The sequence below is a fragment of the Sphingomonas sp. SKA58 genome, assembly GCF_000153545.1.
In the GTDB taxonomy this organism is placed as follows: domain Bacteria; phylum Pseudomonadota; class Alphaproteobacteria; order Sphingomonadales; family Sphingomonadaceae; genus Sphingobium; species Sphingobium soli.
In genome coordinates this window covers 940045-994934 of record NZ_CH959306.1, presented here as the reverse complement: position 1 = coordinate 994934, position 54890 = coordinate 940045, and the positions used below count along the sequence as shown (strand labels likewise).

The window sequence follows — 54890 nt, the reverse complement described above, 5'->3', positions numbered from 1 at the left end:
TCAGCCGGCCGCGCGGGACAACGCGCCAGTGGTGGCAGCTTCCACCAAGCCCCGGCCGCTGCCGTCCAATGCGCCGATTGCCCAGCCATCCGGTTTTGCCGGCAGCTTTGCATGGCCCCTGCACGGAACCATCCTTTCCCGGTTCGGGCCGGGCCAGAGCGGATCGAAGAATAATGGTATCGACATCTCTGCCCCTGTTGGCACGCCCATCCGCGCATCGGCCGACGGTGTCGTCGCCTATGCCGGCGACAAGGTCGCGGTGTTTGGCGGCCTCGTCCTGATCAATCACGGCAGCGGCTGGGTCAGCGCTTATGGCCATGCCAGCCGGGTCGATGTGGTCCGCGGGCAGAAAGTGTCCAAGGGACAGGTGATCGGCCTGACCGGCGACACCGGCTATGCCAGCAAGCCCAAATTGCATTTCGAACTGCGCAAGGACCGCGCGCCAGTCGATCCCCTCGGCAAGTTGCCCCCAGCATGAGGATCGACAAGGCAAACGCACCCTCGGCCATGGCGGGCTTTCTGCGGCGCCGATCGTCCATGCCGATGTGGATGGACCTGACTTGGCGAGTCCTGTTGCTGTTCGGGCTGATCTCGCTGGTTTTGCTCCTCCACTGGATCGGGCGAGACGGGCTGAAGGATAATCTCGACAATCAGATCAGCTTCATTGATGTCCTGTATTTCACGACGGTCACGGTCACGACCGTTGGCTATGGCGACATTGTCCCGATCACACCCGAAGCCCGCCTGTTCGAAGCCCTGTTTGTTACGCCAATCCGGCTCTTTGTCTGGCTGATTTTCCTTGGCACGGCCTATAATCTCTTTCTCCGCAACATTTTTTACAGGTGGCGCATGGCACGCATCCAGGCCGATCTGCACAATCACATCATCGTCACAGGCTTTGGCACCAGCGGGCAGGAGGCGGTGCATGAACTGCTGGCGCGCGGCACCGATCCTCGCGAAATCGTCGTCATCGATGGCAGCGAAAAGGCGCTGGAACTGGCCGAAGCCCATGGGTGCAACGTGCTGTGCGGCGATTCGACCCGCGACAAGACGCTGAAGGATGTCGCCATCCATCGGGCGCGTAGCATGATCGTGTCTGCGGGGCGCGATGATACGTCGATCCTGATCACCCTGACGGCCCGCCATCTGGCCCCTCGCCTGCCAATCAGCATCGTCGTGCGGAACGAGGATAATGAAGTGCCCGCGCGGCAGGCCGGCGCGACGACGGTCATCAACCCTGTAAGCTTTGCCGGGCTGCTGCTGGCCGGCAGCACAACCGGCGAGCATATTGCCGATTATATGGCGGATCTGGCCGCGTCCGGGGGCCGGGTAAAATTGATCGAACGGGCGGTGCTGCCGGAGGAAATCGGCCAGCCGCTGTCCGCCATCCGCACCGGCCTTGGCCTGCGGGTCTATCGGGGCAAGCGCCCCATCGGTTTCTGGGAGGAGGATTCCCGGCGGTTGCAGACCGGCGATGTCATCATCGAAATCGCCGAGGGCGACGGACATGGGAACGCCCTGCCGCCTATCTGAGTCGTTTTCCGTGACATTGGCCGCAAAAATCCCTATGTGCGCGCCGATCATGGCAACCAAAATTCCAGACGCGCCGAAGATCGGCATGGTGTCGCTCGGCTGTCCCAAAAATCTGGTCGATTCCGAGCGTATCCTGACCAAATTGCGATCCGACGGCTATCAGATGTCCGCTGACTATGCGGGCGCGGACGTCGTGCTCGTCAATACATGCGGTTTTCTCGACTCGGCCAAGGAAGAGTCGCTCGAAGCCATCGGCGAAGCGATTGCGGAAAATGGCCGCGTCATCGTGACCGGCTGCATGGGTGACGAAGCAGAGGTCATCCGCGCGAAATTCCCGCAGGTGCTGGCCGTCACGGGCGCGCATCAATATGAGCAGGTCGTCAATGCCGTGCATGACGCCTCCCCGCCCATCCCCAATGCCTTTGTCGATCTGGTGCCCGAAGGGGGCCTCAAGCTCACACCGCGTCACTACAGCTATTTGAAGATCAGCGAAGGATGCAATCACCGCTGTTCCTTCTGCATCATTCCCTCAATTCGCGGCGACCTGGTAAGCCGCCGTATCGATGCGGTGCTGCGCGAAGCGGAAAAGCTGGTGGCGGCGGGCACGAAGGAATTGCTGGTCATCAGCCAGGACACATCGGCCTATGGCGTCGATACCCGCCATGATGTGCGGCAATGGAAGGGCCGCGATGTCCGGGCGCACATGACCGACCTTGCTCGAGAACTGGGCCAGTTGCGCACGGCGGAGGGGCGCGCACCATGGGTGCGGCTCCACTATGTCTACCCCTATCCGCATGTCGATCAGGTCATCCCCCTGATGGCGGACGGCCTACTGACGCCCTATCTGGACATCCCCTTCCAGCATGCCGCCCCCAATGTGCTCAAGGCGATGAAGCGGCCGGCCAACGAAGCCAAGGTGCTTGATCGCATCCGCAAGTGGCGCGCCATCTGCCCGGACATCGCGATCCGCTCTTCGTTCGTGGTCGGTTTCCCCGGCGAGACGGAGGCGGATTTCCAATATCTGCTCGACTGGCTGGATGAAGCGCAACTCGACCGTGTCGGCGCGTTCCGGTTCGAACCGGTGGAGGGCGCGGCGGCCAACGCTCTGCCCGATGCCGTGACCGAAGAGGTCAAGGAAGAACGCTACCAGCGGATCATGGAAAGGACAGCGGCCATCAGCGCCGCCAAATTGCAGGCTAAGGTCGGCCGCATTCTGCCCGTCATCATCGATGAAGTCGGCGAACCCGACGAGGATGGCAGCATCGGCGCGACGGCACGCAGCCAGGCGGATGCGCCGGAAATCGACGGTAATGTATTCCTACGCGATGTCGGCGAGGGACATCGCGCCGGGGACATTGTCGATATCGTGGTGGAGGATGCCGACGACCATGATCTCTACGGCGTTCCCGCCTGAAACACAGACGGTTCCGCCGAAGCCTTGGCCCCGATGATCAGGGCGTCAGAAAGGCGTCCTGATACTCGGTCTTGATCGCCTTGCGCATCGCGGCATCCACCGGAATCGTCACTTCATACGTCCCCTCGGCATAAGGACCGGCACTATAGGGACCGATGATCACGGTCATGCTGTCGATCAGCTTACTGTCCTTGGAGGCTGGCACCAGAACCTGATCCAGCGGATCGATGCATTTGGTGAAATCATCGTCGCCAGCAACGACCGGTTCGCCCCGTTTCTCCGCGCGCTGCTTGTCCAGTTCGGCACAAAAGCGATCGCGAATGGCGGCGGCAAAAGCAGTGGGCGACGTCATCAGCGCCTTGACGCTGGTTTCCCGCTGGCGCTCTTTATCCCATAGAACGGTGTCATATCCCGTCATGCCATGGGCGCCACCAGTATAGACATAGGTCTGCGAGCGGAGCGACAGGAATCGCGGCGTATCGCCCGCGACCGTCCATTCTGTTTCAAGACTGTGGGGCCGAAACGGATAACCCGCCTTTTTCGCCGATTCACTATCTTCCCGCGCCATCTTGAGGGCGTCGGCCTTGCCTGCCTCCATCGCTTTGCGAAACTTGTCGACCAGCGCCGGAATCGCCGCTGCCTCAGCGGGATAGGCATAGGCGAATTCCAGAAATTCGGTCTTGTCGCTTTGCGAAAAGGGGGCGGCAGGGGATGAGGGCGGCCGGCTCACACCCGCCATATGATTGGCAAATTGCGTGGCGCCTACGTTTGAAACCGAATTGCCGGCGGTTTCATCTGCTGTTGGCGAGCAAGCTGCCAAGAACACCGCAACCGCCATCACCCCGCCGCCGCGCATCAGTGCGCCTGCGCCTGGGCCGCCCGGCAGCGCTCGCCGACTGCCTGGCGTGCATAGTCGCTTTCCAGCGCGCGACCAGCATTCGACCAGCCTTCGGCGATCAGCGCCTGCTGAACCGCATTGCCATTGTCAAAACGGCCGGTTTCAGCGAGCGCATAGGCCCTGGCGCGCGCCGCCTGCAAACTGCGGTCATCTCCGTGTGTCATTGTCCATCTCCTTGTTTCTTCTTTCATTCCTTCTAGGCCGATTGGCCGAGGGAGGCAAAGACGGAATGGGTCGGCCGTGCCACGCGCGCGATGGGAAATTGCCTCTTCCCCTCCTCCTGAACTTTCCCTTACATCGGCGGCATGATCGACTTTTCCGACCTGCTCAAAACAGACAACCAACAGCCCGCGCACATGATCCAATTGCTGGATCCCGACAGCTACGACGCGTGGAACAGCGGGCAATCCGCCTCGACTCGGCACATGCTCTCAGCGCAAAAGTTTCGCGGCAAGATTGGCGATCATGCGCTGTTGTGGGGCGGGGATCAGCATGACTGGTCGGTCGTCACGGTCGTGCCGGATCGGGGAAAAATGGGCCCCTGGTACCTCGCCAAATTGGCGGAGGCCTTGCCGGAGGGGCAGTATCGGCTCGCCGATGGTCGGGCGGGTGACGCGGCGCTTGGCTGGCTGATGGCGCAATATCGGTTCGACCGCTATCGGCAGGACGACAATTCAACGGGTCCCAAAGTCCTTCTGACCCAGGACGTCGCCCGTATTGAACCGACCCTGCATCTGGCCCGTGCAACCGCGCTGGTGCGGGACATGGTCAATGTTCCGGCTGCCGACATGGGGCCGCCTGATCTGGAGCAGACGGTGGAACGCGTCGCGCAACCATTCGGCGCCCGCGTCACCACCACCCGCGGGGATGCACTGGAGCAGGGCTTTCCCATGATCCATGCCGTGGGCAAGGCCGCCGACCGCAGCTTTGCGCCGCGGTTGATAGAATTGGAATGGGGTGAGCCGTCCGACCCCCGCCTCGCCCTGGTGGGCAAGGGCATCTGTTTCGACAGCGGCGGCCTCGACATCAAGCCATCATCGGGCATGCGCCTGATGAAGAAGGACATGGGCGGGGCGGCCCACGCGCTTGCGCTTGCACAATTGATCATGGCGAACCGTCTGCCGGTCCGGCTGCATCTTCTGATCGCCGCAGCCGAAAACGCCATTGGCGCGAACGCCTTTCGCCCGGGCGACATCCTACGCAGCCGCAAGGGGCTGACCGTCGAAATCGGCAATACCGATGCCGAAGGCCGCCTTGTGCTGGGGGACGCGCTGACTCGCGCCGGCGAAGACAGGCCGGACCTGGTGATCGATTTCGCCACGCTGACGGGCGCTGCGCGTGTCGCGGTCGGCCCCGATCTGCCCGCCTTATTCTGCAACAACGATGATCTTGCGGGGCAAGCAATCGCCCATGGCACCGACGTCGACGACCCGCTGTGGCGGTTGCCGCTGTGGGATCCCTATGCCGATATGCTCAAATCCGACGTGGCCGACATCAACAATGCCGGTGATGGCGGCTTTGCCGGCGCGATCACCGCAGCCTTGTTCCTGAAACGCTTCGTTCCGGACAACACACCCTGGCTCCATCTCGATACATTCGCCTGGCGTCCGTCCGCCAAACCCGGCCGCCCCAAGGGTGGCGAAGCGTTGGGTATGCGCGCCATATTCAGATTGCTTCAGGATCGCTATCGCCCAGAACGATGACGCATTTACAAAGGCCTATCCGTTACGCAACCGGATTGGCCATCGCGCGTTAAGCGGGCATGAACGCCCTTTCAGCCAGTCAGTCCTCCGCCGAGACCAACCGCCCGGGCATCCCGTTGCTGCGTCAGTGGATGTCGACACTGGTCGATTATGTACGCTCGGGCAAACCCGACCTTACCAATCGCCAAATGGCCCTGATGATGACGGTGTATATCAGCTCGGGGCCGCATACCGTCCGGGGCCTTGCCGAAACGCTGCATGTCTCAAAGCCGGTGATCACGCGCGCGCTCAACAAATTATCGGCGCTCGGCTATCTGCGGCGTGAGCGCGATGTTGCAGACCGTCGCAATATTTTCATCACCCGAACGCCCAAAGGCGCGGAATTTCTTGACGCCTTTCACCTTTTCATCGCAGGAACCGCGCGCGATGAACGGATGGACAACCCCGCTGCGGAACGCTCCGCCTGAAAGAACCCGGTTCAAACTGCAAGGCCGTTCGGCCGCGCTGGACCGGCGCGTTCATGCGGCGCGTGGCGACTTGGCCGATCTTTCGCTAGCAGGAACGCTCTTTTCCGCTCACTATGCGCGGGCGGTTGCATTGACATGCGTTGCGCCCGGCACCCCCATATTGGCGGCGGCATCGCCAACGGCCGAAGCGATCAGCGAACTGCTGCGCGGCGAAATCTTCCACGCACTGGACGTAACCACGGACTGGGCTTGGGGTTTTTGCGGGCATGACGGCTATGTCGGCTATATCCGGCGCGACGCGCTGGATGTTGAGGAACAGCCCACCCATCGGGTAACGGCATTGACCGCGCCCCTGTTCAGCGCGCCCGACATCAAGTCGCCGATCGCGGACTATTGGCCGCTTGGGGCCAGGTTTACGGGCGAGCATTGTGGTGACTTCATCGCCTGCGGGGATGGGTTTGTGCATCTGCGCCATGCCGCGCCTTTAACCGAGTCGACCGCCGATTGGGTTTCGTTGGCCGAACGGCACCTGGGCAAGCCCTATGTCTGGGGCGGACGCGGGCATCGCGGCATCGACTGCTCCGGCCTGGTCCAGGTGGCGCTCGGCCGAGCAGGACTCAGCGTGCCGCGCGATACCGACCTGCAAAGCGAAGGGATCGGCACGCCCATCGAAAGCGACGCAGGGCTGAAACGTGGCGACCTCATCTTCTTTCCCGGCCATGTCGGCATCATGACGGACGGCGCCACCCTATTGCATGCGAACGCGCACTGGATGGCCGTGGTGAAGGAACCTTTGGCCGACGTCGTCGCCCGGCTGGCGGAAGACCATCCCAGTCCGATCATCGCGCGGCGCAGGGTAAGCTTATGATCACGAATGTCTTCATCGATGGCGGGCATGGGACGACCGGGATCGAAATCGCCGAAAGGCTCGCGGGCCGGCAGGAACTCTCGCTCATCACGCTCGATCTGGAGGATCGCAGGAATGCGGCCGCCCGGCGCGACGCGCTGAATGCTGCGGACATCGTGATCCTGTGCCTGCCCGACGACGCCGCGCGCGAGGCGGTGGCGCTGATCGACAATGATCATACGCGCGTGATCGACGCATCGACCGCGTATCGCGTGGCCGACGGATGGACCTATGGATTTCCGGAACTGGAGCCGGGACATCGGAACCGCCTGGCCGCAAGCCGCCGCGTCGCCAACCCGGGTTGCTGGCCCACGGGTTTCCTTGCGCTGGTGCGCCCGCTGGTGCTCGCCGGGCTCATTCCAGCTGACTGGCCGGTCACAGTGTCCGGCGCATCGGGCTATTCGGGCGGCGGCAAGGCGATGATTGCGGACTATGAGGGCGCCGCCGCGCAGCCCAGCGCCTTCCGCCCCTATGGCCTCAGCCTCGGGCACAAGCATGTGCCGGAAATGACCCGCTATTCCGGATTGACGCACCCGCCGCTCTTCGCGCCTGCGGTGGCCAATGCCTATCGCGGCATGATCGTGGAAGTGCCATTGCAACTGCGCGCCATGCCGGGCACGCCATCGCTGGCCGACATTCACGACGCGCTGGCGTCAGCCTATGCGCAGTCGTCGATCGTCACCGTCGCCGCGCTGGAGGACAGCGCGGCCATGTCCGGCGTGCCGCTGGAATATGTGGGCGCGACCGATCGACTGGCATTGTTCCTGTTCGGCAACCCGGACACCGGCCAGGCCCGGCTGGTGGCCGCGCTTGACAATCTGGGCAAAGGCGCGGCCGGCGCGGCCGTGCAGAATCTCAATATCCTTGCCGGATTGCCCGAGACCGCTGGGCTGCGCCTTTAAGCCATCGTCAGTGGACGGTACCGGCCGGCTGATCAATTGCCAGCAACAGGATGAGCCGTTCTATCTGCCGCCAGTGACAGAAATGGATATGGTTGCCCTGGTCCAGGCTTCGACCGGCACGGGCGGCCGCTTCATAGCCGGCATTGGTGCCAAATCGGCTGATCAGATCGGCCGCGTCGTCAACGCTTTTGCGGCCGGACAGATATGGCAATTGCATGGTGCGCCCCCGCTCCCCCTTTTGATATCCATCGGCCGACCCAAGAAACATGCCATCCAGGCGGATCAACGAAAACGCTGGGAGACTATGATGAAGACGCGTTTAGGCATATCCCGTTTCGGGACGAATATCCCGCTTCGGGATCGTTCGACCCATTTTGGACAGGGTCGCAAAGGCGCTGGCTTCAATCAGATTAGCATGGCAAGGACAGCGCCATGAAGGATCGTCGTTCCAATCCGACCGGTTCCGGCGCGATCATCGCGCTGCTGATTCTCGCCGGCACGATCGGCGGCGGCCTGTTGGGTCAGCCGACGATCGGGTTGTTAAGCGGTTTGGCGCTGGGTATCATTATCGCCTTGCTGATCTATCTGGGCGAACGCGGCAAATAAGCGCCGTTGCAACGGGGCAATAACCTTGCCCGACACCCGATCGGCGCATAGATGTGGCGCATGAACAAGCATCTCATTGCCCTCCCCCTCGTCGCCCTCGCGCTCGTTGGCGGTGGATTTCTCTATCTGGCCCAGGGCGACACAGCACGATTGCCGGCAGGCGCCGATACGGGCCGGGAACCGGTTTTCACCAGCCCTCGCAGCGAGATGATCCCGACGGTGAATATTGCCGAGGTCAAGCCGTGGAAGGCCGGCGAGAAACCCGTTGCCGCCAAGGGATTGGCGGTCGACCGGTTTGCCGAGGGCCTGGCGCATCCGCGATCCCTGCTGCGGCTGCCCAATGGCGACATCTTGGTCGCCGAAACCAACAGCCCGCCGCGCCCCAAGGACGGCATCGTCCAGCGGGTCATGAACTACCTGATGGACAAGGCGGGTGCTGGCGTTCCTTCGGCCAACCGTATTACCCTGCTGCGCGACACCGACAATGACGGCAGGGCCGATACCAAGACGGCATTTCTGACGGGCCTGAACTCGCCCTACGGAATGGCCTTGATCGGCGACACGCTTTACGTTGCCAATACTGATGCGCTGATGGCCTTCCCGTACAAGGAAGGCGACACGAAGATCAGCGCCGCCGGGCGCAAGATCATCGACCTGCCCGCCCAATCGCCCAACCAGCATTGGACCAAGAGCATGGTCGCATCGCCAGAGGGCCTACTGTACATCGGCGTTGGGTCGAACAGCAATATCGGCGAAAATGGGCTGGAGCGCGAGCGCAACCGCGCGGTGGTGTTCGAAGTGAACCCCAGGAACGGGTATAAGCGCGTCTTTGCGTCCGGTCTGCGCAACCCTGTCGGCCTTGCCTTCGAACCCAAGAGCGGGGCGCTATGGGGCGTTGTCAATGAGCGCGACATGCTGGGCGCGGACCTTGTCCCCGATTATCTGACGCGGATCGAATTTGGCGCCTTCTACGGCTGGCCCTGGAATTATTGGGGCGGGTATGAGGATCGCCGTGTCCAGCCGCAGCGCCCGGAAATTCGCGAATATACCAAGCGCCCCGATTATGCGCTGGGCAACCATGTCGCGCCGCTCGGTCTGGCTTTTGCCGACAAGGTGCAACTGGGCGCGCCCTTTACCGACGGCGCGTTCGTCGGCCTGCATGGCAGCTGGAACCGCAAGCCGGCCGCTGGCTACAAGGTGGTGTTCGTCGGCTTCAATGACGGAGAGGCCGGCAGGACGAAGCCGGTCGATGTGCTGACCGGGTTCCTGGACGAGGATGGCGACGCCCATGGCCGCCCTGTCGATGTGGCGGCGGATGCGCAGGGCGCCCTATTGGTCAGCGATGATGTCGGCGGGATCGTCTGGCGCGTTGCGAAGGCCATGTGAGTGATAGGGCTGGCGATCAGATCGTCAGTCCGTTCCGCCCGGCCAGTTCCACCACATATTGCCAGGCGACGCGGCCCGACCGACTGCCGCGCTGGGTCGCCCATTGAATGGCCTCCAGCCGGTCGACGGTCAGCCCCAGCGTTTGCGCATAGCCGTTGACGATCGCGACATAAGCGTCCTGATCGATTGCGTGAAAGCCGAGACTGAGGCCGAAGCGATCCGACAGCGCCATCTTGTCATCGATCACATCGCGCGGATTGATCGGATCATCCTGCTCGGTCAGGTGGCGCGGCACGATGTGACGGCGATTAGACGTAACGTAAAGTCGCACATTGGCCGGACGCGCCGCTGTGCCGCCCTGCAACAGCGACCGCAGGGCGCGGGCGTCGCCAGCGCCCTGCTCGTCAAAACCCAGGTCATCAAGGAACAGCACGAAGGGACGGTCGCTGCCCCGCAGCAGTGCGAACAGCGACGGCAGGCTGGCCAGCTGGTCAATGGCGCATTGTATCAGCGCGATATCGCGACCGCCCTGCTGCAACTTCCCGACGACAGCGGCCACCGCCGCAGACTTGCCCGTGCCGCGCGCGCCCCACAGCAGCACGTCATGCGCGGCATAGCCGTCCGCCAGGCGAGCGCTGTTGGCCAGGAGCGCTTCCTTCTGCGCATCGATCCCTGTCAGCAGATCATAATCGACAGGTGCGAAATCCTGAACCGGATCGACGGCATGCCCATCCCAGATATAGGCCGGCGCGGCGGCCAGATCGGCGCAAGAGGCCGTCGGCGGCGCCAGTCGCTCCAGTGCTTCAGCAATGCGGGTTAAAAGAGCGTCGTTCATCGGGCGGCCTTAGATCATTTCCATAGTGAAGGGAAAGCGATGTGGTGCCCCATGTCATTGTGCTGACGCAATGGCCTTTTACTCGGTCATTCAGGGGTCTATAGCGTGGGGGCCGTGACCATCGCAAATCCAGTCTATTCCACACGATCCTGCCGCTATGGCGCTGAATCGCTCAGGGAAGCGGCGCTGTTGATCCGCGCGGGCGAGCCGGTCGCGGTGCCGACCGAGACAGTATATGGCTTGGCGGCTGACGCGACCGACAATAACGCCGTGGCCGCAATCTACAGCGCCAAAGGCCGGCCGAGTTTCAATCCGCTGATCGTGCATGTCGCGCATATGGACATGGCGCGCTCACTGGCTCACTTGTCGACCACGGCGGAAACGCTGGCCGCGCAATTCTGGCCTGGGCCGCTGACCATGGTGCTGCCGGTACGGGCAGATAGCGGGCTGTCGCATTTGGTGACGGCCGGATTGCCGACCGTCGCGTTGCGCCTGCCGGCCCATCCCGCGATGCGTGCGCTGATCCGCGAAAGCGGCCGCCCCCTGGCCGCACCTTCGGCCAATCGCAGCGGATCGATCAGCCCGACGCGCGCCGAGCATGTGCTGGCCAGCCTGAATGGCAAGGTGCGCATGGTGCTGGACGAAGGGCCGACCAGCGAGGGGCTGGAATCGACCATCGCCGCCCCGGAAGCGGACCGGATACGATTATTGCGACCCGGCCCCGTCACGGCCGCGATGCTGGGCAAGGCCACCGGACTTCCCGTCGTCGTCGGACTGGCGGATGCTGCGATCGAAGCGCCTGGCCAGTTGGAAAGCCATTATGCGCCCGCCAAGGCCGTCCGCCTGGAAGCCCTTCGGGCGGAGGCGGACGAATATCTGATCGGATTTGGCCTGATGCCGTGCCACATCAACCTCAGCCCCGAAGCCAATCTGCGCGAAGCGGGCGCGAACTTGTTTGCGGCATTACATATCGCCGACGCGAGCACCGCTGCACGGATCGCCGTGGCACCGATCCCCCCGGAAGGCATTGGCGTGGCGATCAATGATCGGCTGAAACGCGCGGCGGCATAATCGACCTGCGATCAGCGCGCCGCGTCAGTCGCAGCGTTCATAGCCCGCCTTGCGACATTGTTTGCGACGCGCCTTTTCGGCCTTTTTCGCCTCCCGGCCTTCGCGCGCTTCCTTCTCGCGCATCTTGCGGCCATAATTGCGGTCCGCCTCATCCTGGCTAGTGGTTGCCCAGTCGGCAACCTGCGAGCCCGCCCTGACTGGCGCGGTAACGACGCTGGCCACCGTGCGGACGCATCCGGTCAGTCCCAGTAGCAGCAATGGCCCCGCCAATATCATTGCCTTGTTCATCGTTCCGTCCCCGCCAGTTGCTGATGCGCGCCTGTCGTCCATAGAGGATATGCCCGACAGACGCCACCGGAAGGGCGGCGCCGTCGTCACGACCGCATATACACACAGCAAATAAGCGAACGATCAGCCGTCCAGACGCTCCCCAAATCCTTTGCGCAACTTGGCCAGCTTGGGCGGGATGACCGCCATGCAATAGGGATTCTGGTCCCCGACCCTATCCCAATAGTTCTGATGATAGTCCTCGGCTGGATACCAAGGCGCCTGCGGCTCTATGGCCGTCACGACCGGTGCGGACTGATCGGCCTGCGCCCGCTCGATACCGGCGCGTGCTTCCTGCTCCTGTTCGGCGGAATGCGGAAAGATCGCCGACCGATATTGCGTGCCGATGTCATTACCCTGACGGTTGAGCGTCGTGGGATCATGGGTGGCGAAAAAGATGTCGAGCAAATCGCCATAGGAAATGACGTCGGGATCGAAGGTGATGCGGATCGCTTCGGCATGGCCCGTATTGCCCGAACAGACCTGTTCATAGGTCGGATCGGGCACCGTGCCGCCGATATAGCCGCTTTCGACCGTCTTCACGCCTTTCAAATTCTGGTACACGGCTTCGGTGCACCAAAAGCATCCGCCGGCCAGCGTTGCGACTTCTTCCGCCATTTCGTCATTCCTCACATCTCTATGAGGCAATCAGATAGGAAGGATCAGGCCGTGGTTCCAGCCTCCAGCGCGGCGGCCTGCGCCTTTGCCCGCTCCTCGGCCACCAGTTCCTTGCGCGACAGCTTGCCGACCAGGGTCTTGGGAAGGTTCAAGCGGACTTCAACATCGCAGACACGCTCATGCTTGCCCAGTTGTGGGTTCACCCAATCCTTGAGCGCAGGGCCGTCAATCTCATGCCCATCGTTCAGGGTCACGAACGCCTTGGGCTGCTCGCCGCGATAATGGTCAGGAACGCCGATCACCAGCGCCTCCTTCACCGCAGGATGATGGTAGAGCACGGATTCGACCTGGCTGGGGAACACCTTGAACCCGCCGACAGCGATCATGTCCTTCAACCGGTCGACGATCTTCACATAGCCATCTTCGTCAATGATGCCGACATCGCCCGTGCGGATATATTCCCCGACAAAGACCTTCGCGTCAGCGTCCGGCCGATTCCAATAGCCCTTCATGATCTGCGGCCCCGCGAACAGAAGTTCGCCCGGCTCGCCTTCGGGCGGCGGCCGCGTGGGATCTTCGCGATCCACCAGCTTCACGCGGGTTGCGGGAACAGGCTGCCCCACCGTGCCGCTCTTGTTGAGCCCCTCATAAGGGTTGGTGCAGACGATCGGGCTAGTTTCGGTCAGCCCATAGCCTTCGATCAGATGCGCGCCAGTCGCCGCCTCGAATTTCTGCTTGAGCTCCAGGGGCAGCGGCGCACCGCCCGAAATACAGGCGCGCAGTGACGAGAAATCGATATTGCGGATCGCGGGATGATCCAGCAGCGCCTGAAACATCGTCGGCACGCCCGGCAGGGACGTTGCCTTAACGCGCTGAACGGCGGCCAGCACCTGCGCCGCGTCGAAGCGGGGCAACATCACCATTTCGCCGCCATTCACCACCGTGCGGTTGAGCGTACAGGTGTTAGCAAACACATGGAAAAACGGCAGGACCGCGATGATGCGATCGGGTTCATGCTGGTGCGGGTCGATCGCCTGTGCCTGACGCGCATTGGCTGTCAGATTCTGGTGCGTCAGCATCGCGCCCTTGGGCGTGCCGGTCGTACCGCCGGTATATTGCAGCAGGGCGACGTCGTTGACGGGATCGATCTGGGCGACCGCGCAATCGCCCTTGTTGGTCATGAACCGGTCATAGCGGATGATCCGCGGATCATCGGGGATCGCCACGCTTTCGCTGGCCTTGAACCAGCGAAACAGCAAGGATTTGACCGGCGGCAGCATCTCGGCGACCGATCCCACGATCAGCGTTTCGAGTGTGCTATGTTCCAGCACCTCCATTGCGGTTGGCAGCAACGCCTTGGCAGACAGGGTAAAGAGGATTTTCGTGCCGCTGTCTTCGACCTGATGCTCCAGTTCGGCGGCGGTATAGAGGGGGGAGAAATTGACGACGATGGCGCCCGCCATCAGCGCGCCATAATAGGCCGCGACATAATGGGGGGTGTTGGGCAGATAAAGGCCGACCCGATCGCCCTTCTGCACGCCCATGGCCTGTAGCCCACAGGCCATGCGGCGAATCTGGTCGTACATTTCGCCATAGCTGAATTTGCGCCCCATGAAATCGACCATATGGGCGGTTGGATGCGCCAGCGCGCTGTCCGTCACCATCTGCCCCATCGACATCGGCGGAAAGGTCTGATCCCACTGCGCGGGATGGCGATACTTGTCCTTCAGGATCTTTTCGATGCTCTCCATGCCCTGGAGTGTATGGCGCGCCCGCGCTTTACGCAAGCGTCAACCAAGGAAAAAGGGCTGCGTCCCGTGCGGACACAGCCCTTGAGAAACGTCTGATTTCCAGCGCCGGCCTCATAAGAGCCGCTGACGCTACGGCATCAGACCTCGCCCTTGTTGCTGCTGAAAGGATCGATGATCGTCGCGGCGCCGGAAATGAAGCCGGACTCGCTCTTGAGGGCATCTTCGGCACGACGCACGGCATCTTCTCGCTCGCGCCGCAGTTCCTCGATCAGCGCCTCGCGGTCGCCGTCCAGGCGCGAATCGGTCGGCGCCTCGATACCAGCCTTCTTCGCCGCCCGCACCACCAGCGCATCCAGTTCGCGCTGCGAACACAGACCCAGCGTCACTGGATCCTTCGGTGTGATGTTGCTGATGTTCCAATGGGTCCGGTCGCGGATGGCGGCAATGGTGGTGCGGGTCGTGCCGATCAGCTTGCCGATCGCGCCGTCCGAGATTTCAGGATGGTTGCGCAAAATCCATGCGATGCCGTCGGGCTTGTCCTGCCGCTTGCTGACCGGCGTATAGCGCGGCCCCTTGGTCCGGCGCACGGGTTCGGGCCCTTTCAGCATCTTGAGCTTATAGTCCGGGTTCGCTTCACCCTTATGGATTTCGTCCATGGTGATTTCGTGCGCGCGGACGGGATCGCGCCCGGTATATTTGATGCTGGCGGTGTCATCGGCGATCGCCTGCACTTCAAGGATATGCAGCCCGCAAAATTCCGCGATCTGGTCAAAGCTCAGCGCGGTATTGTCGACCAGCCAGCTGGCGGTCGCATGGGGCATGAGAGGCTGGGACACGGGACTTCTCCGGCACGTAAAAACGATAAGGGCCGCCCAAGCAGGGCGGCCACGACAGAGCAGGGATAGTCCATCCCGCCGGTTCCGGCAAGATAATCCGGCATGCGATGCGTCAGGCGGCGCTTTCGATGACGTCCGGGTCGATCGCGTGGAGCCCTGAGAGAAACTCGCGGGCACTGCGATCCCAGCTGAAACTGCGCCCATAGGCCGCACACGCCGCCCGATCCCGCTGCAAGGCACCAGCGATGGCCTCGCTCAGATCGTCTGACAGGGCGCCGGTTTCCGGCGTTACGATGTCGACAGGCCCTGTCACGGGAAAAGCCGCCACGGGCGTTCCGCAAGCCAGCGCTTCTATCATTACCAGGCCGAATGTGTCGGTACGGCTGGGGAAGACGAACACGTCCGCGCCGCCATAAGCACTCGCCAGATCCGCGCCGAACAGGGACCCCAGAAAGCGCGCTTGAGGCCAGGCTCGTTCCAAGGCGGCGCGCGCGGGACCGTCGCCGACCACGACCTTGGTGCCCGGATGGTCGGCGGCGAGGAAAGCCTCGAGATTCTTTTCCACCGCGACCCGACCGACATAGAGCATGATCGGCCGTGGCAAATCAGCGAATTGCGCCAGTGGCGCAGCGTCCGGCGTGAAGGCGGTCAGGTCGACGCCCCTGCCCCATGGCCGCACATTGGCGATGCCATGAGCACGCAATTGCTCGCGGACCGATCGCGTCGATACCAGGACCGCCTGCGCGGGGCCGTGAAACCAGCGAATGTAACGCCAGAACCAGGCTGCCGGCAGCCCCGTGCGCTGCGACACATAATCGGGAAAATGCGTATGATAGGCGGTCGTGAAGGGCACGCCGCTGCGCAGGCACCAACGGCGCGCAGCCACGCACAACGGGCCTTCGGTCGCCAGATGTACCGCATCGGGGCGGAACGCAGCGATATCCTGGCCGACGACGCCCGAGCGCACCAGAGCCAGACGAATCTCCGGATAGGTCGGGCACGGGATCGAGCCGTAGAGGTCAGGCGAGATCACCTTGACCGGATGCCCCATCCGCGTCAGTTCGCCCTCAATCGTCTGAAGCGTCCGCACGACGCCGTTGACTTGCGGTGACCAGGCATCCGTGACGATCGCGATCCGCACCGGCTCCTCCGTCAAGCGGCAAGCCGGGAGGAATGGCGCCCCACCTCCTTGGCGGTTCGGGCGGCAATCTCGTCCGCCCAGTGCAACACTTCCATTCGACCGTCAAAATGCTCGACCAGCGCGGTGCAGCCTTCGACCCAATCGCCGTCGTTATAATATTCCACGCCAGCAATCTCGCGCATTTCGGCGTTGTGGATATGTCCGCACACCACACCATCCACCCCGCGGGTCGCTGCTTCGTGCGCGACGACGTCCTCGAACTTGGAAATGAATTCGACGGCATTCTTGACCTTGTGCTTGGCCATCTTGCTGAGCGACCAGTAGGGAAGCCCCATGCGCTGCCGCACTGCGTTCACCACGACATTCAGCCGCATCATCAAGGTGTAGGCCGCGTCCCCGACGAAGGCGAGCCAGCGATGCGCCAGCATGATCGTGTCGAATTCATCGCCGTGCAGCACCAGCAGCTTGCGGCCATCAGCGGTGACGTGGATCGCCTTGCGCCGGATTTCCACGCCGCCGAAATTCATCCCCGTAAACTGACGGAACATTTCATCGTGATTGCCGGGAATATAGACGACGCGCGTACCGCGCTTGGCGCGCTTCATAATGCGCCAGACCACGTCATTATGCGCCTGCGGCCAATAAAAGCGCTTCTTGAGGCGCCAGCCGTCGATGATATCGCCGACCAGGTAGATGGTTTCGCTGTCGACGCTGTCGAGGAAGTCGATCAGCATCGTCGCATTACAGCCTCGCGTGCCCAAGTGGATATCGGAAATCCAGATGGTGCGATAGCGGCGGCGTTCCCCTTCCCGTTCAGGGATGTGGAATGGATCGTCGGCCCCCTGTTCCAGATCGCCAAGGAAGGGCAAGCGCGTGATGGCGTTCATGATACGGTCCCCGGAAACTCTGTCCTTGGGAGCGAATCCATAGCGCCATATTATTACAAGTCCGCACCGAATATGACGGAAATACTACTGTTCGGCCGGCTTTACGCAACGATCAATGGTCAAACCCGATTGAAAGGAATTCGGGAACCGGGCCGTTCCAACCCTCGTCCGGGCCATCTTCGGGCATCTTGGACTGGCGCGGGCCGCTCGCGGGCGCTTTGCGCTCTTCGCGTCGTTGATCCTTCCGCTGTTCGTCCAGACGTTCGGCCCGACGCGTCCTGGTTGGGGCCGGCTTGCCCTCAGCCTTGGGTTCCGCGTCCGTCGTCTCGCCGGCAAAATCGGCATAGTCGATCTTCGTGCCGATCAGCTTTTGGATATTGTCGATCGCTTCGGCGTCGTCCTTGGTGACGAAAGTATAGGCAACCCCCTTGGCGCCCGCGCGGCCGGTGCGACCGATGCGGTGGACATAATCGTCCGGATGCCAGGGCGCATCGAAATTGAACACATGGCTGACGCCCTTGATGTCAAGGCCCCGTGCTGCGACGTCCGATGCGACCAGAATATTGACGGTGCCATCGCGGAACCGCTCCAACTCGGCGATACGCGACGCCTGATCGATGTCGCCATGGATTTCGCCAGACTTGTATCCGTCGCGTTGCAGGCTCTTGTTGAGTTCGCGCACGGTCGTCTTGCGGTTGCAGAAGATGACGGCGCTCTGCACCTGCTGTCCGTCCAGCAACGCCCGCAGCGCTTCGCGCTTCTTGCGCGCATCCACCTTGACCAAATGCTGCGCGATATTGGTCGACGCGGTCGCCGGGCGGGCGACCTCGATCGACTTGGGATTGCTGAGGAAGCGGTCGGCCAGTTTCTTGATCACCGGCGGCATGGTCGCGGAGAAGAGCAGCGTTTGCCGCTGTGCCGGCAATTTGGTGCAGATATGCTCGATGTCGGGAATGAACCCCATGTCGAGCATCCGGTCCGCTTCGTCGATCACCAGCATGTTGCAGCCGTTGAGCAGGATCTTACCCCGCTCGAACAAATCCATCAGCCGGCCCGGTGTGGCGATCAGCACGTCGACGCCCTTTTCCAGCGCCTTGACCTGATCGCCCATCTGCACGCCGCCGATCAGCAACGCCATCGAAAGCTTGTGATATTTTCCGTATTTCTCGAAATTCTCGGCCACCTGCGCGGCAAGCTCGCGCGTCGGCTCCAATATCAGGCTGCGCGGCATTAGTGCGCGGGCGCGGCCATGCGCCAAGATGTCGATCATCGGCAGCACGAAACTGGCGGTCTTGCCCGTACCAGTCTGAGCGATGCCGATAATGTCCTTCATCATCAACACTGACGGAATCGCCTGCGCCTGAATGGGTGTAGGCGTGTCGTAACCGGATTCGGTAACGGCCCTCAATAATTCATCGGAAAGGCCGAGATCGGCAAAAGTCATTCAAAGGTCCGGGACAGGAGGAAAATGCGCGCTACGCGTCCGCAGCACGGAAATCGGCCGCGCATTGCGGAAATATCGCGCCCATGTCAAGAAATACAGAGAGATTGAGGCCAGATGATGCGTTAATCGTCACCGTCAGCGGGTACCAGCCGTCGAAAATTATCTATCTGGCAGGTCATGCCGTTACGCGCCTGCAATTCATCCCGCCCTGAACAGATGGACCCGTCGTCATGCGGCTCGACGTAAAAACCAGAATAAAAGCCCGCCGAATCGCATCCTCGCTCCAAACGAGCGCGGTAACGATGCTGATCCGCCAGCAGCAGGTCCACGCCCTCACGCACGATGATGCTTGCGCTGCGGATGGAACGAAGGGCGATGCAGCGCGGACCCTTTTTTTCGTCCCAATCGTCACGCGCGTGCGGATCGGCACGGGGCGGCGCCTTGCCTTTGCGCGCCATCGGCACCCGGATAATGACGCGGCGCTCGATTGTCATCTGCGCCCATTGCACGGGCTCTGCGGCGGGCGCAGCGAGTAGCAGCAGCACGGAATGAAGCAAGTCGGACCCCTTTATGGGATGGGGACGCTAACGCACGATGGTTGAACAGTCGATGAATTCCGGGGCATAGCCTATCCCATGATTGGACAAGACATCATAGATCGCTTCACCGCGCTGCTCGGCCCCAAGGGCGTCACGACCAATATGGACGACATCGCGCCGTGGGTCAGCGACTGGCGCGGCCGGTATCATGGCGCCGCCTCCGCGATCCTTTCCCCCGATTCCACGCACCTTGTCGCTGAGACAGTGAAGCTGGCGGCCGAACTGGGCGTGCCGCTGGTGCCACAAGGGGGCAACACATCGATGGTGGGCGGCGCAACCCCACCGGCCGACGGCTCCGCCCTCATCCTGTCCCTCCGGCGGATGAACCGCATCCGCAGCCTGTCCGCGCAGGACAATGTCGCGGTCTGCGAAGCCGGGGTGATATTGAGTGTCCTGCATGATGCGGCACGGGCGGAAGGACGACGTTTTCCCTTAAGCCTGGGCGCAAAAGGCTCCGCAACGATCGGGGGGCTTGTGTCCACCAATGCTGGCGGGACGCAGGTGCTGCGTCATGGCACGATGCGCGCGCTGGTCGATGGGCTGGAGGCGGTGCTGCCCGACGGCAGTATCTTCGATGGGCTGGACGCGCTCAAGAAGGACAATCGCGGCTATGACATCAAGCAATTGCTGATCGGTGCGGAGGGGACCCTTGGCATCGTCACCGCCGCGTCGCTGCGCCTCGTGCCCGCCATCGCCACGCGCGCGGTGGGCTGGGCGGGCGTCGACAGCCCCGAACAGGCGCTGCGCTTGCTTCGCCTGGCCGAAGCGACACTGGGCGACAGCATCGAAGGGTTCGAGGTCATTGCCGACGACAGCCTGGGATTTGTGTTGGGGCATATCCCCGGTACCCGATCGCCGATCGAGACACGCACGCCCTGGCACGTTCTGATCGAAATCGATCATGCCGATCTTTCCGATCCGGGCCCTGGCGAAAGGCTGGAAGGCGCCTTGGCGCAGGCCATGGAGCAGGGAATCGTCATCGATGCAGCCATCGCCACCAACGAAACCCAGGCCGAAGCCTTCTGGCGGATCCGCGAATCGCTTTCGGAATCCGAGCGCGCGCAGGGGCCGGCGCTGCAATATGACATCAGCGTGCCCGTTGCGAAGATGCCGGCCTTCATGATTGAAGCGGCCGCGGCGGCCGAGGCCGCCTTCCCCGGCACCACAGCCTCTTCCTTCGGGCATCTGGGCGATGGCAATGTGCATTTCCACGTGCGCGCGCCAAAGGGGACCAGCGATGGTCCGGCCTGGATCGCGGCGCAGGGTCAGGCGATCAACGCCTTCGTTCATGACGCGGTCGTGGCTGCGGGCGGCTCCATCTCGGCCGAACATGGCATCGGCCAGATGAAGCGCGCAGAACTGGCTCGGCTTTCCAGCCCGGCGCGGATTGCCGCCCTACGCGCGATCAAGACCGCCTTCGACCCCCAGGGGCTGTTCAATCCCGGCAAGCTTATTCCCCTGCCGGAAGAAGATGACCACGCGACCGGCCCGGCTTAGCGCCGACAAAGCGATTGCACCGGGGCGGCAAGCCCATTATCGCCCTGCCCCAATATTTCCGACCGCGGCGCCGAACGCCGCAATTTGAGAGAATGGACCTGATCATGGCCACAGCGCCCGCGAACAACCTGCCGATCTTCTACAACGACCTGCTGCCGCTCAGCACGATGGACCATGCCGATTACAAGAGCCGCAGCGTCGATTCCGCGCCGTTCCTGACCAGCCAGCACGCGGTGCCGCTGACGATCGACGAATTCGTGACGGCACAGCGTTTTGCCCCCATCATCTTTTCGGCCGGAGCGGATTCCGTTCCGTTGCTGCTGATGGGCCTGAACGAAGGCGTCAACATCTTCCTGGATGACGAAGGCAAGTTGCGCGGCCCCGCCTATGTCCCAGCCTATGTTCGCCGTTACCCCTGGATGCTGGCCAAGCTGCGCCCGGACAGCGAGGAACTGTCGCTTTGTTTCGACCCCACCAGTCCCGCGCTGGGCGCGTTCGATGAAGGCACGCCGCTGTTCGAGGATGGCAAGCCCAGCGAACTGACGCAAGGCGTGCTGAAATTCTGCGAGGATTTCGAGCAGGCTGCGGCTCGTACCGGGCAGTTCGTCAAGGAATTGCAGGATATGGACCTGCTGATGGACGGCGAAGTGTCGATCCAGACCCCGATCGCCGACCAGCCCTTCGTCTATCGCGGTTTCCGCATGGTGAATGAGGAAAAGCTGCGCGACCTGCGCGGTGATCAGCTGCGCAAGATCAATCAGAGCGGCATGCTGCCGCTGATCTACGCGCATCTCTTTTCGCTCCAGCTGATGCGCGAAATCTTCGAAGCGCAGATCAATCTGGGCAAGGGCCCGATCAACGCGCCCGTCGCGCCGGTGTCCGCCGAGAGCTGAGAACCGGACGGAAATCACCGGGGCATACGACTTTGGTAGGTGGGACGGCGCTTCCCTCTTGAAAGGCGACCGTCACTATCCTATCTCTCAAACATGCGGCGCACCTGCCCCCCTTTCGGGTGTGCCGTATGGGCGCCTCCCCCTTTGGAGGCGTCTCCTCCCTGAACCTAGGCCACCCCATGCTTGCATGGGGTGGTTTTTTATCGACCGCTGATCGCCGCGACACGGCTTTCGCTTGACGCATCGCCCAGGACTGGTAAAGCGCTCCCCCTGCCGGCCGCCCAAGCGGCCCCAAGGCCCCTTCGTCTAGCGGTTAGGACGCGGCCCTCTCACGGCTGAAACACGGGTTCGATTCCCGTAGGGGTCACCAGATCTCAAGGATTTACCCCTTGAGGCTGAGATCAACTCTCGGGCTTTTCCACTTTATACTCTTTGACGGTTTGGATCGGTTTCACGATGGGTGGAATCATGAGGAATTCCGTTTTCCGCTGGTCATGTGATCCATAGGTGAGCCATCACGCCGCAGGCGGCGAGAAGTTGGCGACCAAGGCAGGTTACTCAATGGATTTGCGCGATCGGGTGTTGGCGGTGGCGGACGGCGGGCTGCCAGTCCGCACTTATGCCGCGCGCTGCCCTAGAACCAGAACCGCAGCCCCATGACCAGACTTGTCGCCGCCGGATCGTCCCCCACCCGCTGAGCGTAGCGGGCCGTGTCCCCCAGCTTGCGCTCCCAGTTCACGCCGACATAGGGGGCGAATTCGCGCGCGAATTCATAGCGCAACCGCAGGCCCAGTTCGATGTCGGAAAGCCCCGACCCGATGCCCAGCTCGGGAACGTCCTGCGCCGCGACATTCACTTCCATTGCCGGTTGCAGGATCAGCCGCTGGGTGATCCGCTGGTCATAGCTTGCCTCCAGCCGGGCATGGGCGTCACCCCTGGTCGACACGAACAATTGCCCCTCCACCTCGAACCAATATGGGGCCAGCCCCTCGATCCCGATGGTCGCGTAAGTCCGCTCGGGCCGGGGGCGAAAATCCTGGCGCATGCCACCAACGATGTTCCACCACGGGTCGATCGCGCGGCTGTAGAGGAGCTGCAATTCGGCGCTTTCCAGCCGACCGCCGGTCTCCCCCTCGCCCTCCGACTTGATCGCCATGCGGTTGACGTCGCCCCCGATCCAGCCTTCGCCCTCCCAATGATAGCCGTCGCCGCCGCTCAGCGCGCGATACTCCAGCCGGTCGATCATCAACTGGGAATAGGTCATGCCGCCATTTTCCCGAATCATCTCAGCGCGGATACGGGCCATGACCACAGGATCGTAGACCGCGTCGGCGGCGTGATCCGTTGGCGCCGGCGGGGCCACGCTATCCATCGCCGGGGCGGTCGCGGCGTCCTTCGCGGGCATGGAATGCGCTCCATGGTCCATCATTTGCGCCTGCGCAGGCAGCGCCAGCGCCGCGCCGATCAGCGCCCATACAGGCATCCGGATCATGCCGCACCGCCATCGTGACGGACGGTCACGACCCGCATCATGCCTGCGTGCATGTGCATCAGCATATGGCAATGGAACGCCCAGTCGCCGATCGCGTCGGCGGTGAGGTCGAAGCTCACCTTGCCTCCCGGCAGGACGTTGACGGTGTGCTTGCGCGGATTGGCTGCCGCATCCTCCCCCGTCACGAGCTGGAAGAAATGGCCGTGGATGTGAATGGGGTGCGGCATCATCGTATCGTTGATGAGCGTCACGCGCACCCGCTCCATATGGCGAAAGGCGATCGGTTCCGCCCCGTCGGACAGCTTCACCCCGTCGAACGACCACATATAGCGTTCCATGTTGGCGGTAAGGTGGATGTCCAGCGATCGGGTCGGCGCGCGCGTGTCGCCGTTTGGCTTCAGCGCTTTCAGATCGGCATAGGTGAGGACGCGGTGATCGACATCCTCCAGGCCCGTGGGGCGGTCGGCGGTCCGGTCGGCAGGCATGGGCGACAGGGTAGCCACGCCCGGTCCCATCGGAACTTGGGGCGCAACCGATGGATCGAGCATCTTCATCGAATGGCCCGCCATGCTGTCATTGGCGGGTTGACTGAGGTCGATCACGCCATTGTGCCCCATATCCATGCCGCTCATGTCCATGCCCATGTCCTTCATGGTCAGCAACGGCCGCTGGCGCAGGGGCGGGACCGGCGCGATCATCCCGACCCGCGGCGCCAGCGTCGCGCGGACCAGCCCGGACCGGTCGATCGCCTCGGCGATCAGGCCATAGGGCTTCGCCTCGGCTGGCTCGACGATCACGTCATATGTCTCGGCGATCGCAATCTGGAACTCGTCGGTCTCGACCGGCTGGACATGCTGGCCGTCGCACTGGACCACTGTCATGGCGAGGCCGGGCAGCCGCAGGTTGAAATTGGTCATGGCCGATGCGTTGACGATGCGCAGCCGCACCCGCTCGCCGGGAGCGAACAAGCCGGTCCAGTTTTCCGCTGTGCCATGGCCGTTCACCAGATAGCTGTAGGTCGATCCGGTGACGTCCGAAATGTCGGTGGGGTCCATCCGCATCCTGCCCCAGTCCATCCGGTCCTTGAGGCTCTGGTCCCGGCCCTTTAGCAGCCCGGCCAGCGTCTGCTTCTGCATATTATAATAGCCGCCCATCTGCTTAAGCCGCTGCATCAGCTTGTGCGGGTGAACCGGGGACCAGTCGGACAGGACGATCACATGCTCGCGATCCGCCCGCACCGGGTCCGCGCCGGCCGGGTCGATCACGATCGGGCCATAATGGCCCATCGCCTCCTGCATCCCCGAATGGCTGTGATACCAGTAGGTGCCGGACTGGCGGATCGGAAATTCATAAGTGAACGTCTCGCCGGGGCGGATGCCGGGAAAGCTGATGCCCGGCACGCCGTCCATGTGGAACGGCACGATCAACCCGTGCCAGTGGATCGACGTGTCCTCCTTCAGCAGGTTGTGCACGACCAACTGGACATTCTGTCCTTCCTTCAACCGGATGAGCGGCGCTGGCAAGGTGCCGTTGATGGTGACGGCGTGGGCGGAACGTCCCCCGGTCGTGAAATGACTTTCGCTTACGGCCAGCTCGATCCTGTCCCCCGACAGGACGCCGGGAGTGGGACGAAGGCCGGCAGTGCCACTCTGCGCCCAGGCTGGAAAGGCGCGGGCCAGCGGAAGCGCGGCTGCGCTGCGGATGAGGGTGCGTCGGTCTAGGGCAAGGCTGGTCATGCCGCCCTATACGCGCTCGCCGCTGCCATCCCTCAACATTTCACTCAATTTCGACCGCGCGCGATACAGCCGTGTTTCGACCGCCTTTTCACTGATCCCCAGCAGATGCGCGGTATCCGCCTGGCTCATGATCTCGATCGTGCGGAGCAACAGCACTTCCTTGAGACTAGCCGGCAGCGCCGCGATGGCGGCATTGATGCGGGCAACGGCATCGGCGGACGCCAGCGCCTCTTCGGGCGACGCCGACAGGTCGGCAACATGCGTCGCTTCGTCGAGCGGCTTGGCCAGCGTGAAGAAGCGCCGAACGGCCCGGCGCCTTGCCCAGTCCCGGCATTTGTTGATCGTGATGCGCGCCATCCACGCCCGAAACGGGCGGGATGCGTCGTACCGGCCGATCGCGGCGAAGGCGGCGATGAACGCATCCTGCGTGATGTCGAGCGCTTGGTCCGCATCGCCCACATGCCCTCTGGCAAGACGCCACATGGCATCGCGATGCCGCTGCATCAGCATCGCGTATGCCGCCTGCTCCCCCGCCTGTGCACGCGCCGCAAGCACCCGGTCATCGGCGTCGGCCAGCGTCACCGGGCGGGCTGTGTCAGCGCCTTGACGATGGCGGCATCGAACTGCGCCGCCTGATTAGACCGCAGGACATCTCGCATCGCGAAAATATGCTGGAGCGTCTCTTTCTGCAGCTGCCCCATCACATGATGCGTCCGGTCAACGGCGGCCGCGACCTGCGGCCCATAGCCATGTTCGGTTTGGATCGCCCGCGCCATACGCTGATTGTCGGCGCGCATTTCCGCCTCCAGCGCCTCGCGCCGCGTGGCAAAGCTGTCCTCAAGCTGTTGGATGCGAGCCTGCTGCGCCGGATCGAGATCCAGCTTTTCGTGTAGCAGCGCATGCACCTGGCTTTCGACGCGGGGCGGCGGGGCAAGCCAGGTGCGCGCCAACAGCACAGCCGCCAGGGCTGCGGCAAAAGCCACCACCGCCACGAGAGCATAGCGGCCCGGCGTCATTGGCCGAGCAGACTTGAAGGCGCGTAATCCGACATGCCGATGGGAAGCAAAGCCGCCTGCGCAGGCGCGCCGGGGACCAGACTGCCGGCCCAACCGACCCCGATCGCCAGCAGCCCGGCCAGCATCAGGCTGCGCCGCGCGGTCGTGCGATCGCGATGACGCACAAGCCCCTGGATGACCGCCGCGTCCATCCGCGCAAGGCGCCCGTCCGGGGGCTCCGACCGTATCGCGTTCAGCCAATGATCCAGATCGGCCATCATCCTGTCTCCATCCGTGCCTTGCTTACGCGTTCGCGCGCGCAAACCCTCGACGCCCCGCAAAAAATATGCGCCTGAGCCGAGGGGCGGCGCAAGACGGTGCGTAAACCGGCTGGCCACCCCGACGGACCATTCAGGCGGCGAAGATGCCGGATGCGCAAGATGGCCGACGCGTGTTTTGCCAGGGCTTCTCGAATCATTGCAAACGCGCCGGCGCCGTTTCAGGAAGCCGAATGAGCACTGGCAGTACGCATAGCGCGACGAGCGCGATCATCGCGCCCGGCGCCAGCATCCAGCCCGTCCGTTCGATCAGCAGGTGCGCGAGCCACGGCGCCAGTCCTCCGAAGATCGCCGTTGCGCTCGTCGCACCCAGCGCCAGTCCGGTCAGGCGCCCTTCGCCGGGAAATTGCTCGGCCGTCGTCACCGCGCCGACGGCGCTCACCCCGCCGCCCAGCGCGGCGAGCGGCACGGCTCCCAGTAGCGCGCCGCCGCCCGCCTGCGCCATCAGGAAAAACATCGGGATGGGCAGCACAGCGCCTCCAATCCCTAGGGCCAACAGCACTGGCCGCCGCCCGACCCGATCGGCCAAAGCCCCGACAAAGGGCGTCACAAGGATCACCACCAGGGCCGCTGCCGTCGAAAGCCAAAGCGCCGCCCCCTCCTGCATCACGCCCGTTCCGGTCAGGAAGCTCGGCACATAGGTGATCCCGACATAATAAGTGATCGACCCAAGCGCCGATATGGCAAAGCCGCGCATGATCGCCATCCGCTGATGGGTCAGGCTATCCAGCAGGGGATTGCCCGGCACTTTCCGTTCGCGCTGCTGGCGCAGAAAGTCGGGCGATTCCTCGATCGTTGAGCGCGCGAGCACGATCACCCCGGCCATCGCCGCTCCGGCAAAGAAGGGAATGCGCCAGCCCCACGCCATCAGGGCGGCGTCGTCCAGCAGCGCGACGGTCGCTGCTGCGATCCCGGCCGCCAGCAGCGCGCCGATTTCACTTGCGGCCGAAGCCAGCGAGGTCACAAAACCGCGCCGCTCGGCCCGCGCTCCTTCCAGCAGATAGGCGACGACGCCGGTATATTCGCCCCCGACCGAGAAGGCCATGAGGCAGCGCAACGCCAGCAGCATCCATCCTGCCACCGGACCGATCTGCGCATAAGTGGGCAGCAGCGCCGTCGCCAGCATTGCTGCAGTCATCATGCTCATGGACAGTAGCATCGTCAGTCGCCGGCCATAGCGATCCCCGACATGGCCGAAAACGATCGCGCCCAGCGGCCGCATCGCATAGGCAAGGGCAAAGCCAGCCAGCGCCTCCCCCAGCCCGCTCGCCCCGCCACCATAGAAAATGCGGGACAGAAGCGTGGCGATGTAGAGATACAGGGTGAAATCATACCATTCGACAATGGTCGACAGGATCGCCACGGCCAGAGATCGGGTGGACATGCGACTGGCCTGCATCAGCACTTCTTCCTCTTCGGGTTCGCCCGCTTGTGCGGACAAAGTCCCGCCAAGGCAAATAACGGCGTCAGTTCCGCAGGCGCGGCAGGAATATGGCGGGGTCGACCTCCAGTTGCGGGACGGTCGCGGAAGCCGGCGCAAAGGCCCGCGCGCCGACCGCAATGTCGGTATCAAAGCTCACCACCGTGCTGCCCGGATCGGCGACGACGAGCGGATCAAGCTGGAGCGCGGGGTTCAACCGTGCCTGCGTCACCTCCACCGGCGTTCCAATCCGCGTCAGGGCGAACAGCTGACGAGCGAAAGCATAGGGCAGGCGGATGCAGCCATGGCTTGCGGGATAGCCCGGATTATGCCCGGCGTGCAGCGCGATGCCGTCCCAGGTCAGCCGCTGCATGAAGGGCATGGGCGCGTTACTGTACAGGTTGGAACGATGCCATTGCCGCTTTTGCAGGATGGGATAGTCTCCGGTCGGCGTCCGATGCCCCTTCATGCCCGTCGACACGCTGGCAGCGCCGATCAGCCGATCCCCTCGATAGACATGGACGCGCTGCTTTTCGATGCTGATGACCATGTAGAGCGGTCCGTCTCCGCCGTCCTCCAGCCAGCGATAGCCGCCCGGTGACAGCGCCAGATTCTGGGCCAGATTCTGGGCCAGATCCTGCGCGGGCGCAGTGGCAGGCACGCCGGTAAGCAACAGAAACAGAAGGGGGAGCAGCCGATGCGCGCGCATAAGCTTTTATTAACCATATGCCGCCCCAATGCCACCCCGCTGGGGCCGGCAATTTCATCCGTCCCGACAAGACACAGAAATCTAAAGCAGAAGCAATTGCGCCACTGGCGAAAAGCTGCGGCGATGCAGCGGCGTCGGGCCATGTTCACGCAACGCGGCAAGATGATGCGCACTTCCATAGCCCTTGTTGCTCTCCCACCCATAATGCGGGTGGTCGGCGGCCGCCGCGATCATCATGCGGTCCCGCTCCTCCTTCGCGAGAATGGAGGCCGCAGCGATCGACAGGCATTTGGCGTCCCCATCCACCACCGCCGTCGATGCCCAGCGCCATTGGGGGCAGCGATTGCCATCGACCAACACATGGGCGCAATCCGCGCTCAGCGCCTCGACCGCGCGCGTCATCGCAAGCATCGTCGCCCACAAAATGTTGAGGTCGTCTATCTCGGCCACGCTCGCCACACCGATGCCCCAGCACAGCGCCCGCGCCTTGACCTGGGCTTCCAAGGCGGCGCGCTTTTTCGCGCTGAGTTGCTTACTATCGTTGAGGCCGTCAGGACAGTCATCGGCGCGCAGGATGACGGCGGCGGCTACGACCGGCCCGGCGAGCGGCCCCCGCCCCGCCTCGTCCACCCCGGCAACGAGGCCGGGATGATGGATGCGTTCGTGGGAGAAGTCAGGCATCGGAAAAGCTCGCAGCGAAAGCCGCCGCGTCCCAGCCATCGCCATCCTTCGCAGCGAGCAGATGATAGAAAGGCGTCAGTCCCAGCGCATGCCCCATGGGACCATTGCCTTGCCCGAGGCCTGGCGCGGCGACAAGCGCGTTCGCCACGAACGCTTCCGCCCGATCGACCGCATTCCCCAGCGACAGCCCGCCGCCCAACCCGGTTGCGACGGCGCTGGCCAATGTGCAGCCGGTGCCGTGGCTATGGCGCGTCTCTATCCGCCTGATCGAAAACTCGGCGACTATATCCTCATCGACCAACATGTCGTGGATCAGCGGCTGTTGGTCTTCCGGCTGTTGAGGCAAGTGACCGCCCTTGGCGAGAATCGCCGCGCCGGTGCGCTGGCGCAGCGCCTGTGCGGCATCCTCCAGCCCGTCAAGGTCCACGATGTTTCGACCGGTCAGCGTCTCCAGTTCCGGCAGATTGGGAGTAATGACGGTGGCGACGCGCATCAGCTTTTCAAATGCCACGATGGTTGCATCATCTGCCAGCAACGAGCCGCTGGTCGCCACCATCACTGGATCGAATATAATCGGAACGTCCCTCAATTGCGCCAGCCGATCCGCGACCGCAGCGGCCGTCTCGGCCGATCCGATCATGCCGATCTTCACCGCATCGACGCCAATGTCGCTGATGCAGCTTTCCATCTGCGCCAGCACCATGTCGGTCGGCACTGGATGCACGGCCTGCACGCCCAGCGTGTTCTGCGCGGTGATCGCGGTGATGGCCGTCATGCCAAAGCCGCCCAGCAGCGTCACGGTCTTGAGGTCGGCCTGAATGCCGGCGCCGCCGCCACTGTCCGACCCGGCGATGATGAGAATGCGGGCGGGCTTCATGGCCTGTGGCGCCGCTCCTGCGCGGCGGGATGATCGGCCAGCGCCTTGCCGGTGCGAGTTGGGCGATCCATCAATTCGCCGCCGCAATTGGGGCATCGGTCATCCAGCGCCTCGGCACAGGACGCGCAATATGTGCATTCGAACGAACAGATGAAGGCGCCCGGCGCGTCAGCCGGCAAATCCACGCCGCATCGCTCGCAGTCAGGCCGCATGGCGAGCATCAGGCGGCCGCCCTCTCGACCGCGGCGCAGATGCGGTCGACGACATCGCGCACCTGATCCTCGCTGTCCCCCTCCGCCATCACCCGGATGACGGGTTCGGTTCCCGACGGGCGGATGACAAGACGCCCCACGCCGGCCAGTTCGGTTTCCGCTTGGGCGATGACGCGCTGCACCTCTTCATGCTCCAGCGGCTTGCCGCCGGCGAAGCGGACATTTTTCAGCAGTTGCGGCACGGGATCGAATTTGTGGAGCGTCTCGCTTGCGGGCTTGCCCGATCGGACCAGCGCCGCCAGCACCTGAAGCGCCGCGACCGTCCCGTCGCCCGTGGTCGCATAGTCGGACAGGATCATGTGCCCCGACTGTTCGCCCCCGACGTTAAAGCCGCCCTCGCGCATCCGTTCCAGCACATAGCGGTCGCCGACCTTGGTGCGCTCCAGCGTGATACCCTTGTCCGCCAAAAACCGCTCCAGGCCCAGGTTCGACATGACCGTCGCGACCAGCCCGCCGCCGCGCAATGTGCCCGCAGCGGCAAAATTGGCGGCGATCAGTGCCATGATCTGATCGCCATCGACCAGCCGGCCTTTTTCATCCACGACGATCAACCGGTCGGCGTCGCCGTCCAGTGCGATGCCGATGTCCGCGCCTGATGACACCACGGTTTCCTGCAGCAGCATGGGCGACGTCGAACCGCAGCTGTCGTTGATGTTGGTGCCATTGGGTGAGACACCGATCGCGACAACAGTCGCGCCCAATTCCCACAAGGCCGACGGCGCGACCTGATAGGCGGCGCCATTGGCGCAATCGACCACGATCTTGAGCCCGTCGAGCCGCAGGTCAGCGGGGAAGCTGGACTTGACCGCATGGATATAGCGGCCCCGCGCATCCTCCACGCGGCGGGCGCGACCGATATCCTTCGACGCTGCCAGCTCGATTGTCTGGTCCAGCAGCGCCTCGATCTTCAGTTCATCTTCGTCCGACAGCTTGTAGCCGTCCGGCCCGAACAGCTTGATGCCATTGTCGTAAAAGGGATTGTGGCTGGCCGAGATCATCACGCCCAGGTCCGCGCGCATCGAATGGGCGAGCAGGGCGACGGCGGGCGTGGGGATCGGGCCGAACTGCACCACATCCATGCCGACCGCCGTGAAACCCGCAACCAGCGCATTTTCCACCATATAGCCCGACAGGCGCGTATCCTTGCCGATCACCACGCGGTGGCGATGGCTGCCGCGCTGGAAATGGGTGCCGGCTGCCATGCCGACCTTCATCGCCAGATCCGGGGTCATTGGCCATTGGTTGGTGCGTCCGCGTATGCCGTCGGTGCCGAAATATTGCCTGCTCACTTGTCCCTCGTCGCTTGGGGCCGCAAGAGTCTCCGTGTGAGGAGTCCATCCTTACCCGCCCATAGCAATCTTTGATCGACAATCCACCCGCCCGGCGGCATCCGGACGCGATGGAAGATTTCAATGCCTTCGTCGACGGTTTGTCGGGCGCCGTCTTTTTCAAGCTGCCTTTGCTGGGCACGCAGATCGAACTGATCGTGCTCTATCTGGCCCTGCCGATGCTGTTCTTCACCCTGTGGCTCGGCTTTCCCAACGTCACGCAGGTTGGCCGCGCCATCCATATCCTGCGGACCCAGCCGCATGAGGGCGAGGCGAAAGGCGATGTCAGCCAATGGGGCGCGCTTTCCACTGCCCTGTCGGGCACGATCGGCCTGGGCAATATTGCCGGCGTGGCGGTCGCGCTGACCATGGGCGGCCCCGGAGCGATCCTGTGGATGTTCATCATCGGGTGGTTCGCCATGACGGTGAAGATGGCCGAAGTGACGCTGGGCCTCAAATATCGCGTCTTTGACGATCGCGGCCATGTGCATGGCGGGCCGATGTATGTGCTCAAGGCCGTCGGCGCGGCGCGCGGATGGCCCCGGCTTGGGCTGGCGCTGGGCGGCGCCTACGCCTTTTTCGCGCTGTTCGGCGCGATTCCGATGGTGCAGGTGAACCAAAGCTTCGCGCAGGTTCAGGTCGTCACCGGGATGACCAATGGCTGGGCCTATGGCGTTTTCATCGCCGGAGCGGTCGCCCTGGTGACGCTGGGCGGCGCGGCCTGGCTGGGTGAAGTGTCCAAGCGTCTGACCCCGCTCAAGGTCGCCGTCTATCTTGGCGGCGTCTTTGCCATATTGATCCTGCATGTGGCCGATATTCCCGCAGCGCTGGCGCTGATCTGGAACGGCGCATGGTCAGGTGACGCAGCGACCGGCGGCGCGGTGGGTGCATTCGTGGCGGGCATGCGGCGCGCCGTCTTTGCCAGCGAGGCTGGCGTGGGCTCCGCAGTCATGGCGCACAGCCTGGCCCGGACCCAGCATCCCGTATCCGAAGGACTGGTCGCGTTGCTGGAACCACTGCTGGGGACAATGATCGTATGTGCGCTGGGCGGCCTGGCTCTGGTGGTTGCGGGCACCTGGAATGGCGGACTGGAAGGCATCGCCATCACGTCCGCCGCCTTCGCGCAGGTGTCGCCCTGGTTCCCGTGGCTGCTGGCGGTGGTGGTGTTCCTCTTCGCCTATTCCACGCTCGTCGCCTGGGGATTTTATGGCCTTCAGGCCTGGGGCTATCTGTTCGGCAACGGGCCAAGAGCGCAGTGGACCTACAAGATCCTTTACATCGTCGCCCTGCCGCCCGCCGCCGCGATCGACCTTGGCCGTGTCGTCGGTATCGTCGACAGCAGTTTCTTCCTGATGGCGATCCCCAATGTCATCGCGCTCTACCTGTGCGCAGGTGAATTGCGGCGCGATGTCAAAGATTATCTTGTTAAGTCGAAGAGCTAGATCACAAAAAACCCCGCCTCTTTCGAAGCGGGGTCTTTATTCATTCAGGCCGGTGGTTCAGACCTTGTCGCCCAGCGCGCCCTTGACCGAACCGGACACATCCTGCGCCGTACCCTTGGTCTTCTGCACCTTGCCCTCGGCTTCCAGTCGTTCGTTATCGGTAGCCTTGCCGATCGCTTCCTTCGTCGCGCCGGCAGCCTTGTTAGCCACGGCCTTCGCCTTGTCGGTCAGTTCGCCCATGTGACTTCTCCTTCAAAAGAACTTCATTGCAATAACAGTCTTTCAACTGTTGGCAGGGCTGCAAAGTTTCCATTGGAACGGAGCCGTTACGATTTAATCAGGGCGTGATTCCGAAACGTGCATAAGTCGCAGGGATGTGCGGGTCGATGCGCCGCGCGATGACCAGTTCGGCGTCGCCATCACTGTTCCGGCCGAGCCGTTTGAGCACGATCCCACGCATGAAGCGGCTGGGCGCCTTTTCCGGCTCCTGCGCGACGACCACGTCCAGATCGCGCAGAGCGTCTTCGAACCGCCCCATGCGGAACCAGAGCATGGCCCGGCTGTCGATCGCCGCCATGCTGCCCGAACTCAGCTCCACCGCCTGGGTGCAATCCTGCTTCGCGCTTTCAAGATCGATGTTGCGGGTGCCCTTGATCCAGCACAGGTCGTTGTAGAGGCTGGTCGTACCCGGCTTTTCAGCGAGTTGCGCGTTGATGATCTCCAAGGCCTTGGTCGCATCGCCATAGGTGCCGAGCAGATTGGCCTTGTAATTGCGATAGCCGTCGCGCTGCTCCCCGCCGATGGCGATCTTGGCGTCGACGATTGCCAGGGCGTCATCCAGCTTCCCGCTTTCGGCAAGATAGCTCGCGACAGTAGCGACCGCACCACCGGAAGCGGGGTCAAGCTGGCGGGCCAAGCGCCCGTCTGCCAGAGCGCCCGCGACATCACCGGTCTGAAACCGGCGATAGGCCCTTTGCAGATAGAGGGCGACGCTTGGTTCGATGGCGATGGCCTTGTCGAGATCGGCCAGGCCATTTTTGTAATCGCCAATGCCCCAGCGAAAATTACCGCGACTGGAATAGCCGTCAGAATTTTCCGCATCGGCGGCGATCGCTTTGGCGAAAATCGCCTCGACCGCTTTCGACTGTGGCCAGGACGCGATGGTCGCCGCGTCGTAATCCCACAGATAGGTCGGCTTTTCCGTGCCAATCACGCGCGGCGAGCCGGCTTGCACCGTCGCCAGAGCGTCGCGCTCGTCGGGCAGGCGATCCGCCGCGATCTCGACGCCGGTCGCGTCGGTGCGTTCATCGACCTCCAGCACACCGCCGTCCAGTCGTACGGTCCGGCGCAGGTCATAGCCCGCGACGCTTCTGCTCAGATCTTGCTCGCCCTCGATCCTGTAGTCTTTCCCGCCATGGGGCAGGCGCAGGCGAAGATGATAGCGGACGCCGATCGGCGCGCTGGTTGCCGCGGGAATGTCCAGCCACGCCGGTCGCGCGCGGTCCGGTGCGAAGCTGATCGCGTCGATCAACTTGCTTGTGCTTCGGCGATAGCGGCGGTCGGTCAGTTCCCACGGCGACGTGGTGACGCCGCGCGCGGTGAAGCTGACCGTCGCTGAAGCCGGATCGGTGGCGATACCCACGTCTGCATATTGGGCGGTGCCGATCTGTTCGTTGAAAAAGCCGCGGATAAGTTCATCGCGGCGCTTGGCGTCCATCTGCCCCAGGCCGGCGTTGATCATCGTCGCGATCTGCCCCCGCAACACGGCCTTGGCATCGAACACGCTCGGCAGGCGTTCATGCCCGCTTTCGTCCGCGTTGACCTCTATGTCGATGGCGGGACGGGCATTGGCATGGGTGGCGATCGCCATCAGATCGGCGCCTGTACCCCGCACGGGCAGCACCCAGCCAAATTGGGGGGTGTCGCCAATATCCTCCAGCCGTGTGCCCAGGCCCGTCCCGTCGAGCCAATAGCTCTTCCCGTCTATTACCGCACGAACCAAGACATGATCGAAAGCGGCAACGCTCGGCAGGCGTTCGGGCACGAAATCGCCCATCGCCGAACTGGCGAGCACCGGTTCCGCCTCGATATCCAGCCCGCGCAACATCGCCAGCAACAGCAATGTCTTGGCCTTGCAATCGCCATAGCGCAGCGCCCAGGTGTCGGCCGGCTTTTGCGGCACGTAATTGCCGCCGTTCATGCCCACCATCAGATAGCGGACATTGTCCTGAACCAGTTGCAACGCCGCGGCGGCCTTGTCCATGGCCGAGCCAGCCATGCCCTTCAGCCTGGTCAGTTCAACCGCCAGCGGTGATCCGTCGGCGATCAGGCCGCCGGTCGCATAGAGCGGCGCCATGGTCTTCGACACATCGGCCCAACTGCCAAAGCTCGACATTTCAAACAGGGGCGGATGGGTGAAGCGGCTCGGCGCGTCGGCGGGCATCTCCGGCTGCTTGGAGAGCGGCAGCGCGAAGGTCAGTTCCGTCACACCCCCTTTCTTGACCGGTTCGGCCTCGACATCCTTGGCCAGCAATTTCCAGTGCGGGGCGCTGCCATCGGCCCATAAGGCCCGCACGCGGCCATAGCCCAGCCGAAACGGCGCGGCTGGCAGGCCGGTAACATTCTGGACATGGCCGGCGAGCGCTTCGTCCTTCGACACCACAGAATAGCGCAGGCGAACGATGTCGCCGACGCGAACCCCCTCGACCGCCATGGTGGCGGTCAGGATGCCGCTGATCTGTAACGCCTCCAGCCGTTCTTCACGGCGCAGCACGGTGAATTTCCTGTCGCCCGCCAAGGCGTCGATCACCTCGTCGCCGCGCAGGATGGACAATTGATGGATGATGAGGTCGCCCTTGTCGGGCGCCCATGGCAGGGTGAGCGACGACAGGCGGGTGAGTTCCTCTGCGGAGCCTGCGCGGGTTGCGATATCGGCATAGCTCCACAGCTGGCCCTTTTCGATCCTGTACTGATTGTCCAGGATCAGCGTCGTGGGGGCATCGGCGCCAACCGCTATCTTGGGCATGACGGCCGGCGTGATCCATGCCGGCGCGGGTTGATATAGCGGCGTTTCTCCCGCCCATGCAGGCGCAGCGATCCCCATGGCCGCAGACGCCGCCAGCCACCCGAAATGTCTCATATCCCCCGTTATCCCGTCTTGCCCAACCCCGTTGCACCATCGCTATGGCATCACAATCGGCCACTCAAGCGAAAGCGGCGCAGGCACAGAAAAAGGGGCTGGAAAACCAGCCCCTTCCCCAATCCATTTGTTCTGGACGCTTAGCGCTTCGAGAACTGGAAGCTGCGGCGTGCCTTGGCGCGGCCGTACTTCTTACGCTCGACGACGCGGCTATCGCGGGTCAGGAAGCCTTCGGCCTTGACCGCGCTGCGCAGCGCCGGTTCATATTTGCTGAGCGCCTGGGCGATGCCATGCTTGACCGCGCCGGCCTGGCCCGACAGGCCACCGCCCTTGACGGTGCAGACGACGTCATACTGGCCAACACGATCGGTCACGCCGAAGGGCTGGTTGATCACCAGGCGCAGGGTCGGACGGGCGAAGTAGATTTCCTGATCGCGGCCGTTGACCGTGATCTTGCCGGTGCCCGGCTTCACCCACACGCGAGCGACGGCATCCTTGCGGCGGCCGGTCGCATAAGCGCGGCCCTGGGCGTCGATTTCCTGCTGGCGCAGCGGAGCCGAGGGCGCGGCCGGCGCAGCGGCAGGCGCTTCGCCTTCAGCGGCGGCCGGCGCGGCCGTGGCAGGCGCGTTGGCGGCCAGCGACGCGAGGTCGGACAGGGACTGACGGTTATCGGACATTATGCACCCACCTTGTTCTTGCGGTTGCGCGATGCGAAATCGAGCACTTCGGGGTTCTGGGCTTCGTGGTTGTGCTCTGCGCCGGCGAAGATGCGCAGGTTGCGCATCTGCTGGCGGCCCAGCGGGCCACGGGGGATCATGCGCTCGACGGCCTTTTCCAGCACGCGCTCGGGGAAACGGCCTTCCAGGATCTTGGCGGGCGTGGTTTCCTTGATGCCGCCGGCATAGCCGGTGTGCTTGTAATAGACCTTGTCGGTCATCTTGCGGCCGGTGAATTTCACCTTGCCCGCGTTGATGATGATGACATTGTCACCGCAATCGACATGCGGGGTAAAGGACGGCTTGTGCTTGCCGCGCAGGATATTCGCCACGGTCGAAGCGAGGCGGCCGACGACGAGACCTTCCGCGTCGATCAGGATCCACTTCTTTTCGACCGTTGCCGGGGTCGCCGGCTTGGTGGTCTTCATCAGCGCCTTCATGGTGCCAATCTCCAAACAAGAAAAATGAAACCGGACATCGAAGCCGACATCCGGAAGTGGGGCGCTAATGACGAGTCTTGGCGCCCAAGTCAAGCAAATGCGCGGCTTTGCTGACGGGTAAAATAATACCCGCTACTAAATAGCGCTCAGGCCCGCGTCGGCCAGGCCGCGCCACAGATGCAGCGCCTGGACGCTTTCCTTCACATCATGGACCCGCACCATCTGCGCGCCCAGTTGCGCGGCGCGGAACGCCAGCGCGACCGATCCGCCAAGGCGATCGGCGGCGGGCGCCTCGTTGGACAGCGCGCCGATCAGCCGCTTGCGGCTGCCCGCGAACAGCAGCGGCAGGCCCAGCCCCTGGAATGTCGCAAGGCCGTTCACCAGCGCCAGATTGTCCGACAGGGTCTTGCCGAAGCCCAGCCCCGGATCGACCATGATGCGCTCGCGCGCGATCCCAGCATCGAGGCACGCCTTGATGCGCGCCTCCAGATGATAGAACACATCGGCGACCACATCGCCATAGCCGGCGGGATTATGATGCGGGTCATCGCCGGCCGATGGCGCATGCATCAATATGACCGGGCAACCCGCGCGTGCGACCACTTCCAGGCTGCGCGGATCATGCGCCAGCGCGCTCACATCGTTGACGATGCCGGCCCCGGCGGCGAGCGCGGCTTCCATCACCGCCGCCTTGCGCGTGTCGATCGACACCGGAACGCCCGACGCGGCCAGCCTTTCGATGACCGGCACGACCCGCTTGATTTCGTCACCTTCCCAGATCTTCGCGGCCTTTGGCCGGGTGGATTCCCCGCCCACGTCGATCAGCGCCGCCCCCGCCGCCGCCATGCCAAAGCCAGCGTCGGCCGCCGCCTGCGGATCGTCCATATGCGCGCCGCCATCGGAAAAACTGTCCGGCGTGATGTTGAGGATCGCCATCACCTGCGGCGCATCGAACCGGATCGTGCGATCGCCCAGGGCAAGCGGCGGACGCGGCGCGGAGATGTTCGCGGCGAGGCACCGCGCCCGCGCCGCCAGGGGTTCAGGCAGCGACGCCACCGCTATATCGAAATCCGCGACGGGGATGGTCTTCCGCGCGATCCGCTGCGCGCCGCTGAACGCGCTCAGCTCATAGCCCTGAAACCAGATCAGCCCATTACCCATGCGGACGGCCGCACCATCGGCCAGTCCGATCGGCGTCGGCACGAACCATATGGGCTTGAGGATGAGGCGCGCGTCGGCGGGGATGGGATGCATGGCAACCATATGGTCTCCGCGCCGATTACGGCTCGTTGGCGAGCAAATAGGTCTGGCGCAGCGCGTCGATGGGCTTCAAGCCGCCCTCCGCCTCATAATGCCAGAAGGTCCAGCCATTGCAGCTCGGCGCTCCTTGAAGCGTGGCGCCCATCTTGTGGATGGAGCCGCTATCGGCTCCCACCGCCAGCGAGCCATCGGCGCGCACCTGCGCCTGCCAGCGGCGCTTTGTGTCCGTGAGGATCGCGCCGGGCTTGAGATAGCCGGTTTCGACCAGGGTGCCGAACGCGACCTTGGGCTGGCTGCGAGCGCTCTGCATGATGGTGAGCGCCGATTCATCGAGCGGCAGCGCATCGGCGATGCGCTCCAGTGCGACTTCGATATAATCCTCTTCGCGCTCAATGCCGATCCAGCGCCGGCCAAGGCGCTTGGCGACCGCGCCGGTGGTGCCGGTGCCAAAAAAGGGATCGAGCACCACGTCGCCCGGCTTGGTGCAGGACAGCAGCACGCGATAGAGCAGCGATTCGGGCTTTTGCGTCGGATGCGCCTTCGTCCCGTTGCGCTTCAAACGCTCCTGCCCGCCGCAGATCGGCAGCACCCAGTCCGACCGCATCTGCAATTCGTCGTTCAGCGTCTTCATCGCCTTGTAGTTGAACGTATATTTCGCATCCTCGCCCTGGCTCGCCCAGATCAGCGTTTCATGCGCGTTGGTGAAGCGCGTGCCCTTGAAATTGGGCATGGGGTTGGCCTTGCGCCAGATGATGTCGTTGAGGATCCAGAAGCCTTCATCCTGAAGCGCGGAGCCCACGCGAAAGATATTGTGATAGCTGCCGATCACCCAGATGGTGCCATTGGGCTTCAGGATGCGACGCGCCTCGCGCAGCCACGCCTTGGTGAAGCGGTCATAGGACCCCAGCGTGTCGAACTTGTCCCAGTCATTATCGACCGCATCGACCCGGCTGCCTTCCGGCCGGAACAGGTCGCCGCCCAGTTGAAGATTATAAGGCGGGTCGGCAAAGATCATGTCGATGCACTTGTCGGGCAGCGCCGCCATCTGCGCGATGCAGTCGCCACGCAGCAAGGTGTCAACCGGGACCGGCGCCGCCTCGATCGCAACCGGCGCAACCGCCTTTTTTCGTCGCGGCGCCGCGACCCGTTCCATGACACCCATGCTGCTTGCCCCCATATGTTCCTTGAGGACCATGCGATGAGTCCTGCGGAGTCCGGCGTCAAGATCAGCAGCTTAAGCCACCGACTTCACATATTGGTTAATGATGGGGAGAACGAAGCGGGGACCCACAAGATATTGAGTCGTTCGCGGCCCGCCAGACTCCATATCGGGCGGTGTGACTCAAAAGACTCACCCACAGAATGGACGCGACTTTTTTTGGTTAACGCCGCCAAAGGGCGCCTGATCGCGACCGACCTTGCATCATTCATAACCCTATGGTTATGGCATTTCCATGACGAAGATATTGCAGGATGATCGCAGCGCTACCATCGACGCGCAGTTCAAGGCCCTGTCCGATGGCACCCGCCGCGCGTTGCTGGAACATCTGGTGCGCGAGGGCGAACAGAGCGTCCACGCGCTGACCGCCATATCGGGCGTATCGCAACCCATGGTGTCGCGCCACATGGCCAAGCTCAAGCGCGCCGAACTCGTGACCGTCCGCCGGGCGGGTCGGGAAACCTTCTATGCCGCGCGTGCCAAGGGCCTTGCCCCTGTGGTGCAGTGGATGGCGGTCTATGGCGCTTTATGGTCGCAGCGCTTTACCGCACTGGAGGGGATAGAGGCATGATCCTTTTCCAATGATCGGCAGAAGGGGCATCCAATAAGATGCCCCTCCCCCGCCTTGGTCAGATCATCGCCATGCCGCCATTCACGTGCAGCGTCTGCCCCGTGACATAGCCCGCTTCCCTGCTGGCGAGGTAGACGACGGCCGCGCCGATATCATCCCCACCGCCCAGGTCGCCCGCCGGAATCTTGGCCAGGATCGCGCTCTTTTGCGTGTCATTAAGCGCATCGGTCATGGCTGACCGGATGAAGCCGGGCGCGACGCAATTGACGGTCACGCCACGGCTCGCCAGTTCCTGGCCCAGCGACTTGGACATGCCGATGATGCCCGCCTTGGACGCGCAATAATTGGCCTGCCCCGGATTGCCGGTGACGCCCACGACCGATGTGATGGAGATGATGCGGCCAAAGCGCGCCTTCATCATCGGCTTGGCGGCCGCGCGGCACAGGCGGAAGGCAGCCTCCAGATTGACCTGGATCACTTGGCTCCATTCCTCATCCTTCATCCGCAGGATCAGATTGTCGCGCGTGATGCCGGCATTGTTGACCAGAATGTCGATCTTGCCGCCCAGCGCCTCGACCGCCTGGGGCACGAGCGCGTCGACCGAAGCCGGGTCGGAGAGGTTGCAGACCACCGTCTGGTGGTCGCCGCCCAATTCCGCGGCGAAGGCTTTGAGCTTGTCCTCATTGCTGCCGGACAGCGCCAACGTCGCGCCCTGCGCCGCCAGCCCCTTGGCGATCGACGAACCGATCCCGCCCGATGCGCCCGTCACCAGCGCGGTCATGCCTGTCAGGTCGAACATGTCAGTCTACTCCATTATATTTCGTTCGCTTAGAGGCGCAGTAATCGCCAAGTCATTATGATTATTCACAGGGCCGCGAAGCTGTTCCTCCATGCCCGCGCCACCGGTCGCATCCTTGGTGATGGCGTCGATCGGCGTCACCAAGCCCTCCGCGCATTCGCGCCTGCGCGCGAACAAAGATCAGAACGCCGCCAGCGCGCCTTCGATGTCGTCCATCGTCACGATGCTGCGCACGGTCGCGTCGGGGGCGATGCGCTTGACCATCGGGCCGAGCACCTTGCCGCCGACCTCCACGAAGTCCGTGACGCCCGCGTCCCACATCGCCGCCACGGATTCACGCCAGCGCACGCGGCCCGTCACCTGCTCGACCAGGCGGGCCTTGATCTCTTCGCCGTCGGCGATCGGCGCGGCCAGCACATTGGCGTAGACCGGCAGCAGCGGCGCGTTGATCGCCGCGTTTGCCAGCGCCGCCTCCATCGCTTCGGCGGCCGGCTGCATCAGCGGGCAGTGGAAGGGCGCGGACACAGGCAGCAGCACCCCGCGCTTGATGCCATGGTCCTTCACCATCGCCACCGCGCGCTCGATCGCGCCGCGATGGCCAGAAATCACCACCTGCGTGGGATCATTGTCATTCGCGACGGTGCACACCTCGCCTTGCGCGGCCGCGTCCGCCAGCGCCTGCGCCTTGTCGATATCTGCGCCCAGCAACGCGGCCATCGCGCCCTCCCCCACCGGCACGGCGGCCTGCATCGCCTGGCCCCGCAATTTGAGCAAGCGCGCCGTGGTGCCGATATCGAACGCCTCGGCCGCGCACAGCGCGCTATATTCGCCCAGGCTGTGCCCGGCGACATAATCGCCCTTGTCGGCCAGCGAAAAGCCGCCTTCCTTCTGCATGACACGCAGCGTGGCGATGGCGTTGGCCATGATCGCGGGCTGGGCATTTTCCGTGAGGGTCAAATCGCTGTCCGGTCCCTCCACCATGATGCGGAACAGATGCTGCGACAGGGCCTCGTCCACCTCCTGAAACAGCTCCTTCGCCGCGCCGCTGGCATCCGCCAACGCCTTGCCCATGCCCACCGACTGGCTGCCCTGTCCCGGAAATAGAAATGCCCGCATCATTCACCTCGAAGCCCGAAGCGCTCGCGAAAAGCGCTGATTTTCACTGCCGTTACACTTTGAGACATAAATGTCGTTGAGCCATACACACCCCTGCGGCAGTCAGGACATATATGGTCGCCGATCCCTCAAAGGATCGGCATGAAGCGGCCCCTTTAACGACGACGGAGTGCAAGGAAAAGGTGCGATATCGCCTAGCATGGATCAGCGGGACGGCCCTGACGCTGTCCGCCTGCGCCGCCGGCCCGGATTATCGCGCGCCGCAAATCGGCGCGCTGGGCGTGCCGGCCGCCTATAGCGCGGGCGATGGCGCGGCGCTCAGCGAAGCGCAGCTTGGCCAATGGTGGACGCGCCTCAACGACCCGGCCTTGAGCGCGCTCATCGACCAGGCGGTGGCCAATAATCTGGACGTCGTGCAAGCGCAGGCGCGGCTGCGGCAGGCGCGCGAAAGCCTGATCCAGTCCAATGCCAGCCTGCTGCCGCAACTGAGCGGTTCCGCGACGGGCGGGCGTAACTACAGCAGCCAGGATGCCGGCGGCCGTCTGGACGCCAATGGCAATCCGATTGGCGGCGGCGGCGGCAACTGGTCGAGCAGCTATTCGGCCCGCATCAACGCCAGCTGGCAACTCGACCTGTTCGGCGAATTGCGGCGCGGGCGCGAAGCGGCGCGCGCTGATCTGGAAGCGTCGGGCTTCGACCTCGCCACGGTGCGCATGACGGTCATATCCGAACTGGTGAACAATTATGTTCAGGCGCGGCTGGCGCAGGCGCAGCTCAAGGTAGCGCGCGAAACCCAGGCGGTGCAGCGCGACAATTATCAGATCGCCAGCTGGCGGTTGCAGGCGGGCCTCGTCTCCTCACTCGACGAGCAGCAGGCCCGCGCGCAGCTGGCGCAGACCAACGCCACCATCCCGCAGCTGGAGGCGAGCCTCAAAGGCAGCCTCAACCGCATCGCGGTGCTGACGGGCCAGGCGCCGGGCGACGCGACGCGGACGCTGGAAACGCCCGCCCCCATCCCGCAGCCGTCAACCGATATTGCGACCGGGATTCCGGCCGATACGCTGCGCCAGCGCCCGGACGTGCGTAGCGCCGAACGCGCGCTTGCCGCTGCAACCGCCCGGATCGGCGTAGCACAGGCGCAGCTTTATCCCTCGCTCGGCATCAGTGGCAATATCGGCACTACGTCGAACGCGTTCAGCCAGCTGTTCGAGCTCATCACCGGCGGCGTGTTCGCCAATGTCGCGCAGACCATTTTCGATGGCGGGCGGCTGGCATCGCAGGTGCGTGCGCAAAAGGCCGCGACCGAAGCCGCCTTCGCCGCCTATAAGCAAAATGTGCTGAGCGCGCTGGAGGATGTCGAAAACGCGATGGCCTCTCTCACCAGCGCTCGCGCGCGCAAGGCGGAATTCGCAATCGCCTATGATGCGTCGAACAACGCCGCGATCCTGGCGCGCAGCCAGTATCAGGCTGGTCTGATCGACTTCCAGACATTGTCGAACAGCGAAAATACGCTTTTGAACGCCCGCAACAGCCTAGCTTCCGCGCAAGCCGACGAAGCCCTTGCCATCGCCCAGCTCTATAATGCGCTGGGCGGCGGCTGGCAGAGCATGGACGACCGCCCCGATGAGCAATGACATGACCACCGATCAGGACCTCAATGACTTCCTTGGCGCCAAGCCGGAAAAACCGTGGCGCAAATGGGTGATCCGCGGCGGCATCGGCATCGCGTTGCTGATCGCCATCCTGCTGATCGCCCGCTGTTTTGGTGGCGACGACAAACCCAATTATGCGACCCGCGCTGTGCGGCAGGGAGACCTGACGGTCACGGTGTCAGCGACCGGCAATTTGAAACCCATCAATCAGGTGGATGTCGGCTCCGAACAATCGGGCAAGATCACGCAAGTCTATGTTGACGTGAATGACCGGGTGACGCGCGGGCAGAAGCTGGCCGAACTCGACACGCGGCGGCTGGTCGACACGGTGAACCAGAACCGCGCCCAGGTCGCCTCCTCGCAGGCCAGCGTCGCGCAGGCGCAGGCGCAGGTCGCACTGGCCAAGGCGACGCTCGACCGGCAGGAAAATGTGTTCAAGCTGTCGGGCGGCCGGGTTCCCGCGAAAACGGAGCTCGACGCCGCGCGCGCCGATTATCAGAGCGCGATCGCCAATCTGCGATCGGCCCAGGCGCAGGTAACGGCGTCGCAGGCCCAGTTGTCGAGCGCCCAGACCAACCTGTCGATCGCGCAGATCGTGTCGCCCGTTACCGGCGTCGTGCTGTCGCGCGATATCGAGCCGGGGCAGACGGTCGCCGCGTCCCTGAATGCGCCGGTGCTCTTCACCATCGCAGAGGATCTGACGCAGATGGAGGTCGAGGTCGCGGTGGACGAGGCCGATGTCGGTCAGGTGAAGGAAGGCCAGTCTGCGACCTTCGCCGTCGACGCCTTCCCCGGCCGCAGCTTCCCGGCCAAGGTCACGCGGGTGAATGTCGGGTCGAACGCATCGAGCAGCGCCAGTTCCTCCTCCACTTCCAGCAGTTCCAGCAGCACCACCGGCACCGTGGTCGCCTACACGGCCGTGCTGTCTGTAAACAATCAGGACGAAATTCTGCGCCCCGGCATGACGGCGACGGCGGACATCGTGACGCAGGAATTGCATGACGTGCTGCTGGTCCCCAACAGCGCCTTGCGCTTCAAGCCCAGCAGCGGCGCATCGGATGGCGGCGGCATCACCAGCGTGCTGCCCGGCCCGCGCCGTTTCCGCCGCGGCGGCAATCGCCAGGTCAATTTCGGCGCGGGCAGCAGCCAGACCGTTTATGTGCTGGGTGAAGACGGCAATCCCAAGCCGGTTCAAGTGGTCGTCGGCGCCAGTGACGGATCGCGCACCGTCATCACCGGGGGCGACCTCAAATCCGGCATGAAGGTCATCACAGGGCAACTCGCGGCGGGCCAGGAAGCGCCGGCCGAGGACCAGAAGGCCGACGCGGGCAACACCCAGGACAAGGGGACAGGTCAAAGGCCGCGTAATCCATCGACCGATGGCAGCCCGGCGAGCATGGGCAAGCTGGGCAATTCAGGCGACGCCGCGCCCGAAACCGCGCCGGTCGCGCCCACGCAGGGCCAGAGCGAACCAACGGAGACGCGCGGCACCGGACGGCAGAGCGGAACCTGACCGCTGATGACCGACAAACCCATCATCTCGCTGCGCGGCGTCACCAAGATTTATGGCGAGGGGCCGACCGCCTTTCAGGCGCTCAAGGGCATCGACCTCGACATCGCGCAGGGGGATTTCGTCGCCGTCATGGGGCCTTCGGGCTCCGGCAAGTCCACCACGATGAACATATTGGGGTGCCTCGACGTGCCATCGGGGGGCGCATTCCTGTTCAAGGGGCGCCATGTCGAAACACTCGACCGCGACCAGCGTGCGCTGCTGCGCCGCCGCTATCTCGGCTTCGTGTTTCAGGGCTTCAACCTGCTGTCGCGCACGACCGCGCTCGAAAATGTGGAACTGCCCCTCCTCTATCGCGGCGAGGACAAGAAGACGCGCTACGACATGGGCATGGCGGCGCTCGATAAGGTGGGCCTCAAACCCTGGTGGGACCATACGCCCGCGGAACTGTCTGGCGGTCAACAGCAGCGCGTTGCCATCGCCCGCGCCATTGTGACGCAGCCTGATGTGCTGCTGGCGGACGAGCCCACCGGAAACCTCGATTCCGAACGGTCGATCGAGATCATGGAATTACTGACCGACCTCAACCGCAATAGCGGCATCACCGTGCTGATGGTCACGCATGAGCCGGACATGGCGGCCTTTGCCCGCACCATCGTCCATTTCAAGGACGGGCTGGTCGAACGGGTGGACGCAGGAGCAGGCGCATAATGCTGGGCACCACCATCATCCTCGCCTTCCGCGCGATCAACCGGCACAAGCTGCGCAGCTTCCTGACCACGCTTGGCATCATCATCGGCGTGGCGGCCGTCGTGACCATGGTCACATTGGGCAATGGCGCGACGGCGGCGGTGCGCGAACAGATCAGCTCGCTGGGCGCCAATGTGCTGCAATTGCGCCCCGGCCAAGGCTTTGGTCGTGGCGGCGGCGGGCCGCGTCCGCCCGACTTCAAGGAAGCAGACCTGACCGCGATTGAGAACCAGCTGACCGGCGTGCGCGCGGTCGCCCCGCTGGTCCAGTCGAGCGGCACCGCCATCTATGAAGGCAATAACTGGTCGACCACCGTCTATGGCACCACATCGGCCTATTCCGAAGTCCAGCAATGGAAAGTCGCCGACGGACGGCTGTTCATGCCCGAAGAGGAAGAGGCCGGAAAGCCGGTCTGCGTCATCGGCAATACCGTGCGCACCAACCTGTTCCAGAATAATGACCCGCTGGGCAAGCGCATGCGCATCAAGGGCGTGTCCTGCCAGGTGATCGGCGTTCTGTCGACACGCGGCCAGGGCGGCTTTGGTGATCAGGACGATGTCGTCGTCATGCCGATCCGCTTTGTGCAGCGGCGCTTCACCGGCGACCGCGACGTCAGCCAGATCATGGTGGCGGTCGATGATGCCTATGACACATCGACCGTCCAGACCAGCCTGGAGGAATTGATGCGCGAACGGCGCAAGATCAAACCGGGTGCCGAAGATAATTTCAACGTCTTCGACACCAAGCAGATCAGCGACACGCTAACCGGCACCACCACCATCCTGACCCAGATCGTCGGTGCGGTGGCGGCCATCTCCCTGCTGGTCGGCGGCATCGGCATCATGAACATCATGCTTGTGTCGGTGACGGAACGCACGCGGGAAATAGGCATCCGCCTCGCCATCGGCGCGGTCGCGCGCGAAGTGCTGATGCAGTTTCTGGTCGAAGCCATCGTGCTGTCGTGCCTCGGCGGCCTGATCGGGCTTTTGCTGGCGCTGATCGCGTCGCTCGCCATCGCGCCACTGATGCAGGTGCCATTCCTCTTCGACGTGAAGGTGAATCTTATCGCCTTCCTCTTTTCGGCCGCGATCGGGGTTGTGTTCGGCTATTTCCCAGCACGCCGCGCCGCCGCTCTCAATCCCATCGACGCGCTGCGCCACGAATAGGCGCTGCGCCGTCAATCACCGCCGATGAACCGATATTCAGTTTGAAATTCAGCTTGTTACATTTTCAGACAAAGTTGCGCACCCGACGACACATCCGCGCGACAACCGCCTCCTAAATCTATTTTCGACGCCGGAACGCGGCGCCCGATCACAGGCAAAGGAGCAGACTATGTTCAAGAAGATCATCATGACCCTGGCCACCACCACGCTGGTCGCCAGCCCCATCGTCACCGCTCAGGCGCAGGCGGCGCCGCACCGGCAGGAAGTGACCCGCACCGTCGTCAAGCACAGGCCGCACGGCCGCACGGTCGTGAAGCAGAAGACCACAGTCCGCAAGGCAACGCCCGCCCGCCGCTGGGCGAAGGGTCAGCGTTTCGACCGCCGCTATGCCACCCATTATCGCGTCGTGAACAACTATCGCGATTATCGGCTGAGCGCTCCGCCGCGCGGATATCAGTGGGTGCGCTCGGGCAATGACGCCGTCCTGATCGCCATCACCAGCGGCATCATCGGCGCGGTGGTGGGCAGCGTTATTCGTTAACCCCTACATTATCCTCATCCTTTTGAAAGCCCGGAGGCCCCAGCCTCCGGGCTTTTTGCTGATCGAAGTCAAATACTGATCTTTAAGGGTTTTCCGCTTAATTGCGGGCCGGTCGGGGGGCCATTTTCAAGAGATTGGGTCATGTCCTTGCATCAGATCATGTATATCAGCAGCGCGACCGGGCCGGTTTCGGCCACGCAATGCGCCGCCATCGCCAAGGATGCGGAGGATCGCAATCGCGTCGATGGCGTCACCGGGCTGCTCTTGTTCAACAGCAAACGCTTCCTCCAGGTCCTGGAAGGTCCCAGGGATGCCGTCGAGCGCATCTACCAGCGCATCACGCGCGATGGCCGGCACAATGCGATCGTCAAATTGCGCGACGCGTCGATCGACGCGCGCGAATTTGGCGAATGGGGCATGGCCTATGATGATCCTTTTCAGCCCGCCTCGGCCCTAAAGGACAAGGTAGCAAAGCTGCTGGACCATGCCGGGCCGTCGACCCGGGCGCATTTCATCGGATCGGCCGAAATGCACCGGGGCTAGACCAGCCCGGTCAGATAATAGACGGCGATGACGACAAAGACCGTCATCGTCTTGATGACCGTCAGCGCGAAAATATCCTTATAGGCCTGACGATGGGTCAGGCCGGTGACGGCCAGCAACGTGATGACCGCGCCATTGTGCGGCAAACTGTCCATCCCGCCCGACGCCATGGAGGCGACACGATGCAGCACTTCGCGCGGGATGCCGGCCGCGTCGCCCGCTGCCGCGAACTGGTCGGCCATCGCCGCCAGCGCGATCGACAGGCCGCCGGACGCCGACCCGGTGATGCCGGCAAGCGACGTCACGGTGATGGCTTCATTGACCAACGGGTTGGGGATTGCACGCAGGGCTTCCTTGACCATCAGGAAGCCCGGCAACGCGGCGATAACAGCGCCGAACCCATATTCCACCGCCGTGTTCATGCCCGCCAGCAGCGCGCCGCCGACGGCAGCCTTGGATCCGTCGGCAAAGCGTTGCGCGACGGGGCGAAAGGCGAAAAGCAGGATCGTGCCGATCCCCAGCAAGAGCGCCCCTTCGACAGCCCATAGCGCCGCCATCTGCGCGACCTGAACCGACACCGGATCGGCCATGCCGGGAAGCGCCAACGTCACCGCCTTGCCCCCTGCCCAGCGCGGGATCGCCATGGTGAGCAGCAAATTGCCGACACCCACGACCAGCAGCGGCAGCAGCGCGATCAGCGGGTGAATGGTCGCGCCCGCGTCCTGCTGGTCGGGTTCATTGACGAGATGGCTGGGCGCGCCATAGCCCTCCCCCGCCGCCATCAGGCTGCGCCGCCGCCAGCCCAGATAGGCAAGGCCCGCCGTGATGATGCAGGCTGATCCGATCAGCCCCAGGATCGGCGCGGCCCAAGCCGTCGTGCCGAAAAAGCTGGCGGGAATGATGTTCTGGATCTGCGGCGTGCCCGGCAACGCATCCATGGTGAAGGTCAGCGCGCCAAGGCCGATGGTGGCGGGGATCAGGCGCTTGGGAATATCGGCCCGCCGAAACATTTCGGCAGCGAATGGATAAACGGCGAACACCGCAACGAAGACCGACACGCCGCCATAGGTCAGCAGGGCAGTGACGATCATGATCGCCGGGATGGCGCGCCCTGCCCCGATGAATCCGATCACCGCCGTCACGATCGCGCGGGAAAAGCCGGAAATTTCCACCAGCTTGCCGAACAGCGCGCCGAGCAGGAAGACGGGAAAATAGAGCTTCAGGAAACTCGCCGCCTTTTCCATGAACAGGCCCGAAAAGGCCGCCGGCACAGCGGCCGGGTCCGTCAGCAGCACCGCCAGCATGGCGAGCAACGGCGCCATGACGATGACGCTCATGCCGCGATAGGCCGCAATCATCAGCAGGATAAGGGACAGGGCGGCGATCGCGATTGGCATGGAATTTTCTGCTCCCCTCCCGTTCGCCCTGAATAGGGGCCGAGCGTATCGAAGACCCGTATCGCCGGGTCGCACGCCAATCTATCCCTCGATACGCCATTTCCACAAGCGCGCTCGCTATTCGGAACGAACGGCTTCTGGCAGGATCATGCTGCACAAACGCGCCTTGCCTTTCCCCGGCCTTTGCGTCATAGGCGCCGCTTCCAACAGGACCGGGGTGACTCGGCCCTGCGGGAGTGAATGCAGTTGAGACGACAGCCGGAGGGGCGTTCCACATGGGGTGGGCGTCAGCGATCGGCCAACAGATGAGGCAATGACATGGCTCTTTATGAGCACGTCTTCCTTGCGCGCCAGGATCTGGCACAGGCGCAGGTCGACGCTTTGGCGGAAACCGCCACCAAGATCGTCGAGGACATGGACGGCAAGGTTACCAAGGTTGAAACCTGGGGCCTGCGCAGCCTGGCCTACAAGATCGCCAAAAATCGCAAGGCGCATTATGTGATGCTGAACATCGACGCCCCTGCCGGCGTCGTCGCGGAACTGGAGCGCCAGACCCAGATCAACGAAGACATCATCCGCTACATGACCGTCAAGGTGGACGAGCTGGAAACCGGCCCGTCGGTGATGATGCGCAAGCAGGAACGCTCGGATCGTGGCGACCGCGGGTCGCGCGGCGACCGTGGCGGCCGTGATGGCGATCGTGGCCCGCGCCGCGAACGCGAAGACGCGAACGCTGGCGAATAAGGAGATCTAGATCATGGCACGCCCGTTTTTCCGCCGCCGCAAGAGCTGCCCCTTCGCCGCCAAGGATGCGCCGAAGATCGATTATAAGGACGTCCGTCTGCTTCAGGGCTTTGTGTCCGAGCGCGGCAAGATCGTCCCCAGCCGCATCACCGCCGTTTCGGCCAAGAAGCAGCGCGAGCTGGCTTCGGCCATCAAGCGCGCCCGTCATCTGGGCCTGCTGCCCTACATCGTGAAGTAAGGGAGAAAGACCCATGGAAATCATTCTCCTCGAACGCATCGAGAAGCTGGGCGCGATCGGCGACGTCGTAACCGTCAAGGACGGTTATGCGCGTAACTTCCTGCTGCCCAACAAGAAGGCCCTGCGCTCCAACAACGCCAACAAGGCGGTGTTCGAAGCCAACCGCGCCCGCATCGAAGCCGAAAACGCCGCCCGTCGTGGCGACGCTGAAAAGGCGGCCGAAGGTGTCAACGGCAAGCAGATCGTGCTCATCCGCCAGTCGTCCAACTCCGGCCAGCTTTATGGGTCGGTCGCGGTCCGCGACGTGGTGGACGCGCTGCACGCCGACGGCGTCACCAATGTGACCAAGGCAATGGTCGTGCTGGAACGCCCGATCAAGACGCTGGGCGTGTTCGACGTCAAGGTCGCGCTGCACCCCGAAGTCGCCGTGACGGTCACCGTCAACGTCGCGCGTTCGCCTGAAGAGGCCGAATTGCAGGCGCAGGGTGTCGACGTGATGGCCGAAATGTTCGAAAAGGACGAGGCCGGCTTCACCGAAGACTATGATCCCAATGCGGAGCCCGGTGAAATCGCCGCGGACACCGAGGAAGAAACCCCGGCCGAAGACGAAGCCTGAGTTTCCTTGCAGGATCCAAACGAAAGAGCCGCCCGGCGACGGGCGGCTTTTTTGTCGTCCGGTCCTGACGCGATCCGCAAAAAGCAAGACAGGTTAAACGCCATGCCTTTCCGCCGACATTAAGTCGCGCAGGCGAAACGAAATCCGGAACGGCCCATGCGGCCGGGCGTTCGACAGCCATGGAAAATCGTTCCCTTATCGAAAGACTGGCGCGTCACCTGGCGGCGGAACAGCCCGACCATTGGCCCGCTCGCGTGGAGGACGCCGCGAGCATCCTGGCTATCCTCAAGGAACCCGACGCCGCCATGCGCGAAGCGGGCGATGCATCCGCCTGGGGCGCGATGATCGAGGCCGCGCTGCGCGACCGCTGGTCGCTGGCACAGACGGCGCCGGAAACCGAGCCGCCATTGGGGACCGACGAAGAAGGGGACATGCAACTGACGCCCGATGCGGTCAGCCATGACCGCGCGGACTGGGTTCATCTTCATAAAAAGCAGGAGACACCATCATGAAGGGGCTTTTGAAGCTGGGGATCGTCACGGGCCTGGGCTATTTCGCGGTCAAGGGATGGCGCGACTGGATGGGCGGCGGAGAGGCCGATGATCGCGGCCCGGTCGGATCATCCGGCGTCGTGCGCGACGCTGGACCGCAAGGCGGCGAGCCAAGCTGGGACAAGGTCGATGAACAGGCGGACGAAAGCTTTCCCGCCAGCGATCCGCCGGGCAATTTCTGACTCGGTGTTTCGACGCATGAGGCCCATTGCCCCCCTGATCAGCGCCCGGTAAGGGAGCGACCGGACAGGCGGCGCCTTTGCCGCCTGCAACAGGGGATTTTCCATCATGCCTTCGGGTTTGATTGCGCTGCTCGATGATGTGGCGGGCATCGCCAAGCTGGCCGCCACCTCGCTCGACGACGTCGCCGGCGCGGCAGGCCGGGCAGGTTCCAAGGCGGCGGGCGTCGTCATTGACGACACGGCCGTCACCCCCAATTACGTCATGGGCCTCAGCCCCGAGCGCGAACTGCCGATCATCTGGCAGATCGCCAAGGGGTCGCTCCGCAACAAATTGCTCTTCCTGCTGCCGGCTGCGCTGCTGCTGTCGGCCTTTGCGCCCTGGCTGCTGCCGCCGCTGCTGATGGCGGGCGGCGCTTTCCTCTGCTTCGAAGCCGTCGAAAAGCTGATCGCGGCGATGGGCAAAGGCCATGACGTCGCGCAAGAGGCGATTCAGACGCACAGTTCCGCCGAACTGGAACAGCAAAAGGTGTCCAGCGCCATCCGCACCGATTTCATCCTGTCAGGTGAGATCATGGCCATCTCACTCGGCACGGTGGCGAGCGAGCCGATCTGGGAACAGGCTGTTGTCCTTGTCATCGTCGCCTTGCTGATCACGGCTGGCGTTTATGGCGTGGTCGGGCTTATCGTGAAGATGGACGATATCGGCCTCCACCTGGCGCAGCGGTCATCAGCCGCCACGCAGGCGCTGGGTCGGGGCCTCGTCAAGGCGATGCCCGTACTGATGTCGGTGCTGAGCGTCGTTGGCACCGCCGCGATGCTGTGGGTCGGCGGCGGCCTCATCGTCCATGGCCTGCACGAATTCCACCTGGATCTGGTGCCCGGTGCCATCCATCATCTGGCGGCCTCCGCGGCGCAGGCCCTGCCCGCGATCGGCGCAGCGGCCGACTGGATCGTCAACGCCATTGGCGGTGCTATCGTCGGGCTGGTGGTGGGCGGCCTTATCGTCGCTGTGCTGCACCTGTTCAAAAAGCATTAAAGCCGCAATTTTCGGAGCGTGAGCGAAGATGCGCGCCTCTTCGCCAAAATTTGTCATGACATCCACCCATCCTTGGCGCACCGAAGCGCGTGCGCTCATCCTGCTGGCATTGCCGATGATCGCGGGCAACATCGCCTGGTCCGCCATTGCCGCCAGTGACCTGCTGTTGCTTGGTCGCCGGGGCGCGGAAAGCGTGGCGGCGGGCGCGCTCGCCATCAATCTGTTCCATGCCCTGCTGATCTTCGGCATGGGCCTTGTCACGGCCGCCTCGCCCCTGATCGCCAGCGAACGTGGCCGCCGCCGCCATAGCGTGCGCGACGTGCGCCGCACCGTGCACCAGACGCTGCGCGCCGCCCTGTTCTTTGTGATCCCGTCCTGGGTCATCCTCTGGTATTGCGAAGCCATATTGCTGGCGCTGGGGCAACAGCCCGATCTCGCGCGCGGCGCAGGCGAATTGATGCGCGGGCTGCAATGGGCGCTGCTCCCCTTCCTGGGCTTCACGACGCTGCGCAACTTCATCGCCGCGCTGGAACGGCCGGTCTGGGGCCTCGTCATCATGCTGGCGGCGATCCCGCTCAACGTCGCGGCAGGCTGGGCGCTGATCTTCGGCCATCTGGGGTTGCCCGCGCTTGGCCTGTTTGGAGCCGGGCTGGCCAGTACCCTGTCGTCCAGCTTCCTGTTCTTCGGGCTGCTGGCCGTGATCCTGATCGACCGGCGTTTCCGGCGCTATCGGCTGATCGGCCGTTTCTGGTCCGCCGATCGGGATCGGCATCGTCAGGTGTGGGCGCTGGGCCTGCCCATCGCCATCACGCTGGGCTTTGAAACGAGCGTCTTCAATGCCTCGGCCTTCCTGATGGGACTGATCGGCCGGGATTCGCTCGCCGCCCATGCGGTCGCGATCCAGATCGCGGCGCTCGTCTTCATGGTGCCGATGGGCATTGGTCAGGCCGCGACCGTGCGGGTGGGCATTGCCTATGGACGCGGCGACCGCGCCGGCGTCGGGCGCTCGGGCTGGCTGGCGCTGGGCATCGGCACCGGCTTTGCCTTTTGCGCGGCGGCTCTGCTTATCCTGATACCGCGCACCCTGGTCTCCGCCTTTCTCGATCTGGCGGATCCGGCCAATGCGCGCACGGTCAGTCTGGCCGTCAGCTTCCTGGCCGTCGCCGCCCTGTTTCAGCTGGCCGACGCCGCGCAGGCGGTGGGCGCGGGCGTCTTGCGTGGCGTCCAGGACACGCGCGTGCCAATGGTCTTTGCGCTGATCGGGTACTGGGTGGTGGGGATCGGCGTCGGGACGCTGCTTGCTTTCCCGTTCGGGCTGCAGGGCGTCGGCATCTGGCTTGGCCTGGCAAGCGGGCTCGGCGCCGCAGCGGTGTTGCTGGTCGCGCGCTGGACGCTGCGCGAGCGGCTCCACCTGTTGCCCCACCAGTAAACCATTCGCCGCAACGATTGCACGGAAGGAAATGGTGCGGCGCACAAAGCAATTGAAAGAATCGCCAAAATCCGTCAGGGAATGCTCATCATGCAAGCCCCGACCGAGATTTTTGAAGCGATCGCGCTCCAGAAGTGCCTGAAGGTGACCTATAACAAGATGGTCGTCACCCTCGCCCCGCACATCCTTTATACCCGTCATGACGAGATGTATATCGACGCCGTGACGACCGATCGCGACGGCCGCCCGCCGCGCGAGCTGAAGCTGGCA

Annotated in this window: 59 protein-coding genes, 1 tRNA gene and 1 pseudogene (1 of these 61 running past the window's edge); 29 read left to right on the top strand and 32 right to left on the bottom strand. The window is 63.6% G+C overall.

Annotated elements, in window-relative coordinates:
- The 3 genes in view from SKA58_RS05355 to rimO are tightly spaced (at most 34 nt apart) and all read left to right on the top strand, a layout consistent with a single transcriptional unit that may run on beyond the window.
- Positions 1 to 478, top strand: the end of a protein-coding gene (locus SKA58_RS05355) for a M23 family metallopeptidase (protein ID WP_037542153.1). 578 nt of this gene lie to the left of the window's left edge; 478 of the gene's 1056 nt are visible here — the last part of the coding sequence; its start codon lies beyond the left edge, outside the window; it ends in the stop codon at positions 476 to 478.
- Entirely contained in the window at positions 475 to 1533 is a 1059-nt protein-coding gene (locus tag SKA58_RS05350) for a potassium channel family protein (RefSeq protein WP_009821351.1), read from the top strand. Before SKA58_RS05355 ends, SKA58_RS05350 begins: the two co-directional genes overlap by 4 nt.
- Positions 1534 to 1567: 34 nt before the next feature.
- Positions 1568 to 2947 carry a 30S ribosomal protein S12 methylthiotransferase RimO gene (gene rimO / locus SKA58_RS05345; protein ID WP_009821350.1) on the top strand — a complete coding sequence of 460 codons (1380 nt, stop codon included), beginning with the start codon at positions 1568 to 1570 and terminating at the stop codon, positions 2945 to 2947.
- Between the two features lie 37 nt (positions 2948 to 2984).
- Here rimO and SKA58_RS05340 read toward each other — a convergent pair whose 3' ends face one another.
- Positions 2985 to 3803: a DUF3298 and DUF4163 domain-containing protein gene (locus SKA58_RS05340; protein WP_009821349.1), complete on the bottom strand. Its 819-nt coding sequence runs from the start codon at positions 3801 to 3803 to the stop codon at positions 2985 to 2987.
- The gene (locus SKA58_RS05335; protein ID WP_009821348.1) at positions 3803 to 4009 is read right to left on the bottom strand and encodes a hypothetical protein; all 207 of its coding nucleotides are present in this window, start codon (positions 4007 to 4009) and stop codon (positions 3803 to 3805) included. Before SKA58_RS05335 ends, SKA58_RS05340 begins: the two co-directional genes overlap by 1 nt.
- Before the next feature lie 141 nt (positions 4010 to 4150).
- Here SKA58_RS05335 and SKA58_RS05330 point away from each other — a divergent pair, with 141 nt between their 5' ends.
- Genes SKA58_RS05330 through argC form a run of 4 tightly spaced genes read left to right on the top strand, consistent with a single transcriptional unit; the run spans position 4151 to position 7824 of the window.
- On the top strand, positions 4151 to 5548 hold the full coding sequence (locus SKA58_RS05330) for a leucyl aminopeptidase family protein (protein WP_009821347.1): 1398 nt from the start codon (positions 4151 to 4153) through the stop codon (positions 5546 to 5548).
- 59 nt (positions 5549 to 5607) lie between these two features.
- Positions 5608 to 6015, top strand: coding sequence for a MarR family transcriptional regulator (locus SKA58_RS05325; protein WP_009821346.1), 408 nt, complete (start codon positions 5608 to 5610; stop codon positions 6013 to 6015).
- The gene (locus tag SKA58_RS05320) at positions 5975 to 6883 is read left to right on the top strand and encodes a C40 family peptidase (RefSeq protein ID WP_009821345.1); all 909 of its coding nucleotides are present in this window, start codon (positions 5975 to 5977) and stop codon (positions 6881 to 6883) included. The genes SKA58_RS05325 and SKA58_RS05320 overlap by 41 nt, the downstream gene beginning before the upstream one ends.
- Positions 6880 to 7824, top strand: coding sequence for an N-acetyl-gamma-glutamyl-phosphate reductase (argC, locus tag SKA58_RS05315; RefSeq protein ID WP_009821344.1), 945 nt, complete (start codon positions 6880 to 6882; stop codon positions 7822 to 7824). The genes SKA58_RS05320 and argC overlap by 4 nt, the downstream gene beginning before the upstream one ends.
- A gap of 7 nt (positions 7825 to 7831) precedes the next feature.
- On the opposite strand, the gene SKA58_RS05310 is transcribed toward argC, so the two are convergent.
- A complete protein-coding gene (locus SKA58_RS05310; RefSeq protein WP_198005925.1) occupies positions 7832 to 8041 on the bottom strand; it encodes a hypothetical protein in 210 nt (69 codons plus the stop codon).
- Between the two features lie 215 nt (positions 8042 to 8256).
- On the opposite strand from SKA58_RS05310, the gene SKA58_RS20020 reads away from it, so the two are divergent.
- Positions 8257 to 8430: a hypothetical protein gene (locus SKA58_RS20020; RefSeq protein ID WP_009821342.1), complete on the top strand. Its 174-nt coding sequence runs from the start codon at positions 8257 to 8259 to the stop codon at positions 8428 to 8430.
- A 60-nt stretch (positions 8431 to 8490) separates the two neighbouring features.
- Entirely contained in the window at positions 8491 to 9816 is a 1326-nt protein-coding gene (locus SKA58_RS05305) for a PQQ-dependent sugar dehydrogenase (protein ID WP_037542616.1), read from the top strand.
- A gap of 16 nt (positions 9817 to 9832) precedes the next feature.
- On the opposite strand, the gene SKA58_RS05300 is transcribed toward SKA58_RS05305, so the two are convergent.
- Positions 9833 to 10651, bottom strand: a complete 819-nt coding sequence (locus SKA58_RS05300; protein ID WP_009821340.1) for an ATP-binding protein — start codon at positions 10649 to 10651, stop codon at positions 9833 to 9835.
- A gap of 114 nt (positions 10652 to 10765) precedes the next feature.
- On the opposite strand from SKA58_RS05300, the gene SKA58_RS05295 reads away from it, so the two are divergent.
- Positions 10766 to 11722, top strand: coding sequence for an L-threonylcarbamoyladenylate synthase (locus SKA58_RS05295; RefSeq protein WP_009821339.1), 957 nt, complete (start codon positions 10766 to 10768; stop codon positions 11720 to 11722).
- 24 nt (positions 11723 to 11746) lie between these two features.
- Here SKA58_RS05295 and SKA58_RS05290 read toward each other — a convergent pair whose 3' ends face one another.
- From SKA58_RS05290 to SKA58_RS05255, 8 genes are all read right to left on the bottom strand, one after another.
- Positions 11747 to 12010, bottom strand: a complete 264-nt coding sequence (locus tag SKA58_RS05290; protein WP_009821338.1) for a hypothetical protein — start codon at positions 12008 to 12010, stop codon at positions 11747 to 11749.
- 123 nt (positions 12011 to 12133) lie between these two features.
- Positions 12134 to 12667, bottom strand: a complete 534-nt coding sequence (gene msrA, locus SKA58_RS05285; protein WP_009821337.1) for a peptide-methionine (S)-S-oxide reductase MsrA — start codon at positions 12665 to 12667, stop codon at positions 12134 to 12136.
- 44 nt (positions 12668 to 12711) lie between these two features.
- Positions 12712 to 14418 carry a long-chain-fatty-acid--CoA ligase gene (locus SKA58_RS05280; protein WP_009821336.1) on the bottom strand — a complete coding sequence of 569 codons (1707 nt, stop codon included), beginning with the start codon at positions 14416 to 14418 and terminating at the stop codon, positions 12712 to 12714.
- 137 nt (positions 14419 to 14555) lie between these two features.
- Entirely contained in the window at positions 14556 to 15239 is a 684-nt protein-coding gene (locus SKA58_RS05275) for a DUF1013 domain-containing protein (protein ID WP_009821335.1), read from the bottom strand.
- A gap of 127 nt (positions 15240 to 15366) precedes the next feature.
- On the bottom strand, positions 15367 to 16395 hold the full coding sequence (locus SKA58_RS05270; RefSeq protein WP_037542614.1) for a glycosyltransferase family 4 protein: 1029 nt from the start codon (positions 16393 to 16395) through the stop codon (positions 15367 to 15369).
- Between the two features lie 11 nt (positions 16396 to 16406).
- Positions 16407 to 17282 (bottom strand): UDP-2,3-diacylglucosamine diphosphatase, encoded by an 876-nt coding sequence (locus SKA58_RS05265; RefSeq protein ID WP_009821333.1) that lies wholly within the window; start codon positions 17280 to 17282, stop codon positions 16407 to 16409.
- Positions 17283 to 17394: 112 nt separating this feature from the next.
- Positions 17395 to 18726: a DEAD/DEAH box helicase gene (locus SKA58_RS05260; protein WP_009821332.1), complete on the bottom strand. Its 1332-nt coding sequence runs from the start codon at positions 18724 to 18726 to the stop codon at positions 17395 to 17397.
- Positions 18727 to 18848: 122 nt separating this feature from the next.
- Positions 18849 to 19283, bottom strand: coding sequence for a hypothetical protein (locus tag SKA58_RS05255; RefSeq protein WP_009821331.1), 435 nt, complete (start codon positions 19281 to 19283; stop codon positions 18849 to 18851).
- Between the two features lie 78 nt (positions 19284 to 19361).
- On the opposite strand from SKA58_RS05255, the gene SKA58_RS05250 reads away from it, so the two are divergent.
- The 3 genes from SKA58_RS05250 to SKA58_RS05240 all read left to right on the top strand — a co-directional run bounded on the left by SKA58_RS05250 (position 19362) and on the right by SKA58_RS05240 (position 22085).
- A complete protein-coding gene (locus SKA58_RS05250) occupies positions 19362 to 20822 on the top strand; it encodes an FAD-binding oxidoreductase (RefSeq protein ID WP_009821330.1) in 1461 nt (486 codons plus the stop codon).
- 104 nt (positions 20823 to 20926) lie between these two features.
- A complete protein-coding gene (locus SKA58_RS05245; protein WP_037542612.1) occupies positions 20927 to 21715 on the top strand; it encodes a SapC family protein in 789 nt (262 codons plus the stop codon).
- 295 nt (positions 21716 to 22010) lie between these two features.
- Positions 22011 to 22085: transfer RNA gene (locus tag SKA58_RS05240), tRNA-Glu, on the top strand.
- Between the two features lie 264 nt (positions 22086 to 22349).
- Here SKA58_RS05240 and SKA58_RS05235 read toward each other — a convergent pair.
- The 11 genes from SKA58_RS05235 to glmM all read right to left on the bottom strand — a co-directional run bounded on the left by SKA58_RS05235 (position 22350) and on the right by glmM (position 31524).
- A complete protein-coding gene (locus tag SKA58_RS05235; RefSeq protein WP_009821328.1) occupies positions 22350 to 23207 on the bottom strand; it encodes a copper resistance protein B in 858 nt (285 codons plus the stop codon).
- Positions 23204 to 24943 carry a copper resistance system multicopper oxidase gene (locus SKA58_RS05230; RefSeq protein WP_009821327.1) on the bottom strand — a complete coding sequence of 580 codons (1740 nt, stop codon included), beginning with the start codon at positions 24941 to 24943 and terminating at the stop codon, positions 23204 to 23206. The genes SKA58_RS05235 and SKA58_RS05230 overlap by 4 nt, the downstream gene beginning before the upstream one ends.
- 6 nt (positions 24944 to 24949) lie before the next feature.
- Positions 24950 to 25525, bottom strand: coding sequence for an RNA polymerase sigma factor (locus SKA58_RS05225; RefSeq protein ID WP_009821326.1), 576 nt, complete (start codon positions 25523 to 25525; stop codon positions 24950 to 24952).
- Entirely contained in the window at positions 25522 to 25959 is a 438-nt protein-coding gene (locus SKA58_RS05220; RefSeq protein WP_009821325.1) for a periplasmic heavy metal sensor, read from the bottom strand. Before SKA58_RS05220 ends, SKA58_RS05225 begins: the two co-directional genes overlap by 4 nt.
- Positions 25956 to 26219, bottom strand: coding sequence for a hypothetical protein (locus SKA58_RS05215; protein ID WP_009821324.1), 264 nt, complete (start codon positions 26217 to 26219; stop codon positions 25956 to 25958). The genes SKA58_RS05220 and SKA58_RS05215 overlap by 4 nt, the downstream gene beginning before the upstream one ends.
- Before the next feature lie 193 nt (positions 26220 to 26412).
- On the bottom strand, positions 26413 to 27660 hold the full coding sequence (locus SKA58_RS05210; RefSeq protein WP_198005945.1) for an MFS transporter: 1248 nt from the start codon (positions 27658 to 27660) through the stop codon (positions 26413 to 26415).
- 82 nt (positions 27661 to 27742) lie between these two features.
- Positions 27743 to 28405 carry a L,D-transpeptidase family protein gene (locus SKA58_RS05205; RefSeq protein ID WP_009821322.1) on the bottom strand — a complete coding sequence of 221 codons (663 nt, stop codon included), beginning with the start codon at positions 28403 to 28405 and terminating at the stop codon, positions 27743 to 27745.
- 81 nt (positions 28406 to 28486) lie between these two features.
- Positions 28487 to 29086, bottom strand: a complete 600-nt coding sequence (locus SKA58_RS05200) for a ribonuclease HII (protein ID WP_009821321.1) — start codon at positions 29084 to 29086, stop codon at positions 28487 to 28489.
- The gene (gene thiD / locus SKA58_RS05195) at positions 29079 to 29963 is read right to left on the bottom strand and encodes a bifunctional hydroxymethylpyrimidine kinase/phosphomethylpyrimidine kinase (RefSeq protein ID WP_009821320.1); all 885 of its coding nucleotides are present in this window, start codon (positions 29961 to 29963) and stop codon (positions 29079 to 29081) included. The genes SKA58_RS05200 and thiD overlap by 8 nt, the downstream gene beginning before the upstream one ends.
- The gene (locus tag SKA58_RS05190; protein WP_009821319.1) at positions 29960 to 30184 is read right to left on the bottom strand and encodes a DUF1272 domain-containing protein; all 225 of its coding nucleotides are present in this window, start codon (positions 30182 to 30184) and stop codon (positions 29960 to 29962) included. Before SKA58_RS05190 ends, thiD begins: the two co-directional genes overlap by 4 nt.
- Complete coding sequence (gene glmM / locus SKA58_RS05185) at positions 30184 to 31524, bottom strand: phosphoglucosamine mutase (RefSeq protein WP_037542149.1); 1341 nt, start codon at positions 31522 to 31524, stop codon at positions 30184 to 30186. The genes SKA58_RS05190 and glmM overlap by 1 nt, the downstream gene beginning before the upstream one ends.
- A gap of 110 nt (positions 31525 to 31634) precedes the next feature.
- Here glmM and SKA58_RS05180 point away from each other — a divergent pair, with 110 nt between their 5' ends.
- Positions 31635 to 33005, top strand: coding sequence for an alanine/glycine:cation symporter family protein (locus SKA58_RS05180; RefSeq protein ID WP_009821317.1), 1371 nt, complete (start codon positions 31635 to 31637; stop codon positions 33003 to 33005).
- Positions 33006 to 33062: 57 nt separating this feature from the next.
- Here SKA58_RS05180 and SKA58_RS05175 read toward each other — a convergent pair whose 3' ends face one another.
- The 6 genes from SKA58_RS05175 to SKA58_RS05150 form a co-directional block, all read right to left on the bottom strand.
- Positions 33063 to 33245 carry a CsbD family protein gene (locus SKA58_RS05175; RefSeq protein ID WP_009821316.1) on the bottom strand — a complete coding sequence of 61 codons (183 nt, stop codon included), beginning with the start codon at positions 33243 to 33245 and terminating at the stop codon, positions 33063 to 33065.
- Positions 33246 to 33342: 97 nt separating this feature from the next.
- Complete coding sequence (locus SKA58_RS05170; RefSeq protein WP_232209368.1) at positions 33343 to 36144, bottom strand: DUF3857 domain-containing protein; 2802 nt, start codon at positions 36142 to 36144, stop codon at positions 33343 to 33345.
- A gap of 140 nt (positions 36145 to 36284) precedes the next feature.
- Positions 36285 to 36821, bottom strand: a complete 537-nt coding sequence (gene rpsI, locus SKA58_RS05165; RefSeq protein ID WP_009821314.1) for a 30S ribosomal protein S9 — start codon at positions 36819 to 36821, stop codon at positions 36285 to 36287.
- On the bottom strand, positions 36821 to 37300 hold the full coding sequence (gene rplM / locus SKA58_RS05160; RefSeq protein WP_009821313.1) for a 50S ribosomal protein L13: 480 nt from the start codon (positions 37298 to 37300) through the stop codon (positions 36821 to 36823). Before rplM ends, rpsI begins: the two co-directional genes overlap by 1 nt.
- 135 nt (positions 37301 to 37435) lie before the next feature.
- The gene (gene folP, locus SKA58_RS05155; RefSeq protein WP_009821312.1) at positions 37436 to 38563 is read right to left on the bottom strand and encodes a dihydropteroate synthase; all 1128 of its coding nucleotides are present in this window, start codon (positions 38561 to 38563) and stop codon (positions 37436 to 37438) included.
- A 16-nt stretch (positions 38564 to 38579) separates the two neighbouring features.
- A complete protein-coding gene (locus tag SKA58_RS05150) occupies positions 38580 to 39722 on the bottom strand; it encodes a site-specific DNA-methyltransferase (RefSeq protein WP_037542608.1) in 1143 nt (380 codons plus the stop codon).
- 292 nt (positions 39723 to 40014) lie between these two features.
- Here SKA58_RS05150 and SKA58_RS05145 point away from each other — a divergent pair, with 292 nt between their 5' ends.
- Entirely contained in the window at positions 40015 to 40350 is a 336-nt protein-coding gene (locus tag SKA58_RS05145) for an ArsR/SmtB family transcription factor (protein WP_009821310.1), read from the top strand.
- A 58-nt stretch (positions 40351 to 40408) separates the two neighbouring features.
- On the opposite strand, the gene fabG is transcribed toward SKA58_RS05145, so the two are convergent.
- Together fabG and fabD are read right to left on the bottom strand one after the other, a co-directional pair.
- Entirely contained in the window at positions 40409 to 41149 is a 741-nt protein-coding gene (fabG, locus tag SKA58_RS05140; RefSeq protein ID WP_009821309.1) for a 3-oxoacyl-[acyl-carrier-protein] reductase, read from the bottom strand.
- Between the two features lie 180 nt (positions 41150 to 41329).
- Positions 41330 to 42265 (bottom strand): ACP S-malonyltransferase, encoded by a 936-nt coding sequence (gene fabD, locus SKA58_RS05135; protein WP_037542607.1) that lies wholly within the window; start codon positions 42263 to 42265, stop codon positions 41330 to 41332.
- A 182-nt stretch (positions 42266 to 42447) separates the two neighbouring features.
- Here fabD and SKA58_RS05130 point away from each other — a divergent pair, with 182 nt between their 5' ends.
- The 6 genes from SKA58_RS05130 (at position 42448) to SKA58_RS05105 (ending at position 48427) form a co-directional block, all read left to right on the top strand.
- Positions 42448 to 43899 carry an efflux transporter outer membrane subunit gene (locus tag SKA58_RS05130; RefSeq protein ID WP_037542606.1) on the top strand — a complete coding sequence of 484 codons (1452 nt, stop codon included), beginning with the start codon at positions 42448 to 42450 and terminating at the stop codon, positions 43897 to 43899.
- On the top strand, positions 43889 to 45430 hold the full coding sequence (locus tag SKA58_RS05125; protein ID WP_037542147.1) for an efflux RND transporter periplasmic adaptor subunit: 1542 nt from the start codon (positions 43889 to 43891) through the stop codon (positions 45428 to 45430). The genes SKA58_RS05130 and SKA58_RS05125 overlap by 11 nt, the downstream gene beginning before the upstream one ends.
- Before the next feature lie 6 nt (positions 45431 to 45436).
- Positions 45437 to 46138, top strand: a complete 702-nt coding sequence (locus SKA58_RS05120; RefSeq protein ID WP_009821304.1) for an ABC transporter ATP-binding protein — start codon at positions 45437 to 45439, stop codon at positions 46136 to 46138.
- Positions 46138 to 47343 (top strand): ABC transporter permease, encoded by a 1206-nt coding sequence (locus SKA58_RS05115; protein WP_009821303.1) that lies wholly within the window; start codon positions 46138 to 46140, stop codon positions 47341 to 47343. Before SKA58_RS05120 ends, SKA58_RS05115 begins: the two co-directional genes overlap by 1 nt.
- A 169-nt stretch (positions 47344 to 47512) precedes the next feature.
- Positions 47513 to 47884 carry an RcnB family protein gene (locus SKA58_RS05110; RefSeq protein ID WP_009821302.1) on the top strand — a complete coding sequence of 124 codons (372 nt, stop codon included), beginning with the start codon at positions 47513 to 47515 and terminating at the stop codon, positions 47882 to 47884.
- A 141-nt stretch (positions 47885 to 48025) separates the two neighbouring features.
- Positions 48026 to 48427, top strand: coding sequence for a BLUF domain-containing protein (locus tag SKA58_RS05105; protein WP_009821301.1), 402 nt, complete (start codon positions 48026 to 48028; stop codon positions 48425 to 48427).
- Here the strand turns inward: SKA58_RS05105 and SKA58_RS05100 are convergent.
- Positions 48424 to 49824 (bottom strand): GntP family permease, encoded by a 1401-nt coding sequence (locus SKA58_RS05100; RefSeq protein ID WP_009821300.1) that lies wholly within the window; start codon positions 49822 to 49824, stop codon positions 48424 to 48426. The genes SKA58_RS05105 and SKA58_RS05100 overlap by 4 nt on opposite strands.
- Before the next feature lie 318 nt (positions 49825 to 50142).
- Between SKA58_RS05100 and rpsF the strand changes: the two genes are divergently transcribed.
- From rpsF to SKA58_RS05060, 8 genes and pseudogenes are all read left to right on the top strand, one after another.
- Positions 50143 to 50568: a 30S ribosomal protein S6 gene (rpsF, locus tag SKA58_RS05095; protein WP_009821299.1), complete on the top strand. Its 426-nt coding sequence runs from the start codon at positions 50143 to 50145 to the stop codon at positions 50566 to 50568.
- 13 nt (positions 50569 to 50581) lie between these two features.
- A complete protein-coding gene (gene rpsR / locus SKA58_RS05090) occupies positions 50582 to 50806 on the top strand; it encodes a 30S ribosomal protein S18 (RefSeq protein WP_009821298.1) in 225 nt (74 codons plus the stop codon).
- Positions 50807 to 50819: 13 nt separating this feature from the next.
- Entirely contained in the window at positions 50820 to 51422 is a 603-nt protein-coding gene (rplI, locus tag SKA58_RS05085) for a 50S ribosomal protein L9 (protein WP_009821297.1), read from the top strand.
- A gap of 179 nt (positions 51423 to 51601) precedes the next feature.
- Positions 51602 to 51934 (top strand): hypothetical protein, encoded by a 333-nt coding sequence (locus SKA58_RS05080; protein ID WP_009821296.1) that lies wholly within the window; start codon positions 51602 to 51604, stop codon positions 51932 to 51934.
- Positions 51931 to 52155 carry a hypothetical protein gene (locus SKA58_RS05075; protein ID WP_009821295.1) on the top strand — a complete coding sequence of 75 codons (225 nt, stop codon included), beginning with the start codon at positions 51931 to 51933 and terminating at the stop codon, positions 52153 to 52155. The genes SKA58_RS05080 and SKA58_RS05075 overlap by 4 nt, the downstream gene beginning before the upstream one ends.
- A gap of 106 nt (positions 52156 to 52261) precedes the next feature.
- On the top strand, positions 52262 to 53191 hold the full coding sequence (locus SKA58_RS05070; RefSeq protein WP_009821294.1) for a DUF808 domain-containing protein: 930 nt from the start codon (positions 52262 to 52264) through the stop codon (positions 53189 to 53191).
- Between the two features lie 55 nt (positions 53192 to 53246).
- A complete protein-coding gene (locus SKA58_RS05065) occupies positions 53247 to 54620 on the top strand; it encodes an MATE family efflux transporter (protein ID WP_037542604.1) in 1374 nt (457 codons plus the stop codon).
- A 90-nt stretch (positions 54621 to 54710) separates the two neighbouring features.
- Positions 54711 to 54890, top strand: a pseudogene (locus SKA58_RS05060) (hypothetical protein); the annotation flags it as partial.

Coding starts and splice junctions, on each gene's coding strand:
- SKA58_RS05075 (WP_009821295.1), top strand. CDS start 51,931: ATGAAGGGGCTTTTGAAGCTGGGGATCGTCACGGGCCTGGGCTATTTC.
- SKA58_RS05180 (WP_009821317.1), top strand. CDS start 31,635: ATGGAAGATTTCAATGCCTTCGTCGACGGTTTGTCGGGCGCCGTCTTT.
- SKA58_RS05325 (WP_009821346.1), top strand. CDS start 5,608: ATGAACGCCCTTTCAGCCAGTCAGTCCTCCGCCGAGACCAACCGCCCG.
- SKA58_RS05300 (WP_009821340.1), bottom strand. CDS start 10,651: ATGAACGACGCTCTTTTAACCCGCATTGCTGAAGCACTGGAGCGACTG.
- SKA58_RS05320 (WP_009821345.1), top strand. CDS start 5,975: ATGAACGGATGGACAACCCCGCTGCGGAACGCTCCGCCTGAAAGAACC.
- SKA58_RS05105 (WP_009821301.1), top strand. CDS start 48,026: ATGTCCTTGCATCAGATCATGTATATCAGCAGCGCGACCGGGCCGGTT.
- SKA58_RS05335 (WP_009821348.1), bottom strand. CDS start 4,009: ATGACACACGGAGATGACCGCAGTTTGCAGGCGGCGCGCGCCAGGGCC.
- SKA58_RS05265 (WP_009821333.1), bottom strand. CDS start 17,282: ATGAACGCCATCACGCGCTTGCCCTTCCTTGGCGATCTGGAACAGGGG.
- SKA58_RS05190 (WP_009821319.1), bottom strand. CDS start 30,184: ATGCTCGCCATGCGGCCTGACTGCGAGCGATGCGGCGTGGATTTGCCG.
- SKA58_RS05280 (WP_009821336.1), bottom strand. CDS start 14,418: ATGGAGAGCATCGAAAAGATCCTGAAGGACAAGTATCGCCATCCCGCG.
- SKA58_RS05350 (WP_009821351.1), top strand. CDS start 475: ATGAGGATCGACAAGGCAAACGCACCCTCGGCCATGGCGGGCTTTCTG.
- SKA58_RS20020 (WP_009821342.1), top strand. CDS start 8,257: ATGAAGGATCGTCGTTCCAATCCGACCGGTTCCGGCGCGATCATCGCG.
- rplI (WP_009821297.1), top strand. CDS start 50,820: ATGGAAATCATTCTCCTCGAACGCATCGAGAAGCTGGGCGCGATCGGC.
- rpsR (WP_009821298.1), top strand. CDS start 50,582: ATGGCACGCCCGTTTTTCCGCCGCCGCAAGAGCTGCCCCTTCGCCGCC.
- SKA58_RS05110 (WP_009821302.1), top strand. CDS start 47,513: ATGTTCAAGAAGATCATCATGACCCTGGCCACCACCACGCTGGTCGCC.
- SKA58_RS05120 (WP_009821304.1), top strand. CDS start 45,437: ATGACCGACAAACCCATCATCTCGCTGCGCGGCGTCACCAAGATTTAT.
- SKA58_RS05220 (WP_009821325.1), bottom strand. CDS start 25,959: ATGACGCCGGGCCGCTATGCTCTCGTGGCGGTGGTGGCTTTTGCCGCA.
- rplM (WP_009821313.1), bottom strand. CDS start 37,300: ATGAAGGCGCTGATGAAGACCACCAAGCCGGCGACCCCGGCAACGGTC.
- SKA58_RS05145 (WP_009821310.1), top strand. CDS start 40,015: ATGACGAAGATATTGCAGGATGATCGCAGCGCTACCATCGACGCGCAG.
- rpsF (WP_009821299.1), top strand. CDS start 50,143: ATGGCTCTTTATGAGCACGTCTTCCTTGCGCGCCAGGATCTGGCACAG.
- thiD (WP_009821320.1), bottom strand. CDS start 29,963: ATGAAGCCCGCCCGCATTCTCATCATCGCCGGGTCGGACAGTGGCGGC.
- SKA58_RS05100 (WP_009821300.1), bottom strand. CDS start 49,824: ATGCCAATCGCGATCGCCGCCCTGTCCCTTATCCTGCTGATGATTGCG.
- SKA58_RS05125 (WP_037542147.1), top strand. CDS start 43,889: ATGAGCAATGACATGACCACCGATCAGGACCTCAATGACTTCCTTGGC.
- SKA58_RS05250 (WP_009821330.1), top strand. CDS start 19,362: ATGATTGGACAAGACATCATAGATCGCTTCACCGCGCTGCTCGGCCCC.
- SKA58_RS05170 (WP_232209368.1), bottom strand. CDS start 36,144: ATGAGACATTTCGGGTGGCTGGCGGCGTCTGCGGCCATGGGGATCGCT.
- SKA58_RS05215 (WP_009821324.1), bottom strand. CDS start 26,219: ATGATGGCCGATCTGGATCATTGGCTGAACGCGATACGGTCGGAGCCC.
- SKA58_RS05070 (WP_009821294.1), top strand. CDS start 52,262: ATGCCTTCGGGTTTGATTGCGCTGCTCGATGATGTGGCGGGCATCGCC.
- SKA58_RS05230 (WP_009821327.1), bottom strand. CDS start 24,943: ATGACCAGCCTTGCCCTAGACCGACGCACCCTCATCCGCAGCGCAGCC.
- argC (WP_009821344.1), top strand. CDS start 6,880: ATGATCACGAATGTCTTCATCGATGGCGGGCATGGGACGACCGGGATC.
- fabG (WP_009821309.1), bottom strand. CDS start 41,149: ATGTTCGACCTGACAGGCATGACCGCGCTGGTGACGGGCGCATCGGGC.
- msrA (WP_009821337.1), bottom strand. CDS start 12,667: ATGGCGGAAGAAGTCGCAACGCTGGCCGGCGGATGCTTTTGGTGCACC.
- rimO (WP_009821350.1), top strand. CDS start 1,568: ATGTGCGCGCCGATCATGGCAACCAAAATTCCAGACGCGCCGAAGATC.
- rpsI (WP_009821314.1), bottom strand. CDS start 36,821: ATGTCCGATAACCGTCAGTCCCTGTCCGACCTCGCGTCGCTGGCCGCC.
- SKA58_RS05340 (WP_009821349.1), bottom strand. CDS start 3,803: ATGCGCGGCGGCGGGGTGATGGCGGTTGCGGTGTTCTTGGCAGCTTGC.
- SKA58_RS05260 (WP_009821332.1), bottom strand. CDS start 18,726: ATGACTTTTGCCGATCTCGGCCTTTCCGATGAATTATTGAGGGCCGTT.
- fabD (WP_037542607.1), bottom strand. CDS start 42,265: ATGCGGGCATTTCTATTTCCGGGACAGGGCAGCCAGTCGGTGGGCATG.
- SKA58_RS05210 (WP_198005945.1), bottom strand. CDS start 27,660: ATGTCCACCCGATCTCTGGCCGTGGCGATCCTGTCGACCATTGTCGAA.
- SKA58_RS05305 (WP_037542616.1), top strand. CDS start 8,491: ATGAACAAGCATCTCATTGCCCTCCCCCTCGTCGCCCTCGCGCTCGTT.
- SKA58_RS05310 (WP_198005925.1), bottom strand. CDS start 8,041: ATGCAATTGCCATATCTGTCCGGCCGCAAAAGCGTTGACGACGCGGCC.
- SKA58_RS05275 (WP_009821335.1), bottom strand. CDS start 15,239: ATGCCCCATGCGACCGCCAGCTGGCTGGTCGACAATACCGCGCTGAGC.
- folP (WP_009821312.1), bottom strand. CDS start 38,563: ATGGTTGCCATGCATCCCATCCCCGCCGACGCGCGCCTCATCCTCAAG.
- SKA58_RS05200 (WP_009821321.1), bottom strand. CDS start 29,086: ATGCCTGACTTCTCCCACGAACGCATCCATCATCCCGGCCTCGTTGCC.
- SKA58_RS05245 (WP_037542612.1), top strand. CDS start 20,927: ATGGCCACAGCGCCCGCGAACAACCTGCCGATCTTCTACAACGACCTG.
- SKA58_RS05115 (WP_009821303.1), top strand. CDS start 46,138: ATGCTGGGCACCACCATCATCCTCGCCTTCCGCGCGATCAACCGGCAC.
- SKA58_RS05205 (WP_009821322.1), bottom strand. CDS start 28,405: ATGCGCGCGCATCGGCTGCTCCCCCTTCTGTTTCTGTTGCTTACCGGC.
- SKA58_RS05065 (WP_037542604.1), top strand. CDS start 53,247: ATGACATCCACCCATCCTTGGCGCACCGAAGCGCGTGCGCTCATCCTG.
- SKA58_RS05290 (WP_009821338.1), bottom strand. CDS start 12,010: ATGAACAAGGCAATGATATTGGCGGGGCCATTGCTGCTACTGGGACTG.
- SKA58_RS05150 (WP_037542608.1), bottom strand. CDS start 39,722: ATGGGTGTCATGGAACGGGTCGCGGCGCCGCGACGAAAAAAGGCGGTT.
- SKA58_RS05235 (WP_009821328.1), bottom strand. CDS start 23,207: ATGATCCGGATGCCTGTATGGGCGCTGATCGGCGCGGCGCTGGCGCTG.
- SKA58_RS05175 (WP_009821316.1), bottom strand. CDS start 33,245: ATGGGCGAACTGACCGACAAGGCGAAGGCCGTGGCTAACAAGGCTGCC.
- SKA58_RS05080 (WP_009821296.1), top strand. CDS start 51,602: ATGGAAAATCGTTCCCTTATCGAAAGACTGGCGCGTCACCTGGCGGCG.
- SKA58_RS05330 (WP_009821347.1), top strand. CDS start 4,151: ATGATCGACTTTTCCGACCTGCTCAAAACAGACAACCAACAGCCCGCG.